Genomic DNA, 55,470 nt, shown 5'->3' with positions numbered 1-55,470 from the left:
CATTGCCGCGACAGCCGCGAGCATCGCCACCGGGATGCCCGCCGCCACCCAGAAGGCCGTGCGCGCATTGAGAAAGAGAAACAGCAGCCCGACCACCAGCGCCAGACCCAGCGCACCGTTCGACAGCAGGATCTGCAGCCGCCCCGAAATGACCTCGGCACGCGTGCGGATAAGCTCGACGCCGACACCTGCGGGCAGGGTCAGGCTCATGTCCTCGGCGACACGCTCGGCAATGCGCTGGATGCCGATGGCATCGCCCTGGGCCGAGCGGTCCACCCGGATGGCCACCGCCGGGTTGTCACCGACGAAAAAGGCATCGTTTCGGTCGATCCCGGCGACCTCGACCTCGGCCACATCGCCGATTGTCAGGCTGCTGCCATCAGGCCCGGTGCGCAGAACGATCGCGGCGATCTCTTCGGCAGAGCGCCGCGGCGCGCCGGTGCGCACCCGTGCGGTGCCGCCGCTGACATCACCTGCCGGGTCCGCGCGGGTCTCGGCGCCGATGGCCGCTGCGATATCGGCCATGGATATGTCGTGCCGCACCAGCGAAGCCGACGTCACGCGCACCACCGTTTCGGGCGCGGCCACGCCGGATATGGTCGTGCGTGTCACGCCTTCGGCGAAAAGCCGCGTGACATACTCATCCGCGAAACGCCCAAGCTGATCGACCGAAACCGGCCCGGTGATGACCACATCGGTCACGCGGTCGGCCCAGCCCGAACGCCGGATCACCGGGTCGTCGGCATCGTCAGGCAGGTTTCCGGCGGCATCGATTGCGGCCTGCACGTCATCGGCGGCCTGCGCCATGTCGTAATCCGACTCGAACTCGAGCGAGATGGTCGCGCGCCCTTCGCGTGACTGCGCGGTCGAGCCTTCAACCCCGTCAACGGCAAGAAGCGCGGGTTCCAGCACCTCGACAATAGCGCCGTCCACGTCCTCGGCGCCGGCGCCATTCCAACTGACCGAAACCGAGATGCTCTGCCGCACGACATCGGGAAAGAACTGTGCCCGCATGTTGGGGATGGCCACCAGACCGGCCACCACCATCAGCACCAGCACCAGATTGGCCGCCGTGCCGTGGCGCGTGAAATAGCGAAACAGACCTGCCGCACGCACGCTGAACTGCTGCTGCATCCGGCTGGGGAGGGGCTGCGCCATGTGCTCAGCCCCCGCGCATACGGTTTTCAAGCTGCTCGACCACCTGCGCAGGCACGCGATCGGCCGAAAGCTGGACAAGGATGCGGTTGCGCGCTTCTTCGGGCATCCGCGAATTGCCTTCGACGAAGGCGATAAGCTGGGCGCGGCGCTCGGCGGAAAGCTCGATCATCTGCGTCACTGCGGGCGCCTCCGCCCCGGCGCTGCCGTTTTCTTCGGTCTGTGGCCTGATCGGGCGCACCCGGATGCCCGCGCCCAGCATGGGCGTGCGTTCGGCCACCACCTCGCGCCCCTCGATCGCGGGGGCGCGCACCAGCACCATGTCGCCCTGCCGCCGCAGCATTTCGACCGGCGCCTCCTCCAGCCGCTCCTCCGGACCCAGAACCAGCACCGTGCCGGCGGCATCCACAGCCGTGGCCGGCAGCAGCGCCACGGCCTCCAGGGCTGGCTCCTGCACCCGCAGGGTGACGAAATCGCCGGGCAGAAAGCCGCGCGGCGCCTCGATCCGGGCATAGATCAGCCGCCCGGTCTGCCCCTCGCCCACAGCTGCGCCCACGCGTGTAAGCTGGCCGGCGGTGACGATCTCGGTGCCCATCACATCCAGCGCGATCTCGACCGGCGCCACGACAAGCTGCCCCGCACCATCGATCAGCCGCAGATATTGCGCGGTCGAGACACGAAACGCCACCTCAAGCGCATCGGGGTCGATGATCCGGCCGACCCGCTCGTTCGCGGTGACGATCCCGCCTGCGGCAACCGTCACATCCGAAAGCACCCCGGAAAACGCTGCATAAAGCTCGGTATCGGCCAGCCGCCGCTCGGCCTCGGCCAGGGTGATGCGCTGGCGCACCAGCGCGGTTTCGGCCTGTTCGGTGCGCGCCTCGGCCTGGGCCAGCGCCTGCCTGCGCGAAACCACCGCCTGACGGGCCGAGGAAAGCGCCAACTCGGCCGTCTCCACGGCCGCATCGGTCCCCACGCCGCGCGACAGCAGGTCGCGCTGCCGTTCCAGCGCGCGCGCCCGCAATGCCTGCTGTTCAATGGCGGCTTCCAGATCCTCGCGGGCCAGTTCGGTGGCAAGACGCGCATCGCGAAGCTCCGCCTCGGCGCGCGACAGGTCGGATTGCGCAACATCGCGGCTGGCGCGCGCATCGGCATCATCCAGCCGAAGCAGAAGCTGCCCTTCGCGCAGTTCGGCGCCATCGGCAAAACCCGGCGCCAGCTCGACCACCCGCCCCCCCACCGGCACGCGCAATTCAAGCGAACGCAGCGCGCGCACCTCGCCGAAGGTTTCCAGAACCGGCGTGACGGTATCCGACACAACCGGAAGCACCCGCGCGGCAAAAACCCGCTCCTGCGCCACCCTGGGGCGGTCGCCCTCGGCCAGCCGCGACTGGATTGCGCTGTGAACAGTATACCCCGCCGCCGCCAGCAGGCCGGCCGCCGTCGCAAACATGAACAGCCCCAGAAGGCTGCGAAAGAGAAACCGCATCAACTACCGCCTCGCGTCAGGTCACCGGAAGAACTGCACGCAGCCCCGGCCCTACTGAATTATTATATAGTAGGCCGAACACGCCACGGCCCAAACCAAAACTCTTGTTACGTGATCTGGCGCTATTTCCGTCGCTTGTGTTCTTCGAGCCTGGGGAAAATTTCAACGAAATTGCATGGCATGTGGCGATAATCGAACTGCCAGCGCAGGATTTCATCCCAGGCGTCACGGCAGGCGCCGGGGCTTCCGGGCAGTGCAAACAGATAGGTGCCTTGCGCCACGCCCGCACAGGCACGCGACTGGACGGCCGAAGTGCCTATCTTCTGGAATGAAATCATTGTGAACAGGGTGCTGAAAGCGTCAATGTGCTTTTCATAGACATCGTGATGCGCCTCGACCGTCACGTCGCGCCCGGTCAATCCGGTGCCCCCGGTTGAGATGATCGCGTCAATCCCGGGATCGGCGCACCAGGCGCGCAGCTGCGCGGCGATCTCGGTGCGCTCGTCGCGCAGGATGGTGCGCGCGGACAGAACATGCCCGGCTTCCTCGATCCGCGCGGCCAGGGTGTCGCCCGACTTGTCCTTATCCAGGCCGCGGGTGTCGGAAACCGTCAGCAGCGCAAAGCGCACCGGGATGAATTCCTTGCTTTCGTCGATCCGCGGCATTGGCTCAACTCCGTTCCATAAGGGCCAGTCTGATCGCCAGCGTCGTGAAAATCCCGGCGGTCAGCCACGCGGCAAGGCGCCGCAACCCCGGCGATGCCGCCAGGCTCCGCCCGACCCCGCCGGCCGAAAGCCCGACCGCGCCGTTCACCAGAAGCCCACCCAGCGACAGCACCGCGCCAAGAATCAGGAACTGCGCCAGCACCGCGCCGCGCTCGACCACCACGAATTGCGGCACGAAGGCCAGCACGAACAGCGCAACCTTGGGGTTGGTCAGATTCACCGCCAGCCCGTCGCGAAAAGCGCGCAGCGCGGGCAGCGCCGCGCCAGGCGCGCCACCGGCCCCCGCCTGGCCGCTCCCCCACAGCGCGGCGCCGGCCAGCGCCAGCAGATAGGCCATGCCCGCCCAGCGGATCACATCAAAAAGCGCCGGATAGGCGATGACCAGCGCGCTCAGCCCCAGCGCAGCGATCAGCACATGGACCATAACCCCCAGCGCGATGCCGGCATTGGCCGCCATCGCCACGCGCGGCCCGCCCCGCAGCCCCTGACCCAGGCAGAACATCATGTCGGCCCCCGGCGTGAGGTTCAGCGCCAGCGCCGCCGGAATGAAGGCCGCGAGCATCAGCGGATCGACCGGCAGCATCAGTCTGCCCCCTTGAGATGCGCGCGCAGGGCTAGCAGATCGGCCCAGGCCTCGCGCTTGGCCGCCGGGGTGCGCAGCAGATAGGCCGGGTGATACATCGGCAGCGCCGGGCGGCCCAGAACCTCGGCCCAGGTGCCGCGCAGCCGGGTAATCCCGCCGCGCCCCAGCAGTGCCTGGCAAGCAACATTGCCCATCAGCACCAGCACATCCGGCGCGGCCAGTTCGACGTGCCGGGCAACAAAGGGCATCAGCATCGCGATCTCGTCGGGTTCCGGGTTGCGGTTCTGCGGCGGCCGCCAGGGCGAGATATTGGTGATGTAAAGCGCGCGTTCTGCATCCGTCGCATCGCGCGCCATGTCGATGGCATCGAACATGCGGTCGAGCAGCCGCCCGGCGCGCCCGACGAAAGGCCGGCCCTCGATATCCTCGTCGCGGCCCGGCGCCTCGCCCACGATCATCACCCGCGCCGCCGGGTTGCCATCGGCAAAGACGGCCGAGCGCGCGCCGCGCTTGAGGTCGCAGAAGGAAAACGCCTGCACCGCCGATTCGAGCGCGGCCAGGTCGGCTGCTGCAGCGGCGGCCTCACGCGCGGCCTGCACCGGGTCCACCTCGTGGGCTGGCATGGCCGGCTGCGCGGAGGCCGCAGACGGAACCGCCTGCGAATCCTGTTTCGGGGCGGCGGGCGCTGTGACGGCGGGTTGTCGGGGCGGGCTATCGGCCAGCTCGTACCGGTTCACCGGCACGTCACCGATGGCCTCGGTGGCGCCCAGCTCCACCTGCCATTCCAGAAGCGCCCGCAGCGCGTGATGATCGAGGTCATCGAACATGGGCGCAGGTTACGTCCGCCGCCGGGCATGGTAAAGCGCCCTTGTCGGGCCGCACCGCGCTACCTATAACCGGCCCGCAAGCGACCGAGGGGCAGACATGAGTTTTCGCGCCAGGCATCTGCTGGGAATCGAGCATCTCGCGGCCGATGAAATCGTCACCCTGCTCGACCTTGCCGATGAATACGTCGCCATGAACCGCGGCCCCGACAAGCACTCGAATGTGCTCAGCGGGATGACCCAGATCAACATGTTCTTCGAGGCTTCGACCCGCACCCAGGCCAGTTTCGAACTGGCCGGCAAGCGGCTGGGCGCGGATGTGATGAACATGTCGATGGCGTCCTCGTCGCTCAAGAAGGGCGAGACGCTGATCGACACGGCGCTGACGCTCAACGCCATGCGCCCCGACCTGCTGGTGGTGCGCCACCCCAATTCCGGCGCGGTGAACCTGCTGGCCGAAAAGGTCAATTGCGCGGTGCTCAACGCCGGCGACGGGCGGCACGAGCACCCCACCCAGGCGCTGCTGGATGCGCTGACGATCCGCCGCGCCAAGGGGCGGCTGCACCGGCTGACCGTGGCGATCTGCGGCGATATTGCGCATAGCCGCGTGGCACGGTCGAACCTGATCCTGCTGGGCAAGATGGAAAACCGCGTGCGACTGGTGGGCCCGCCCACCCTGATGCCCGCCGGTGTGGCCGATTTCGGCTGCGAGGTCTTCGACGACATGCGCGCGGGGCTGGAAGGCGCCGATGTGGTGATGATGCTGCGCCTTCAGCGCGAACGCATGGACGGCGCCTTCATCCCGTCGGAGCGCGAGTATTACCACCGCTACGGGCTGGACGCCGAAAAGCTGGCCCATGCCGCGCCCGACGCCATCGTGATGCACCCCGGCCCGATGAATCGCGGCGTCGAGATCGACGGCACCCTGGCCGATGACATCAACCGCAGCGTGATCCAGGAACAGGTGGAAATGGGCGTCGCCGTGCGCATGGCCGCGATGGAGCTGCTGGCCGCCAACCTGCGCCGGGAAAGGGCGGAGGCAGCACATGGCTGACGATATCGCACCCGAACTGGAAAAGGGCGAGAAACTGCGCCGCGAGATCCGTTCCGACAAGCGCATCTTCTGGCGCGATCACCTCTGGATGGCGCTGATCGGCATGGCGCTGGTGGCGCTGGTGCTGTGGCTGATGGACAATGCCTTTATCCTGATCGGCACGTTTGGCGCGGGGGCGGCGGTGGCGGTGCGCGCGCTTTACCTGGCGTCCGAGGCGCTGGCCTCGCGCTGGTGGCTGACCGATCGGCGGGTGATCCTGCCCGACGGGAAGCGCGCGGTGATGCTGCTGGAGATCGAGACCGTGCGGCGACTCTTCGGCGATGTCCAGATCGTCACCCGCGCGGGCGACAAGTACCTGATCAAGCATCTGGCCGATGGCGACGCGCTGGTGGCCGAGATCACCGCTGCGCGCGACAGACGGCGCAAGGTGGCGCGATGACCCCGCGTCTGCACACCGCCACGCCGCAGCCGCTGCCACCACGCAGCGGCGACGATTGGTCCGAGGTGCTGGAACCCGGCGAAAAGCTGCTTTGGCAAGGTCGGCCCCATGGCGGCTATCTGCTGCGCTGGGGGCATGTGCCGCTGATGCTGGTGGGCGCGCTGTTCCTGGCCGTCGCATTCAGCCGGACGCCCGAGGCGCTGGCCGCCTGGCACAATGACGACCCCGCGCGGGCCGAGATGGCTGGCACCGCCGCCGCGCTGGGCGCGCTGGGGCTGTTCTTCCTGGTGCAGCCCTCGCTTGCCGACATGCTGCGCCGGCGCGGCACAGCCTATGCGCTGACCGATCGCCGCGCGCTGATAGAGACGTCGTTTATGGGCATCGCGCTGCTTGCCTGGCCGATCACCGGCGACAGCCCGGCCATTCATCAGCGGGGGCGCCCCGGTTCGGTCTGGTTTGCGATGCATCGGCCGCCGCGCGACCTGAAGAGCCGGTTATCGAGCTACGGCCAATCGTTGCGCCCCCGTGTCATCGGGTTCGAATGCCTTCCCGAGGCCGAGCAGGTTCACGCCCTGCTGCAGAATGTCAAAAGGGGAACGGCATGACCCTGTTTTTCCAGAACGTCCGCATAGTCGACCCCGAAGCCGAGGAAGTTCGCACCGGCAATGTGATCGTCGATGCCGGGCGGATCGCCGCGCTCGATGCCGCCAAACCCCCGCGCGACGCGCGCGTGATCGAATGCGCAGGCCGGGTGCTGGCGCCGGGGATCGTCGATATCGGCGTGCAGGTGGGCGAGCCGGGCGCGCGCCACAAGGAAAGCTTCCGCTCGGCCGGGCTGGCGGCGGCGGCGGGCGGCGTCACCACCATGGTCACGCGCCCCGACACCGACCCCGCCATCGACACCCCCGAAGTGTTGGAGTTCGTCACCCGCCGCGCGCGCGGCGAAACCCCGGTCAATATCCGCCATATGGCCGCGCTGACCCGTGGCCGCGCCGGCGCCGAGATGGTCGAGATCGGCTTCATGCTCGATGCCGGCGCCGTGGCCTTCACCGATGCCGACCATGTGGTCACCGACACCCGCGTCATGGCACGCTGCCTGACCTATGCGCGCAGCCTCGGCGCGCTGGTGATCGGGCACCCGCAGGATCCGGGCCTGTCGCGCGGGGCGGTCGCCACCAGCGGCAAGTTCGCCAGCCTGCGCGGGCTTCCGGGCGTGTCGCCCATGGCCGAGCGCATGGCATTCGATCGCGACATGAGCCTGATCGAGATGACCGGCGCGCGCTATCACGCCGATCAGGTCACCTGCGCGCGCACCCTGCCGGCGCTGGAACGCGCCAAAGCCAACGGGCTTGACGTAACGGCCGGGGTCTCGATCCATCACCTGACGCTCAATGAGTTCGACCTGGGCGAGTACCGCACCTTCTTCAAGCTCACGCCGCCGCTGCGCAGCGAAGATGACCGTGTCGCCATGGTCGAGGCGGTGGCCAGCGGGCTGATCGACGTGATCTGCTCGATGCACACCCCGCAAGACGAGGAATCCAAGCGCCTGCCCTTCGAGGAGGCCGCGCCCGGCGCCGTCGCGCTGGAAACCTTCCTGCCGGCGGCACTGCGGCTTTATCATGCCGGGGCGCTGAGCCTGCCGCAGCTGTTTCGGGCCATGTCGCTGAACCCGGCGCAGCGGCTGGGGCTGCCCGGCGGCCGCATGACCGAGGGCGCGACCGCCGATCTGGTCCTGTTCGACCCGGATGCGCCCTTCGTGCTGGACCGTTTCACGCTGCGCTCGAAATCGCGTAACACCCCGTTCGATGGCGCGCGCCTTCAGGGCCGCGTTCTGGCGACCTTCGTCGCCGGCGAGCAGGTGTTCGACCACAGGGAAGGCCAGGACCATGCCCACGCCTGAAACCGCGCCACTGCTACTGGGGCTGGTTGCCCTGGCCGCATATCTGCTGGGCTCGGTGCCGTTCGGCATCGTCATGGCGCGGGCCTTCGGGCTGGGCGACCTGCGCCAGATCGGATCGGGCAATATCGGCGCGACCAACGTGCTGCGCACCGGCAACCGGCTGGCCGCGGCGCTGACGCTGGTGTTCGACGCGGGCAAGGGCGCGGCGGCGGTGCTGCTGGCGCGCTGGCTGGTTGGCGTGGATGCGGCACAACTGGCCGGTCTGGCCGCCTTTGTCGGGCACCTTTGGCCGGTGTTTCTGGGCTTTCGCGGCGGTAAGGGCGTGGCCACCTACCTGGGCACCCTGCTGGCGCTCAGCTTTCCGGTGGGGCTGGCCTGCTGCGCGACATGGGCTGTGGTGGCCGCGGTGACGCGCTATTCCTCGCTCGCCGCGCTGGTTTCGGCGGCGCTTTCCGCCATCTGGGCGCTGGTCTTGGGGCAGGACGGGCTGGTGGCGCTCGCGCTGGTGCTCACACTTCTGATCTTCTGGCGCCACCGCGACAACATCGCGCGGCTGCGCGCCGGCACGGAAGGCCGGATCGGCAAGGGCGGCTGATCGCTGCGTTCTTTCGCCGTGAAGGGTTGTCCTGCCGGAACTGCGCTGTCAGAATCGGCGCCGACGCGCGGCAGTTTGGCCGTCGGCCCATCCCGGAGGACAGTTCATGGATTTTCCCACCGCCATTCGCACCTGCTTCAACAAATATGTCGATTTCACCGGCCGCGCCGCGCGGTCGGAATTCTGGTATTTCGTGCTGTTCGCCATTCTGGGCAACATCGCCATGGGGCTGTTCGACCGCGTGATCGGCATGGCGATCCTCGGCACGCTCTTCGGCCTTGCGATCCTGCTGCCCGGCATCGCGGTCTCGGTCCGGCGGCTGCATGACCTGGGGCGCAGCGGCTGGTGGTATCTGCTGGTCTTCATTCCGGTGATTGGCTGGCTGGTGCTTCTGTTCTGGTATGTCCAGCCCGGCACCAGCGGCGCAAACGAATACGGCCCCGACCCGCTGGCCAGTGCCGAAACCCCGGCTCAGTAACTGTATTCGGCGTAGATCCGGCGCAGATCGCCCTGCCATTCGCCGTGATACTTTTCCAGCAATTCGTCTGCCGGGGTCTTGCCCGACTCGACCGTTTCGTGCAGCGCGTTCAGGAAATGCGTCTCGTCGGGCAGCATCCCGCCAGCGCCGGGGCGGGCGCGGGCCTTCAGGCCCGCCTCGGCCACGGCAAGCACCTCGCGCGCCAGATCCTGCATGTTCACACCGTGCGTTTCGGCCTGCAGGCCATCGACACTGGCCGCGACGCGCAGCGCCTCGCGGGTTTCGGCATCCCAGCCTTTTGCGATGTCCCAGGCGGCGTCGAGTGCGCCCTGATCATACATCAGCCCCACCCATAGCGCGGGCAACGCGCAGAGCCGCCGCCACGGGCCACCATCGGCACCGCGCATTTCCATGTATTTCTTGATCCGCGCCTCGGGGAAAATCGTGGTCAGGTGATCGGCCCAATCCGAAAGCGTCGGCACCTCGCCGGGTAGCGCGGGCAGCCGGCCATCGAGGAAATCACGAAACGACTGGCCCAGCGCATCGATATAGACCCCGTCGCGATAGACGAAATACATCGGCACATCGAGCGCATATTCCGCCCAGGCCTCAAACCCGAAGCCCTCGTCGAATACGAAGGGCAACATTCCCGTGCGCGCGGCATCCAGGTCGCGCCAGATGCGCGAGCGCCAGGATTTGTGGCCATTCGGCTTGCCCTCGAAAAAAGGCGAATTGGCAAAAAGCGCGGTGGCCACAGGCTGCAAGGCCAGCGCCACGCGCAGTTTCTGCACCATGTCGGCCTCGGAAGAAAAATCGAGGTTCACCTGCACCGTGCAGGTGCGATACATCATCTGCTTTCCGTGGGTGCCGACGCGGTCCATGTAATCGGTCATCAGCCGGTAGCGGCCCTTGGGCATCACCGGCATCTGCTCATGCGTCCATTCCGGCGCGGCCCCCAGCCCGATAAAGCCCGCGCCGATGGTGTCGGCCACTTCCTTGACCTCGCGCAGGTGGTCGTTCACCTCGTCGCAGGTCTGGTGGATGTTTTCCAGCGGCGCGCCCGACAACTCAAGCTGGCCGCCCGGCTCCAGGCTGATGTTGGCGCCGTCCTTTTCCAGCCCGATGATGTGGCCTTGTTCCAGGATCGCCGTCCAGCCGAAGCGGTCGCGCAGCCCTTCCAACATCGCCCGGATCGAGCGCGGCCCGTCATAGGGCAGCGGGTTGAGCGTGTCCTTGCAGTAGCCGAATTTTTCGTGCTCGGTGCCGATGCGCCAGTCTTCACGCGGTTTGCACCCTGCGGCAAGGTATTCGGCCAGTTGCTCGCGCCGCTCGATGGGGCCGCCGCCGGACTGGGGAATTGACATGGGCTACTCCGGGCTGCTTTGGCGTGGGGTTCAGGCGTATAGCGGGCTTATCAGGTGTTCCGGCGGGGGTTTCAAGTCAAGGCGGTGCGGCGATGGCGCCGCCACAGGACGCGCGCCCTTGGCACCTGTTCGGCAACCGCCGCCGAAAGCGCGTTCATGTCGATCCCCGGCAGGCTGGCGAAAGCGTCGAAAAGCTGATCGGCGCCGCTGGCGGCAACGGGAATGCGCAGCGCCTCGGCCCCGGTCTGCTCAAGCACCCAGACCGGCCCGACACCGCCGGGCGGGCCGGGTTCGAGCCGCAACTCGGCCAGATCGTCCAACGCGGCAAAACCGCCCTGCTCGGGCGCGAAATAGGCGATCTGCCCCTCGACCACCTGCACCACGCCGGGCGCCTGCCCGTCGCTGGCAAAGCGCAGCCGCCGCCAGGCATTGATGCCCAGCGCCAGCCCCGTCAGCACGAGCAGAACCCCGATCCCCAGCAAGAGCGGCCCGCCACCTCCCGCAATCCAAGCGCCCAGCGCCATGATCGCGGCAGCGATGATCACCTCGCGCCAGTGGTAGAGTCGCGCGCGCAGTTCCGGGCGGATCAGGGTCATGTCCAATCCCCGCAAGCGATCTGCCAGCGCGTCAGCGCCGCCACGGCCGCCGTGTCGGCCCGCAGGATGCGCGGGCCCAGGCTGACCGGCGCGACAAAGGGCAGCGCCCGCAGCCGGGCCTGTTCGTCTGGGGAAAACCCGCCCTCGGGGCCGATCAGCACCGCGCCGGGGGCACCGCGCACACCTGATGCCGCGGCGCCATCCTGAGCGGCGGGCACATCCGCGCCACGGTTCATCCCGGCAAAGCCCTCGTCGGCCCACCAAAGGCCGCGCGCCGCATCCCAGCCGGCCAGCACGCGGTCAAGCGGCGCCAGATCGGCCACCTCGGGCACGAAGGTGCCGCCGCATTGCTCGGCGGCCTCGATGGCATGGGCCTGCAGCCGGTCACGGCGGATACGTTCGGCATTGGTGAAGTCGGTCTGCACCGGCAGGATGCGGCGCGCGCCCATCTCGGTGGCCTTCTCGACGATGAAATCGGTGCGCGCCTTCTTGATCGGCGCGAACAGCAGCCACAGGTCGGGCGGCATCTGCAACGGGCGCATCTGCGACACGCACAGCAAGACACCGCCGCGCTTGCCGGCCTTGGCCACCTCGGCCAGCCATTCTTCATCGCGCCCGTTGAACACCGCGATCCGGTCGCCCGGCCCCAACCGCATCACGTTGAACAGGTAATGCGCCTGCTCGCGTGCAAGCGGCAGCGATTGCCCCGCCCCCAGCGGATGATCTACATAAAGCCTGACCTTGGACGACACTGCCATGAGGACGAACCATATGACCGAGTCGCCGCAGACGCCAGAGGGGCAGGTTGCAGATTCGGTCAAGGGCAACTGGGTCGACAGCCTGGCCCCACCCGCCACGCGCCCCTTCCTGCGCCTGTCGCGCGCCGACCGGCCCATCGGCACATGGCTGGTGCTGCTGCCCTGCTGGTGGGGCGCGCTGCTGGCGGCGGCCTCGGGCCATGGCGCGCCGGGGTGGCACACCGCCTGGATCGTGCTGGCCTGCGGCATCGGTGCCATCCTGATGCGCGGCGCGGGCTGCACCTGGAACGATTTCACCGATCGCGATTTCGACGACAAGGTGGCGCGCACCCGCTCGCGGCCCATCCCCTCGGGACAGGTCAGCGCGCGCGGCGCGCTGGCGTGGATGGTCGCGCAATCGCTGATCGCCTTCGGCATCCTGCTGACGTTCAACAATGCCGCCATCGCGCTGGGGGTCGCCTCGCTGGGGCTGGTGGCGATCTATCCCTTCGCCAAGCGCTTCACCTACTGGCCGCAGATATTCCTGGGGCTGGCGTTCAACTGGGGCGCACTGCTGGCCTGGACGGCGCATTCGGGCAGCCTGCACTGGGCTGCGGTGGTGCTGTATCTGTCGGGGATCGCCTGGACAGTGTTCTACGACACGATCTATGCCCACCAGGACAAGGAAGACGACGCGCTGATCGGGGTAAAATCCACGGCGCTGCTGTTTGGCGAGAACACGCGGGCCTGGCTGCGCGGGTTCATGGTGGCCTCGGTGTTGCTGATGATGCTGGCGGTGGTGCTGGCGATGGCGGGCAATGCCAGCCTGCCCGCGCTGGTGCTGGCGCTGATGGGGGTCTGGGCCTTTGGCTGGCATCTAGCCTGGCAACTGTCACGGCTCGATACCGAAGACAGCGACCATTGCCTTTACCTGTTCCGGTCGAACCGCAATGCCGGGCTTTTACCTGCGCTGTTTCTCGCCGGTTCACTTTTGGTTTGATTGATCCTTGCCGCCGCGCACCGTAAGCAATCGGCACAACCGCAGACCGGGGACAGTTTGCCAATGCGCCATATCGAGAAGATCATCGCCGCATCCGCCTTCGCCGGCGCGGCCGTGCTTGCGCTGGGCGGCGCGACACTTGCGGTGAACGTGATCGAGAACAGCAGCCGCAGCGCGATTGCCGAACGCCTCGTTGAAGCGGGGCTGACCTGGGCCGAGGTGCAGACCGATGGCCTTCAGGTCACGCTTTCCGGCACCGCCATGACCGAGGCCATGCGCTTTCGCGCGCTCTCGGTTGCGGGCGGTGTCGTCGATTCGGCACGGGTGATCGACAATATCCGCATCGCCGACCCCGAGGGCGTTGAGCCGCCGCGCTTTTCGATGGAATTGCTGCGCAACGATGACGGTGTTTCGCTGATCGGGCTTGTGCCGATGTCCTTCGGACGCAACCCGGTGCTTGACCGGATTGACCGGCTTACGGGCGGCGCGGACATCGCCGACATGCTCGACAGCAGCGATCACCCGATCCCCCGCGGCTGGCATGATGCGGTTGAATTCGGCCTCTATGCGATGGGCCTTCTGCCGCGGTCCAAGATATCCATCGCGGCCGACCGCGTGGTTATCACGGCCATTTCCGACAGCCGCGAGCAGCAGCGCAGCCTTTCGGCCGAACTGGCGGCCCGAGTCCCCGAAGGGTTGACCGTATCAATCGACATTTCGGCCCCACGCCCGGTGATCACCCCATTCACGCTGCGCTTCGTGATCGATGCGGAACGCGGCGCCCGTTTCGACGCCTGCGCCGCCGATACCGAGGCCGCGCGAGACCGCATCCTTGCCGCCGGGCGCGAGGCCGGCGCGCCGCCGCGCTCAAGCTGCACCATCGGCCTTGGCGTTCCCTCGCCAAGCTGGGGGGACGCCACCGCCTCGGGCATCGCCGCGCTGGCGCGGCTGGGGGAAGGCTCCATCACCTTCTCGGATGCCGATGTATCGCTGATCATCCCCCATACCGTGACCGAAGAAGCCTTCGACCAGGCCGTCGGTTCGCTGGACCGCGCATTGCCCGATGTCTTCTCGCTGGAGGCAGTGCGGCTCGACCCGCCCGTTGACGAGAACGAGGGCAGCGAGGAGATTGCCGAATTCATCGCGACGCTCGACGGCGAAGGCCAAGTGCTGCTGCGCGGACGGCTGACCGACGAACGCACCAGCGAGGCCGTGCAGGGCTTTGCCCGCGCCCGTTTCGGAATGGAGGCCGTCGAGATGGCCACCCGGCTTGAACCCGGCCTGCCCGAGGGCTGGCCCCTGCGGGTGCTGACCGGGCTCGAGGCGCTTTCGGAACTGCACGAAGGCACGGTGCGGGTGCGCGCCGACAGTATCGCGATCCGCGGGCGCACGGGCGATCAGGAAACCAGCGGCATGGTCTCGCGAATCCTGTCCGAGAAACTGGGGCGCGGGCAGGTCTTCAACATCGATGTCACCTATGACGAAGAGCTTGATCCGGTTGCCTCGCTCCCCTCGCCGGAAAGCTGCATCGAGGATATCGAGCTGATCCTGGAGGACCGCCAGATCACTTTTGAGCCCGGCTCGGCCCAGATCGACAGCGCCGCCAACCAGACGCTCGATGCCATCGCCGGGGTGCTGCGCGATTGCGGCGAGCTTCCCATCGAGATCAGCGGCCATACCGATAGCCAGGGCCGCGCCGAGATGAACCTCAACCTGAGCCAGCGGCGCGCCGATTCGGTGCGCGAGGCGCTGCTGGTCCGGCGCGTGCTCACCGGGCAGTTCGTCACCCGCGGCTATGGCGACAGCCGGCCCATCGCCGACAATTCCACCGCTGCCGGACGCGAGTTGAACCGCCGCATCGAGTTCCGCCTGATCGACCCGGAGCACGCCGATCTGACCCCGGGCATCCGCCCGCGCGACCCCGAACTCGAGGCCACACTTGAAATCACGGTCGAACTGGCCGATGACGATGTTCTGCGTCCAGCCGAAAGGCCGAATGACGACTGAAGCAACCGCATAGCCGGAGCCGGAGCCGCATGAACCGAACAGAATTCATCTTCGTGACGGCGATCGTGCTGTTTCTGGCCTTTGCGCTGGGCTGGTTCGCCTATTGGCTGCTGCACCGTTTCACCCGCGTCACGCAAAGCGACATGGGAGAACTTGACCGCATGGCCCAGGCGCTGCACGAGGCCGAGGAAATGCGCGACCAGGCGATCACCTACCTGCAGCAACGCGAGGCCGAACTGACCAACCAACTCAGCCAGAGCGAGGCCGAATTGCGCGCCGCTATGGACGGGCTGCGCGAGGCCCGGCTCGAAGCCGAAGAACTGCGCAACATGCTGGAAAACTCCCGCGCAAGCTGACCCCCGGCTTGACCGCACGGGCGGGCGGTGCCTGGGCCGAGGCTGCAACCAACCCGCCCCGATCGCACCCAAGCCCCGGAAACGGCCAGACGGCCCTCGCCTTTCAGGTGCTCAGACCCATTCGCCCTTGCGAAACACCGGCACCCGGCGGCCGTCTTCGTGCACCCCGTCGATGTCGATCTCGGCCGAGCCGATCATCCAGTCGATATGGATTGCGCTGGTATTGCCACCGCGACTGGCCACCGCATCGGCATCGAGCGTGTCACCATCGCGGAAACACTTGGAATAGCACTGGCCCAGCGCAATGTGACAGGCCGCGTTCTCGTCAAAGAGGGTGTTGTAGAACAAGAGACCCGATTGCGATATCGGAGAGCCGTGCGGCACCAGCGCAACCTCGCCCAGCCGGCGCGCGCCCTCGTCGGTGTCGAGCACCTTGTGCAGCACCGCCTCGCCCTTGGAGGCATGCGCCTCGACGATGCGTCCGCCTTCGAACCGCACGCGGATATCGTCGATCAGGCTGCCCATATGCGACAGCGGCTTGGTCGAGCGCACATACCCCTCCACCCGCTGCGCATGCGGGGTGGTGAACACCTCCTCCGAGGGGATGTTGGGGTTGCACACCACCCCGTTGCGCGCCACCGAGGCACCGCCCATCCATTCATGCCCGTCTGCCAGACCCACGGTCAGATCGGTGCCCGGTCCAGTGAAATGCAGTGCGTGGAAAGCTTGCCCGTTGAGCCAGTCGGAGCGTTCGCGCAGGGTCGCGTTATGGGCCTCCCAGGCCGCGACAGGATCACCCCCGTCGACGCGCGAGGCAGCGAAGATCGCATCCGCGAGGCGGCGCACGGCGTCATCCTCGGAGAGGTCGGGAAAGACCCGACGCGCCCAGGCGCTGCCCGGCCAGGCCACAAGATTCCAGTTGATGTCGAACCGGGTGATGCGCTCGCGCGCCGGCGAATAGGCCAGCGAATTGGCCTTGTTCACGCGCCCGACCTTGTCGGCGTCCTGCTCGGCCAGAAGCATCGGGTCTTCACCCACGATGCCCATGCGCGCGGTGTTTTCGTCGAACGCCTTGCCCATGCCCTCATAGAGCCAGCCCGCAGCGCGGTCGAAACTGGCATCCTGCCCGTGACGATAACGCGAAAGCGCGATTTCCGGATCGGACAGCAGCGGCGTCACCAGCCCTGCGCCAGCAGCATAGGCGTGATCGGCAATCCGGCGCACCAGCGGCAGGGCCTCGACCGGCGCCGAAAGCAGCAGGTCCTGCCCCGGCTGCAGATTGACCCCGACCTTGACGGCAAGAGCGGCCAGCCGGTCGAGCATGTCCGGATCGATAACGTCTTTGGCGGGGTGCTTGCGCATATTCCTACTCCTCGGCGAATCGTATGATTTGCGGGGAACTTATCCCTTGGCCGGGTCGGGTCAATCACCCGCCCCGGCGCACCGACCCCGGCGTCGCGCCGGTTGAAGCGGGATCATGCCTTCGGCGAGGATATTTTCGCCACAGTGAAGAGCCCTTTCCAGACAGGCGGGCCGCAACTCTTCCTGCGCATATCTTCTTCTTGGCAATAAATATCCATAATCCGGCTTCAGGATGCGCGCGGCCCGAAGCGGGCGCGCGCGCCAGCCGTCAGCTTCAGCCGCCCACCGGGCGCAGCATGTCGAAGTCGCAGCCCTCATCGGCCTGCAGCACCTGTTCGGCATATAGCCGGTCGTAGCCGCGGCGTTTTTCGGGCGGGACGACATCGGGGGTGAAGGCCTTGCGCCGGGCCTCAAGTTCGGCCTCGTCGACCAGCAGCTCGATCTCGCGGTTCCTGACCGAAATGCGGATGCGGTCGCCATTGCGCACCAGCGCCAGCGGGCCGCCCACCGCCGCCTCGGGCGCGACATGCAGCACGATGGTGCCAAACGCGGTGCCCGACATGCGCGCGTCCGAGATGCGCACCATGTCCTTGACGCCCTTGGACGAGAGCTTTTTCGGGATCGGCAGGTAGCCGGCTTCGGGCATGCCCGAGGCGCTGCGGGGCCCTGCGTTTTGCAGCACGAGGAAATCATCCTCGGTGACATCGAGATCAGGATCGTCGATGCGCGCCGAGAGATCGGCCAGCGAAGTGAACACCACCGCGCGCCCTTCCTTCTCGAACAGGGACCGGTCGGCGGCCGAACGCTTGAGGATTGCCCCGCGCGGCGCCAGGTTGCCGAACAGTGCGACAAGCCCGCCTTCGGGTTCCTCGGCATTGTTGACGCTGGCGATCACGTTGCGGTCGATCCGGCCGGTATCGGCATCGAGCCTGTCGCCCAGAGTCTCGCCGGTGACGGTCAGGCAGTCGAGGTGCAGCAGCGGCCTGATTTCGCGCAGCACCGCACCGATACCGCCGGCGAAGAAGAAATCCTCCATGTAATGCTGCCCGACGGGCTTGAGGTTCACCAGCACCGGGGTTTCGTCGGAGAGCTGGTTGAGCCGCTCGAGCGAGACCTTGATGCCCAGCCGCCCGGCCACTGCCGTCAGGTGGATGATCGCATTGGTCGAGCCGCCGACGGCCAGCAGCACGCGAAGCGCGTTTTCAACCGATTTTTCGGTGATCACCTGGCTGGGGCGGATCGGGTTGTGGATCATCCGCGCGGCGGCCATGCCCGTGGCCTCGGCGGCGCGCAGTCGGTCGGCATGCACCGCCGGGATCGCCGCGGTGCCCGGCAGCATCATGCCCAGGGTTTCGGCGATGCAGGCCATGGTCGAGGCCGTGCCCATCACCGCGCAGGTGCCTGCCGTGGTGGCCAGGCGGCCCTCGATATCGTCGATCTGGGCCTTGTTGATCTCGCCCGCGCGGAACTTGCCCCAGAAGCGGCGGCAATCGGTGCAGGCGCCCAGGCGCTCGCCCTCATGGCGCGAGGTCATCATCGGGCCAGCCACAAGCTGGATCGCTGGCAGATCGGCCGAGGCGGCACCCATGAGCTGCGCCGGCACGGTCTTGTCGCAGCCACCCATCAGCACCACCGCGTCCATCGGCTGGGCGCGGATCATCTCTTCGGTGTCGATGGCCATGAGGTTGCGAAATTTCAGGCTGGTGGGGCTGAGAAACACCTCGCCCAGCGAGATGGTGGGAAACTCGATCGGCAGCCCACCGCCCAGCAGCACGCCACGTTTCACCGCTTCAAGCAGTTCGGGGAAATGCCGGTGGCAGTTGTTGAAGCCCGAAAAGCTGTTGGCGATGCCGACAATCGGTTTTTTCAGCACCTCCTGCGAATAACCCATCGAGGCCGCGAAAGAGCGCCGCAGATAGACCGAGAAATCCGGGTCGCCGTAATTGGTCAGGCCCCGTGCGAGGCCCTGGGGTTGGTCTTGGCTCATGCTTGCTCCGCCGGGTCTTCGAGTTTGATTTTCACATATTTGGGTTCGACATAGTCGTGGATACCCAGGCTGCCGCCCTCGCGGCCATAGCCGCTTTCCTTGATGCCGCCAAAGGGGGCCTCGGCGGTGGCCAGCAGCATCTCGTTCACGCCGACCATGCCGACCTCGAGATCCTCATAGGCACGCGTCGCCACGCTCAGGTTGTTCGAGAATACATAGCCCGCCAGCCCGAAAGGCAGGCTGTTGGCGCGTTCGATCACCTCGTCATAGGTCTTGAACGGAGTGATCGGGGCGACCGGGCCGAAGGGTTCTTCGCGCATGATCCGGGCGGTGTCGGGCACATTGCCCAGCACCGTGGGTTCGAAGAAAAAGCCCCGATTCACGCCGCCGGGCACATTGCCGCCGGCCAGAACTTCGGCGCCCTGCGACACCGCATCGGCGACCAGTTCCTTGATCGTGTCCAGCCCGCGGCGGTTGGCCATTGGGCCCATCTCGACGCCCTCATCAAGGCCGCGCCCGACCTTGAGGCTGCGCGCAACTTCGGCAAAGCGGCGCGAAAAGGCGTCATACTTGCTGTCCTGCACATAAAACCGCGTCGGCGAGATGCAGACCTGCCCGCAATTGCGAAACTTGGTGCGGGCGCAGACCTCGGCGGCCTTTTCGGCATCGACATCGCCGAACACCAGCACCGGGCCGTGCCCGCCCAACTCCATCGAGACCTTCTTGATCCCTTCAGCGGCCAGATGCAGGATCTGCTTGCCCACTGGCACCGAACCCGTCAGCGACACCTTGCGCACGATGGGCGAGCCGATCAGCCGCTTGGCGATCATGTCCGAGGCGCCGGTCAGCATGTTGACCGCGCCGGCGGGCACGCCCGCGTCATGGCACGCCTGCACCAGCGCCGCGCAAGAGGCCGGGCATTCGCCAGCGGGCTTGATGATGATCGCGCAGCCCGCGCCCAGGGCCGCGGCGATCTTGCGCGCGGGCAGTAGCGCGGGGAAGTTCCACGCCGCAAAGGCCGCGACCACGCCCACAGGCTGAAATATCACCGCCATGCGGCTGTCGGCGGTGCGCGATTCGATGATCTGTCCATAGATGCGCTTGGTTTCTTCGGCGTACCATTCGAACTGATCGGCGGCGGCACCGGTTTCGCCCTTGGACTCGGCCAGCGGCTTGCCGGTTTCCAGCGACATCAGCGTGGCGATCTGGTCGGTGCGTTCGCGGATCAGGTCGGCCGCGCGGCGCAGCACCTTGGCGCGTTCCCAGGTGCCGGTGCGGCGCCAGGTGGCGAAACCGGCCTCGGCGGCGACAAGGGCCGCGTCGATGTCGGCCTCGGTCGCGGCGGCGATGGTGCCAAGGCTGTCTTCGGTGGCCGGATCGGTGACCGAGCGCGTGCCCTTGTCGGAGGCATCGCGCCACTCACCCGCGATAAAGAGGCGAAGATCGTGATACATGTTGCTTTGCTGCTCCTCAGATTTTCTGTTGCAGATAGCGGGCCTGCACGTCGTCAACCCAGTTGCCGACATTCCAGGACCCGTAGGCTCCCATCTCGACGTCGGCGTTCTGCTCGGCATAGACGGGGATATGCACCAGCGAAAGCCCCTCATGGGCGTGGGCCTCGGCCAGCGCGGCCTCAAGCGTCTCGCGGGTGGTGCCGCCCCAGAGCGCCTTGACGCCTTGGACCGACCCGGCCATCTGGACGTAATCGACCGCCACCGAGTCATTGGTGCGGAACTCGATGCCATACTGGGCATGTTGCAGCCCGGTGATCGCGGCCATGCGGCGGTTGTCGAAAAGGGCGATCATGCCCTTCACACCGTGCTCGACCGCGTCGATCAGCACCTGCGGGTTCATCATGAACGACCCGTCGCCAGTGAAGGCGATGCCGTATTGCGGGCGTTTCACCCCGGCAGACCCCAAGAGCGCCGAGGTCGCAAACCCCATGTAGGAGGCCCCGGTTTCGGTGAATGTCTGGCCGACGGCGTCATCCTCGACCACCTGAAAGCCGTTGGCCTGCACGTCGCCCGCGTCAAAGAACTTGGCCGCACCGATGCGCTTGGCAAAGGCCTGCACCGCATGGATCGCGGCCGGCTGGCACAGAACCTCGCGTTGCCAGACCGGATCGAACAGGGGCGCAGCCCCGGTGCGCGCGGCCTTGAAGGCGGACCATTCGGCCTTTTTTGCGGTGCAGGCGTCGGCCCAGTCGGCGCGGGCTTTGGCGGCCTGCTCGGTCGGGGCGAGCGCGGGCAGCAACGCCTCGATCACCGCCGTGATGTCACCGGGAAGGGCGTGGGTGTTGGCGTAATGGGTCACATCGGCCAGATCGCCGTTGATGTTGAGCACGGCCTGCGCATTGGGATAGCCAATGCCGGAACAATCCGCCTGGCACACCCCGCGCGAGCCGATGAAAACGGCAACCTCGGCCCCTTCCATCGCGAAATTGCCACTGATCGAGCCCTTGGAGCCGCCAACATGCATGTTCAGCTTGTGCGCATCGGGAAGCACCCCGGTCGAGCCGGGCGACAGCACCACCGGCGCCGAAAGCTGCTCGGCCAGCGCCTGCACCGCAGCTGCGTGCTGGCGCGTGCCGCCGCCGGCCTTGATGACCACGCGCGTGGCCTTGTTCAGCAGATCAGCCGCGCCCGAGATTGCGCCGGGATCGGCTGGCGCCACGCGCGGCACCGAAAGCCGGCCCGGAAGCGTGCGCAGGTTGAACGTGGCGCGCCGGGGCTGGGTGTTGATCGGCAGCATGATGTAGAACGGCCCCGCCCGATAAGGGTGGTGCACGCATTGGGTGCCGCGGCGCAGGCAGTCGCGCAGCGCCTCGGGCGTGTGCAACGTATAGGAGCGCCCCATCAGCGCCGCCATACGGCCGAACAGGCCCTGCTCCTCCTTGGGGATCTGCTGCATGTTGTAACCTTCGCCCCAGGTCGTCTCATCACCATAGATGTGGTAGACGCCGATGCCGTTCGACGCCGCCGCCAGCGACCCGGCCATCGCCTGCAATCCGCCCGGCCCGATCGATGTCACCACTGCCGGCGTTTCGCCATATTGCCAGGCATGGGCGGTGGCGGCATGGGCCATCTCGACCTCGTTGCGGCAGTTTATGACGCTGACCAGGCCTTCCTCGGTATAGATGCGCAGCACTTCGCCCAGATCGGTCGAGCCATGCCCGAAGATCGCGAAATAGGTGCTGACACCCTGATTGAGCAACCCGATGATCAGCCCTTCCGACAGGCTGACCTCCAGCAGATCGGGCAGCGCGCCGTTCTTCAATGCGCCGGGCAAGCCGCCCGCCCCGTTCAGCGCGCGGGCACGTTCACGAATGGCCGCGCTTTCAGGGCTGTCCTTCTTACTTTTCGGATTTGACTGAAGCATCTCGACTTATCCCTGATTTTTTTGGTGTGAAGGTGGCATGGACCGATCGCACGACCTGCGTGCCGATGACGACCACCGCCAACCCCATGAAGATGATCGTGGGCGCCGACGTCCAGAATACACTGGCGTCACCCCCCGACAGGATCAGCGCAGTGCGGAACTCGCGCTCCAGCGACGGGCCCAGAACGATGCCCAGGATGATCGGCGTGAGCGGTATGCGCGCCTTGATCAGCCCGTAGGCCAGCACGCCCAGGATCGCGACCGTGTAGACATCGAAAACCGAGTTCCGGATCGAGAACGAGCCGTAGCCACACATCACGATGATGCCTACGGCCAGCAGATGCGCCGGCACCCGCAACAGCTGCACGAAGAAGCGGATGCCAACCAGCTGGATCGCGACAACGCACAGGTAAGAGACGATGATCGCCAGATAGATCTGGTAGATCTCGCCAGGATGCTGAATGAACAGCATCGGCCCCGGCGTCAGCCCGTGAATCAGCAGCCCCGACAGCAGGATCGCCGTGCCAGGATCGCCCGGAATCCCCAGCGACAGCAAGGGGATCATGGTGCCGCCCGTCACCGCGTTGTTGGCCGATTCAGGTGCAACCACCCCCTCCATCGAACCGCGGCCGAACTTTTCCGGCTCGCGCGAGACCTTGCGCGCATGGGCATAGGCCAGGAAGGCGGCGATCGGCCCGCCGGTGCCCGGAATGGCCCCGATCCCGGTACCCAGAAGCGAGCAGCGCAGCATCAGCCAGAAGGTCTTGCCCAGATCGCGCAGCGTGGGCAACTCGACCCGCACGTCGCTCACTCCGTCGGGCGGAGTGTCGGAGCGATAGTATTTCACGAAGGCGTCGATCACATGCGGCACGGCGAAAAGCGCGATCATCGCCACCAGCAGGTTGATCCCCTGCTGCAAGGTGACGGTGCCGAAGGTCAGGCGACGCACGCCTTCCATCTCGTCCACGCCGATGGTCATGATCATCAGGCCCAGCACCCCGGCGACCAGCCCCTTTAGCAGCGAGCGCTGCGAAAGGCCGCAGATCGTCGAAAGGCCGAACAGCAACAGCGCGAATGTCTCGGCCGGGCCGAAATGCAACGCCAGCTTGGCCACGATATCGACCGAGACGATCATCACGATCAAGCTGACCAGCCCGCCGAAGGCCGAGGCAGCCACCGCCGTGCCCAGCGCGAGCGAGGCCTTGCCGCGCTTGGTCAGCGCATAGCCGTCCATCACCGTTGCCGCCGCCGAGGGCGTGCCGGGAATGCCCAGAAGGATCGCCGAGACCGACCCCCCCGTCATCCCGCCGATATAGGTGCCCAGAAGCATCCCGATCGCAGGCGCGGTCTCCAGCGAGAACGAAACCGGCACCACCAGCGCCATCGCAACCGTGAATGTCAGCCCCGGAATCGCGCCGAAGATCACCCCGAGCAAGCTGCCCAGAAAGACGGCGAGCAGCGCACCGGGCGCAAGCGCCACTGTGGCTGCGGAGAATAGCAACTCCATGGCTGACCTTTCTCAGGTGTTGCCGGGCCCGCGGGCCCGATTGCATTCAGAAGAGGGATATCCATGTCCCGCGCGGGATATAGGCCCCGAGTATCTGGCCGAAGACCAGCCATGACACCGCGGTAATGCCCACCGACATGCCGACGACCAGCACCGGCCTGCGCACACCCACGACCACCCAGAGCGTGAAGGCAACGACCAGCATGGTGGCAATCACGAATCCGGCACTCTGCATCAGGTAGCCATAGGCCATGATGACCAGACACACCGACACGATCAGCCGCGCCAGCGGCCAGCCGGCGATCGGCACCATGTCGGGTTCCTCGTCATCGGGAACATCCATTGCCTGGCCCTTAGCGAACCAGGCATTCAACAGCAGCAGCGCCGACAATCCGATCAGCGATGCGCCCAGATAAAGCGGAAATGCCTGCGGCCCCACGCCCACACCGCGGCCAACCGGCACCGTGAAATACACGGTGCCGGTCCAGACCACGGAAAAGGCCAGCAGAAGCGATCCGAAGATCAGGTCCCGGCGCTTTTCGCGCTGCTCTGGAGATAGCCGCGACATGGCTTACTCTTTGAGCCCGAGCGCGGTCATCAGTTCTTCGAGCATGGCATCATCGCTTGCGATCTGCTCGCCGAACTCGGCGTGATCGGCGAAAGTCACCTCGAAGCCGATGGTGCGCGCGGCCTCGTGGAAGCGCTCGCTCTCCGTGGCAAGGCGGGCAGCCTCTTCCAGAATGAGGATGCGATCTTCCGGCGTTCCGGCAGGTGCGGCCAGACCACGCCACATCACCATGCTGACCCCTTCGGCGCCGCTTTCATGGCAGGTCGGCACGTCGGGCAGCATCGAGATGCGCTCGTCGCTGGTCACGCAGAGGATCCGCAGATCGCCCGCCTCGTGATGCGAGACGAACTGCCCCGGCCATTGCAGCGCGGCGTCAAGACGCCCCGCCAGAAGCTCGACCGGCGCGCGGCCCGCATCATAGGGCACGTGGATCGCATCATCGGCCAGGCCGATAGCTTCAAGCACGGCTTCGGTCGCCAGGTGCGTGAAAGAGCCACGCCCCGAGGCCCCGATGCGCAGCGGGCGGCCTTCGGCCTTGATCGCCTCGGCCATCTCGGAAAGCGACTCCCAGCCCGAGTTGGCATTGACAGCGATCGCCGTCACCTCGGTGCTGATCTTGGCGATCGGGGTGAAGGCGGTGTGGTCGAAATCGAGCGCGCCGCTGTGATAGGTCGTGCTGATCGAGTTCGAGTTCCACACGATATTGTAGCCATCGGGCGCAGTGCCATCCACATATTGATACCCGACGGACCCGCCGCCACCGGTGCGCTGCACGGGCACAACCCGCTCGGGCAGGTGCTCGGACATCAGCTCGGACAGAAGCTGCCCGATGGTCTGGGCAGTCGAGCCGAAGAGAATGGTCATTTCGACCGGACGTTCCGGAAATTCCGCCTGCGCGGGGGCGCCGTGGCCCAGGGTCAGGGCCAGGGCGGCTGTCCCTGCCATCAGGGTCCGTTTGGTAAGTTTCATGGTCTCTCTCCCTTGTTGCACCCGGCGTCCCGGGCATTTGTGGTGCGCCATCTTTCCTCGAAGAGGGCGCACTCCTCCTCTTGTTGCTCTCGACAGGTTCTTGTGTGCTGTCATTCCTGCCTTTGTGAAAGCGCCCATGCGTCGCGGATCACCCGCTTGGCATTGGCCATGATCACCTCGGAAATCTCACCAGCCAGAACCGGGCGCACTTCGGCGCTCACCACCGGGCGCTCGGGCTTGTCGAAAAACCCGTTCTTGCGCAGCTCGCGGAAGAAGGTGACCACCTCGGCAGTGTCGGTTTCGCCACCCGGCACGCCGAAACGCGGCTGGATGTCACCGTAGGCCGGATGCGACTTGTCGCGGAAGGCGCAGTTGCCCACATGCACGGCGTCCAGATACTCGGCCAGCAGCGGGATGCTTTCCTCGGGCGTCTCGTCAAGCAGCGGGAAATGGCTCAGATCGGTCAGCAGGCCGAACTCGGGGTAATCGGGGCGGATCGCACGCGCGATGTCCACCGCATCATGCGCCGGGCCGATCAGGTTCTTCTTGTCAATGCCGCGGTCGAAGATCTTGAGCGTGAACTTCAGCCCGTCCTTTTCCTCGCGCGCGTAGTCCAGGATCTGGTGCAGCGAGTCGATCAAGAGCTTCTTGGCCTCGTCGCGCTTGGCATCGCCCGGATCCTTGCCCGCGATCAGCCGCACGACCTCGGCGCCCAACTGGCGGGCCTCGTCCACTGCGCTTTTCACCGCCTCGACCGCCGCGGCGCGCTGGCCGGCATCCGCGTGGTTGAGGTTGAACTTGTTCGACAGCATCTTGGGCTGGGTCGCATAGGCGACCGAAAGGTGGCTCTGGTCCAGCAGGTGCCGCGCGGTGTTGCGCACGCGGTAATCCTTCATCCAGCCGACCTCGACAGCCGTCCAGAAATCATCGGCGCAGATTTTCTCAAGCGTCTCGACAATCGGGCCCGCGCCCGTCTCGATACCGGGGAAGGCCTTGAAATGAACGATCCCGACCCGCATCGCACTGTACATGGACGTTTCCATGAGTGGTTTTCCTCCTCTTCACACCGCCTGTACGGCGTGGTCCCTCTCCTGAGTTGTCCGGGCCGGCCTCTCCCACCGGCCCCGACGAAATGCTTACTCCGCCGCCATTGCCGCGGCACGCTTTTCGGCCAGACCTGCCAACACCTTTTCGGGCGTCGCCGGCAGCGAGGTGATGCGCACCCCGATGGCGTCATAGATCGCGTTCATGATCGCCGGCGCCGTGGGCACCAGCGCAGGCTCGCCAATCCCCTTGGCGCCCAGCGGGCTGCGGGGGTCGCGGTCTTCGACCAGACGGCAGTTGATCTGCGGAATATCCAGCGACGTGGGCAGGATATACTTGGCAAAACCATGCGTGGTGGTGTGGCCGTCGACGGTCTCGTAATCCTCCATCAGGGCCTGGCCCAGGCCCTGCACGATCCCGCCTTCGATCTGACCCTCGACCCCGCGCGGGTTGATCGCGCGGCCCACGTCATGCACGGCCCAGACACCCAGCACCTGCACTTCGCCGGTCACGGTGTCGACCTCGACCTCGGCCACCTGGCAACCGAACACGTAGGCCTGCCAGGGCGCGCCGGTGCCATCCACCGGGTCCAGCCCGGTGCCATGCGCGGTGAACGACCCCGAACCCACCGGCACGACGCCGCGCTTCTTGCACAGGTCCACGGCCTCTTGCATGGTCAGGCGCTTGTTGGTGCCGCGAGCCCAGATTTCGCCGTTGAAGGCCTCGATCAGCCCGATGTCCACCTGCCAGTAATCGGCCAGTTCGGCATCGAGCTTTTCGCGCGCATTGCGGCACGCCAGCGCGACCGAGTTGCCGATCATGTAGGTCTGCCGGGTGGCGCCGGCATGGGCGGCCTCGGGCGAACGGGCGGTGTCATTGTCGCCGATGGTCACATCGTCGGGGCGCACGCCCAGTTCCTCGGCGGCGACCTGCGCCAGAACCGTCAAAATCCCCTCGCCGATCTCGGTCACGCCGGTGACGATCTTGGCGGTGCCGCCATCGTCAAGCTCGGCCCAGGCGCCGGCGCGGTCGATGGTGGCGGTGCGGGCGATGCCATACCAGGATGCGGCCATGCCGCGCCCGCGGGCCCAGCGGTTGTTCTTGGCAACCATCACGCAACCTCCTGCTTTTCATCGGCCTCGTCGCCGGGCATCCGGAAGCGCGCGCCCAGCGTGCAGGACTGGCGCACATCCGGCCCGTTCAGGTCGCGTCGCTCGGCGCCGCGCGATGTTGGCGCGCCACGCTCCCAGCGGCAGAATTCCTCGGCCACGCGCAAGACCTCCTCGATCGAGCAGGTTTCCAGCTTCTGCTGGGTATGCGTGGTCGAGCCGGCCCGCATCATGTTGCGCCGCCTGATCTCGAACGGGTCGAGTCCCAGCTTCTCGGCGCAGATGTCGAGATGGCTTTCGGTGGCGAACTGCACCTGCATGCCCCCGAATGTGCGAAAAGCCCCCGAAGGCGTGTTGTTGGTATAGACGCCGTAAGTATCGACCTGCGAATTTGCGATGTCATACGGCCCCAGCGACAGGATCGCGGCCTTGCGCATCACCCCTTCCGTCGACATGCCATAGGCGCCGCCATCGGAGATCATGTGCAGGCTCGCGGCGGTGATGCGGCCATCGTTCTTGAGGCCCATCTTGTAGGTGATCCGCGCCGGGTGACGCTTCGCCGAGGCGATGATCGATTCCTCGCGGGTGAAGACAAGACGCACGGGGCGTTCGGTCTTCATCGCGGCCAGGGCCAGCATCCCCTGGTAGATCATGTCCTCCTTGCCGCCAAAGCCGCCGCCCACGGCCGACATGATGAAGCGCACCTTGTTGATCGGCTTGGCGATGATCTCGGACAGCATGTGCCGGTGGTGGGTAATATTCTGGCTGGGCGAAACCACCGTCACCACGCCATCATGATCGACATAGGCCAGCCCTGCCTCGGGCTCCAGATAGGCGTGTTCGACCTGCTGGGTGGAATAGGTGTTCTCGACGATCAGATCGGCTTCGGCAAAGCCGGCATCCACGTCGCCCTTGCGCACCGGGATGTGCTTGACCAGGTTGTCGGGGGCATAGTCATGCACCACCGGCGCGCCGGGCTGCATCGCCTCTTCGGCGTCGAAAATACCCGGCAGTTCCTCGTATTCGACCTTGATCAGCGCCAGCGCGCGGCGGGCGATCTGTGCGGTCTCGGCGGCCACGGCGGCGACAGCCTCGCCGACATAACGCACCTTCTCGCGCGCCATGATCGGCTGGTCATGCACGAAAACGCCAAACCCGTCCTTGCCCGGCACATCGGCCGAGGTGATGACGCATTCCACGCCTTCCAGCGCCTCGGCCTGCGAGGTGTCGATCGAGAGGATCTTCGCGTGGGCATGGGGCGAGCGCAGCACCTGCATATGCAGCATGTCCGGCATCACCATATCGCCGGCGTATTTCAGCTTCCCCGCCACCTTGGAGGGCGCGTCGATCCGGCGCACATTGGCCCCGATGAAGCTGTCGCTTGTTTCGTCGGCCTCAAGCGTCACCGGCGGCAGGCGCCCGGCGATCACGTCACGCGCGATCTCGACCGCTTCGAAAATCTTGGTGTAGCCGGTGCAGCGACAGATGTTGCCGCCCAGGCGTTCCTTGATTTCTTCGATATCGGCATCCGGGTTCTCGCGCAGCGCCGAGGTTGCGGCCATCACCATGCCGGGGATGCAATATCCGCACTGGCTGGCGCCGGTCTTGTGAAAGGCCTTCTGCACCGGGGTCAGGTCGCTGCCTACGGGCGAAAGCCCCTCGATGGTCTGGATCTCGGCGCCATCGGCCTTGAGCGTCGGCATCAGGCAGGATTTTACCAGCTTGCCATCGACAAAGACCGAACAGGTGCCGCATTCCCCCGCACCGCAGCCTTCCTTGGTGCCGGTGAGGTTCAACTCGTCGCGCAGGAAATCCAGAAGCCGGGGCGCCCCGTTCAGCGGGCGCGACACTTTCCTGCCGTTGACGGTGAGGGTGATCTTCTGGTCAGGCATGAGCCTTCTCCCTGTCTTTCTGGCCGGGGCGGGGGGCCCCGGCGGCGGCCAGCGCATCCTCGATGGCGGCCTGCACGAAGCCCTGCACCACATGGCGGCGGTATTCCACTCGCGAGCGCGACGCCACCCGCTCGGCGGGCTTGACGCTGGCCTCGGCGATCAGCCCGGCGGAAACCGGCTGACCGCGCAGCATGTCCTCGATATCGGTCAGGCGGGCGGGCACCGGGCCGACCCCGCCCAGAGCCAGGCGCACATCCTCGAACACGCGCCCGTCGGCCGAGGTTTTGACCAGCGCGGCGGCACAGACCCGGCTGATCACCAGCGACCGGCGCTGCCCGACCTTCTGGAACGAACCGCCATAGCCCGGCAGCGCATCGCAGATCACCGCCGAGATCAGCTCATCCTCGGCCAGAACGGTCTTGCCCGGACCAAGCACGAAGTCGGTCAGCGGCACGGTGCGCCGCGCAATCTCGCCACTGTCCAGCCGCACAAGTTCCACCTCGGCATTCAGTGTCAGCATCGGCGGCGTGCCATCCGCCGCGGGCGAGGCATTGACCAGGTTGCCGGCAAGCGTGGCCTGCTGGCGGATCTGGTCATCGGCAAACCAGATCGCGCAATGGGGCATGCAGGGCAGGTTGGCGCGCAACACCGCGTCGTCCAGGAAATCCTGATAGACGACATTGGCATTGAGCCGGACACGGCCGCCCTGCAGGTCATAACCCTGGAACTCGTCAACACGTGACACATCCACCAATACAGGGAAATGCACATCCCCTGCCCGGCCTTCGCGCGCCCAGGGAACGATATCGGTGCCCCCGGCGATCACCCGACCGCCAGAGGGAAGTTTCGCGACCGCCTCCAGCGCATCGCGCAGGGTCAGCGGCATATGATAGCTGTCATAGGTGAACATGAAACTGACCCCCTGGCCTCTTCACTCAGCCGCAATCGCCTTCTTCGCGGCGTGCTTGTTGCGCACGACCACCTTGATGGCATCTTCCACCCGGTCTTTGGCGTAACGGATCGCCTCGGGCAGATCCTCCATGTCGAAGGTGTGGGTGTGGATCAGCGTGGCGTCGAAACGCTTTTCACGCATGAAGGCCTCGGCCCGGTGCGTGGCGCTCTTGCCCTCGCCGCGGATGCCGAAAAGGTAGATGTTGTTGCGCACGAGATGGGCCACATCGACCGGAACCGCCTCGCCGGGGAAGGCCGCAAGGCAGATCTTGCCGCCCCGGTTGAGCATCTGCGCCGCTTCGTTCACCGCATTGGGCGCGCCCGAGCATTCGACGACATAATCGACACCCTTGCCGCCGGTCAGCTTGCGCACGGCCTCGACCGCGTCTTCGTTGCGCACGTTGACCACATGGTCGGCGCCCAGCTGCTTGCCGATTTCCAGGCGGTTGTCGCGGGTGCCGGTCAGGATCACCGGATAGGCGCCCAGCGCCTTGGCCACCGCCGCACCCAGCAGCCCGATCGGGCCGGGGCCGGAAACCACGACGCTTTCGCCTGCAACCAGGCCGCCGAGTTCGGTCAGCCCATACATCGAGGTGCCGGCGGTGACGACCAGCGTCGCCTCCTCGTCGCTCATGGAATCATCGACATGGATCAGCGTGTTGATGTTGTTCACCGCATATTCGGCAAAACCGCCATCGGTGGTGAAGCCGTTGGCGCGATGGCCCTTGTCCACGTCGCCGTAGTTCTTGCCGTAGTTGTGGCACGAGGTGTACATGCCCATGCGGCAGCGCTTGCACTGGCCACAGCCGGCGTGAATCTCGACGGTGACGCGGTCGCCGATGTTGTATTCGTCAACACCCGGCCCCAACGCGACGACGGTGCCCATGTATTCATGGCCCGGCGTGAAGTTCTTGTTGTGGGGGTCGCCGCCTTCGATCATCGCGGGCGGGCCGTGATAGATGATTTCCAGGTCGGTCGCGCAGATCGCCACGGCATCGATACGCACCAGCACCTCGGCCCTGCTCGGCGCCGGCACCGGCTTTTCGGACATCGAAAGCTTGCCGGGGTCGCCCAGCACCCAGGCCTTCATCTTCTCGGGCACCGGGAAATCCGGGTTTGTCTTCACATTGCTTGGCATCGCCATTGGTGTCCTCCTCCTGGGTTTCGGTGCCGCCTGGGGCGGCGTTACTTGAAATGCGCCACGCGCAGCCGATCCGAGATCGTGCGCGCGCATTTCACCACTGACCGCGCGATATGGGCGCGGTACTGTTTGCTTGCCCTGCTTTTGGGGATCGACACGCTGACCGAGCCGATCACCGCGCCTGTGCCGTCGCGCAGCGCGGCGCCGTAGCAGATGACATTCTTTTCCAGTTCTTCCTCGTCGACCGCGTAGCCGGTGCGCCGCACCAGACGCAGATCCTCGATCAGCCCCGAAAGCGAGGTGATCGTGCTGTCGGTGAAAGGCGTCAGGCCGTTTTCCGAGACGATGCGCAACATCTCCGATTCGGGCAGCCAGGCCAGGATCGCCTTGCCCGTTGCCGTGGCATGGGCGGCGCGCATCTTCTTGACCTCGTCAGCCTCCACATGGGTGGGCATGTGCGAGCCAAAGCGAAGCTGCGTGATCAGGTTGGTGCCATTGATCGTGGCCATCTGCACGCTTTCGCGCAGGTTTTCGTTCAGCTCCTGCAGATCGGTCTGCACGATGTTGACGATGTCGAAATTGTGGCTGGCAGCCTCGGCCAGATCGGCCAGCTTGAAGCTGAGCATGTAGCCCCGGCTGCGCCCGGCATGCAGCACATAGCCGCGTTCGACCAGCGTCGAAACAAGATGATGGCAGGTCGAGACATTCAGCCCCGCCGCCGCCGCAAGGTCGTTCAGCCCCATCGGCGCGTTGCGCCCGGCCAGTATCTCCATGATCGTGAGCGCACGGTCGACCGACTGGATACGCCGAACCGCAGGAGCCTTCGCAACAGTTTCCATCGCGATCTCCTCCTCGGGCAGGCCGGCATTCCGGCTCGCAGCCTGGCGGGTCTGTTCTGCTGGTTGCCGCACGATTCCATTCCTTAGCTCTTGCGGGCAACGATGTGCGATGGCCGAAATACTGTCAATTCAAATTCATAATGCTGTAATCCTTTTTCATATTGTGAAATATTAACCCGTTGACGCCCAGCGTGCGGCGCCTATCCTTCCCGTCAGCCTCGGGGAAACCCGTTCTCAAACCGCAGGAGCCGCTAGTGCCGGTAGATTACCTTCTTTATGTCAGCCAGGCGCGCGCCGGGCTGACCGATGCCGATCTCGAAGAGATTCTTGCCGCCAGCCGCCGGAACAACGAGAAGCGCATCTCTGGAATCCTGCTCTATGCACCCCGGCGCGACGGGTCGGCAGGCAGCTTCATGCAGCTTCTGGAGGGCAATGCCGAAGATCTGGAGGAGCTGCGCCAACGCATCTTCGACGACCCCCGCCACCACACCAAGGTCGTGATCGAAAAGGGCACCAAGGAAGAGCGCGACTTTCCCGACTGGTCGATGGCCTTCAAGAACGCCCCGGCCGAAAGCCTTGCGAAATACCCCGTGTTCAAGGACCTGGGCGAGGCGCATTTCCTCGATCGCTGCCAGCGCGACACGATCAGCGGCGGCTGCGAGTTCCTGCTGGATTTCTGGAAGGACGCCTGAACATCGGCCGAGTGGACGCGGCGAAACCGGCGGGCGGCCTGCTTTCGCCCTTGACCCGCTGCGCGGCACACCTTCACCATTGACCCGCTGCGCGGCTCGGGGCATCACCTTGGCCCATGTTGATCTACAAGATTTTCCGCCGGGCCGAATGGGAGGCCTTTGACACCGCGGGCAGAACCCTTGGTGCGCCAGTCGATCTGGCGGATGGCTATATCCATCTCTCCACCGCCGAACAGGTCATGGAAACTGCGGCAAAGCATTTCGCGGCCGAAAGCAACCTGGTGCTTGTCGCGGTTGACAGCGACGCCCTGGGCGAGGCCCTGCGCTGGGAGCCCTCGCGTGGCGGGCAGCTTTTCCCGCATCTCTATCGCCCGCTGATTCGCGCCGATGTGGTCTGGGACAAATCGCTGCCGCTGGGCGCTTCGGGCCATATCTTTCCCGAGGGGGTGCTATGAGCCTCGTTGAACGCGCCGGGCTGGCGCTGCTGCACCGCTGCGATCCCGAGCGGGCGCATGGGCTTGCCTTGCAGGCGCTGCGGCTGGGGCTGGCCCCGCGCCAGGCACCCGTGATCTCGGACCGGCTGCGCACGCGGGTGGCGGGGCTCGATCTGCCCAACCCCACCGGGCTTGCAGCCGGGTTCGACAAGGACGCCGTGGCGCTGGACGGGCTGGCACGCGCGGGGTTCGGCTTTGTCGAGGTGGGCGCGGTGACGCCGCTGCCGCAGCCGGGCAACCCCCGGCCCCGGCTTTTCCGGCTGAACGAAGACAGGGGCGTCATCAACCGCTTCGGCTTCAACAATGCGGGCGCAGAGGCCGCCGCCGCCCGGCTGGCCCGGCGGCCCCGCGGCCAGATCATCGGCATCAATCTGGGCGCCAACAAGACCAGCGAGGACCGCGCCGCCGATTTCGCCCGCGTTCTTGAACGCTGCGGCCCGCATGTGGATTTCGCGACCGTCAATGTTTCCTCGCCGAACACCGAGAAACTGCGTGACCTGCAGGGGCGCGCGGCGCTCACGGGGCTGCTGGCCGGGGTGCTGGAGGTGCGGGCCGGGCTGCCCGCACCGGTGCCCGTGTTCCTCAAGATCGCGCCCGACCTCTCCCCCGACGAACTGGCCGAGATTGCCGAAGTCGCCCTTGAGACAGGCATCGACGGAATCATCGCCACCAACACCACCCTTGCGCGCGACGGGCTGAAAAGCCGCCACGCCCATGAGGCCGGCGGGCTTTCGGGCGCGCCGCTCTATGAGATGTCGACCCGCGTTCTGGCGCAACTGTCGAAACTGCTGGACGGGCGGATGCCGCTGATCGGCGTCGGCGGCATCACATCGCCCGAACAGGCCTATGAGAAGATCCGCGCCGGCGCATCGGCGGTGCAAGTCTATTCAGCACTGGTGTTTCAGGGGCTGTCGCTGGTCGGGCAGATCAACCGCGGGCTGGACGCGGCACTGGCGCGCGCCGGTTTCGCCACGGTGGCCGAGGCCGTGGGCACAGGCCGCGACGCCTGGCTTTGAACGGCACGCCGCACCTGCAAGGTCGGTAATGCCCGGAATCTTTCGCAGGTTTTCTCAGACGACGGCTCCATGGGTTGAGGTTTGCTCCGCATGGCGCGGGCCATGTTCCTGTATTTGGGGGTCAACCAAGGGCTGCCAGCCATGTGGCGCGACGGGCTCAAGCACCCGCATCACCCGCCTTCTTGCAGGAAGCCGGGATCGTTAATTGCGTCTTGGAACGGGCTCTCAGAAACGCTCAAGCAGCCGGCGCAGGTAATCCAGCTCGATCTCGGGGCGCGTCTGGTCGCCCGACCGGCGACGGATTTCATCGAGAATTTCACGCGCGCGATCCTGCAATTCGCCATCCTGCAACATGCTGTCGTCGGTGCCGATACGGCCCAGCCGCCCGGCCTCGCGCCCCAGCGGGTCGCGATTCTGCTCGCCCATGTCACCCGCCTGGGCCGAACCTTCCGAACCTGGCTGACCCTGTTCCTGCGCGATCGCCTCGCCCATGTTGCGCAATCCCTCGCGCAGCGCCTCTATCGCTTCCGACTGCCGGTCGAGCGCAGCGGCACCGTCACCTTCGCGCAACGCATCCTCGGCCCGTTCCATCGCGCGGCCGGCCTCATCGAGCGCCTCGCGCGCGGCATCACCGGAATCTGTGCCCTCACCGGGCAGGGGCTGATCTTCAAGCCCGCGCAACTGCTCGCGCAGGGCCTGCTGGCGCTCGGTCAGGCTGCCCGTGCCAGGGGTGGCGCTGCCTTCGCCCGCGCCGTCGCCCTCGCCCTGCTCGCCGCCGGGCTGCTCGCCCATCGGGGGTTGCCCCGGCGCCATGTCACCAAAACGCTCCTGCAAGTCGCGGAATGTGTCATCCGACAGTTCCTGCTGGTCGCGCAGCGTGTCGCCCAGCCCCTCCAACGATTGCTGGCCGGGGCCGCCGCCCGCACCGCCCTCGCCTTGCGTGACCTGCATGTTCTCCATCATGGCGTTGAGCTGCTCAAGCAACTCCATCGCCTCGGCCATGCGGCCTTCTTCCATGAGTTCCTGAATACGATCCATCAGGGCCTGAAGCTGATCGCCGGTGATTTCCATGCGCTCACCCTCGGCAAAGTCCTGCTCCTCTCCGCCGCCCTGCTCGGCCAACTGGCGCATGTAATCACGCATGGCCTCGCGCAACTCGTCCATCAACTCGGCAATCTCGCTCGGGTCGGCGCCATTGCGCATCGCTTCGGCCAGCCGCTCCTGCGCGCGCCGCAACCGTTCCAGCGCATCGGCCAGATCGCCCTCCTCGACAAGCAGCGCGATCTCCCAAAGGGCCCCGGCGACCTCGTCACGCGCGGCCTCCGACAGGCCGCCTTGCATCTCGGCCTCCAGCTGGCGCAGCGCCACACGCAACTGCAGATAGGCGCGCTCGTTGCGAAACCCCTCGTCGGGGCGGTGGCTGACCGCACGCAACACCTGCGCCACGCGTGGCGCAGACTCGCGGTTCCACATCAGATCGCGCCGCATCTCGACGATCGCCGCCGCCATCGGATCAAAGAAACGGCGCCCCGGCAGCACCGCCTCGCGCGGGGCGCTCTGCCCGGCCTGATCGCGCGCATCCTTGACCGTAAGCTGGATGGTGACCGGCATGTTGGCCCAGGGGTGCTGCGAGAAATCCTCGATCAATACCTCGGCAAAATCGTCGCGCGCGCCCGCCACCGGCATGGGCAGGTCCACCTCGATGGGCGCTCGCGCCTCGGGTTCGGGCGCCAGCCCGTAGCGGCGCTCCACCGCAGCCAGATCAAGCCGGATCTCGGCACTGCCCGACACCACGCCATAATCGTCGCTGGCCTCGAAGCGCTGGTTCATCACGCCGCGCGCCTCGCGCGTCATCTCGCCGGCCAGCCGCACCGTGGGCGGGGCATCCGACAGCACGCTCAACTCCCAGCTGCGCCCCCCCGGCCCCTGAATGGCGATCCGGCCCGCGCGGGTGATCTCAAGCTCGTGAGAGGGCGCCGCCGGATCTTCGACAAGATCGTCGTCACCAGTGACCGACTCGGCCAGCGTCAGCACCCCCGACTGGCCATACAGGCGAACCGTCGCGCGGCTTCCGGCAGGCACCTCGAGCGCGGGGCGATCCACTTCGTTCAGGTAAAGGCTGGGCCGCCCGGTATAGGCCGGCGGCTGGATCCAGGCCTCCCAGGAGATGCCCGCCGCCTGAGCATCGAATCGCATCGGCGCCGGCGTCATGGACTGCATGTCGCCCAGCCGCTCGGCCGAGCCGAAAGCCATCGCCAGCACGAAGGCCAGCAGCGCCACATAACGCAGCGCAAACGGGTCGCGCCGCGCCAGCCGCAAATCGGGCGCGACAGGCCGCGCGGCACTCGCGCGGGCGGCCATCCGCTGCAGATGCACCCGCCAGACATCGACGGATTCCATATCACCCGCGCCGATCGCCTGCTGATCGGCCAGCGCCGCCAGCGGCTGCCCCGGCAGCGTCTGATCGAGCCGCCGCATCGCCTCGGCCCGGCGCGGCCAGCGAAAACGCCAAAGCCCCGCCAGCAAAAACCCGAACACTGCCAGCACCCAAAGGACCGTGCCACTCCAGATCAACTCCAGCGGCGCCGTGTCGAGCAAGCCGAAGGCCAGGACTGCCACCAGCAGAAAGACCAGCGACCAGACCGGCCAGAACGCCCGCGTAAAGCGCTCGGCAAAAAGGCCCGCCCAGGTCAACCTGAGCGGCCATTTCAACTGGGCGTGCGCAGCCTGGATGTTTTCGTCGGTCTCGCTCATGCTCCCGTTCCGGGCCATCGGGCGCGGAATGCGCCTAAACCCACGGTGGGATGGTATCGCGCGCAAGGATTTCGTCAAAGGTCGGGCGTGCCCGGATTACGGCGAAGTGATCGCCCTTGACCAGAACCTCGGGCACCAGCGGCCGCGTGTTGTATTCCGAGGCCATCACCGCCCCGTAAGCCCCGGCCGAGCGGAAGGCGACCAGATCGCCCTCGGCCAGCGGCGCCAGCGGACGGCCACGAGCGAATGTGTCGCCGGTTTCGCACACCGGGCCGACCACGTCGAAAACATCCCGCACGGCCCCCGGCGCAGGCTCGGCGATCGGCACGATATCATGCCACGCATTGTACATCGCCGGACGGACCAGATCGTTCATCGCCGCATCGAGGATGAGAAACTTCCGTCCCTCGCCCTCCTTCACATAAATGACCGACGCCACCAGCACCCCGGCATTGCCCGAAATCAGCCGCCCCGGCTCGATCTCGATCTCGCAGCCCAGATCGCCCAGCACGCGCTTGATCATCGTGCCATATTCGGTGGGCAGGGGCGGCACCTCGTTGGAGGCCGCATAGGGTATCCCCAGCCCGCCGCCCAGATCGAGCCGTTCGATCGTGTGGCCGTCGGCACGCAGCGCGCGCGTCAGTTCGGCGACCTTGGAAAACGCGGCCTCGAACGGCGCCAGCTCGGTCAGCTGGCTGCCAATATGAACATCCACGCCGACAACGCGCAGCCCCGGCAGGCGCGCGGCCTCGGCATAGATCTCGCGCGCGCGCTCGATCGGCACGCCGAACTTGTCCTCGCGCCGGCCGGTGGCGATCTTTTCATGGGTGCGCGCATCAACATCGGGATTCACGCGCAGCGTCATCGGCGCCACCACCCCCATCGCCTGCGCCACCTGCGACAGCGCCTGCATCTCGGGCACGCTTTCCACGTTGAACTGCCGGATGCCGCCCTCCAACGCCAGGCACATTTCCTCGCGCGTCTTGCCAACCCCGGAAAAAACGATCCGCTCGCCCGGCACCCCGGCTGCACGGGCGCGCCTGTATTCCCCGCCCGAAACCACATCCATGCCCGCGCCCAGCGCCGCCAATGTCTTCAGGATCGCAAGATTGCTGTTCGATTTCACCGAGTAGCAGACCAGATGCGGCAGCGGCGAAAGCGCCTCCTCGAACAACCGGAAATGCCGCTCGAGCGTGGCGGTCGAATAGCAATAGAACGGCGTGCCGACCTGCGCCGCGATCTCGGTCAGCGGCACATCCTCGGCATGAAGCGCGCCACCACGATAAATGAAATGATCCATCCGTCCCCACTCTGGCCAGGGCCCGCACCAAACCTGGCGCCCGCGCCCATCTTCTTGGCAAAAATATCCCCGCCGGAGGCTCCCGCAGGTGCAACCGGCACCTCACTGCAACACCGGCGCACCACCGCCGCCCTTTCTCACCGCACCGCGCGGCTGCGCAAGAACAGATAAAGCGGCAAACCGCAGGAAACCCCGATCCCGAAAGTCGCCGGTATCGCCAGCAGCGCGATCCAGTTCTTGCGCACCAGGGTTTCGGCAATGACCCAGACTGTCAGCGCAACCGCCGCCACGGTCAGATCCCAGACCAGCCCGGTGGTGGCCGCGTTGACGTGCCAGGCTTCCAGCATCCCCGCCAGCGAGAATCCGTTTTCGCGAAACCAGGTCACGAACCAGTACATCGGATGCACCGCACCCCAGATCGCCAGCGCCAGATAAAGCATGCGCAAGGGCGACATTGCTAAATCCTCCCGCCCACGCCAAGCCGCAGGTCGCCGCCGACGGTGACGCCCGGACGCTCCTCGGGCGCCAGGGCCTGTGGCGGGCCATCCACGCCACAGGCCGCCAGCAGCGCCGCCACCGCCAGAACGAGCCAGGCGCGGCTCATCCCAGCCGCTCCTTCCAGCGCGCGATCTGGGCGCGCACCTGCGCTGGCGCGGTTCCGCCATAGCTGGTGCGGCTCGACACCGAATTATGCACCCCAAGCACGTCGAACACCTCCTGCGTGATGCCCGGATGCACGGCCTGCATCTCGGCAAGCGTCAACTCGGGCAGATCCACCTTGCGCTCTTCGGCGCGTTTGACAAGCGCTCCGGTCACATGGTGCGCCTCGCGGAAAGGTAGGCCCAGCGCGCGCACAAGCCAGTCGGCCAGGTCCGTGGCGGTGGAAAACCCCGCGCTGGCCGCCGCCTCGAGCGCATCACGATTGGCGCTCAGGTCGCTGATCATGCCTTCCATCGCCGCCAGCCCCAGCATCAGCGTGTCGGCGGCGTCAAAGACCTGTTCCTTGTCTTCCTGCATGTCCTTTGAATAGGCCAGCGGCAGCCCCTTCATCACCGTGAACAGCGCCACCATCGCGCCCAGGATGCGGCCGATCTTGGCGCGCAGCAATTCGGCGGCGTCGGGGTTCTTCTTTTGCGGCATGATCGACGAACCGGTCGAGAACCGGTCCGACATGGTGACAAAACGAAACTGCGCCGAAGACCAGATCACCAGTTCCTCGGACAGCCGGCTCAGATGCACTGCCGTGATCGAGGCCGCGGCCAGGAACTCCAGCGCGAAATCGCGGTCGCTGACGGCATCGAGCGAATTGGCGCAAGGCGCGTCGAAGCCCAGCGCGCGGGCGGTCATCTCGCGGTCGATCGGAAAGGACGTGCCCGCCAGCGCCGCAGCCCCCAGGGGCGATTCGTTCAACCGCGCCCGCGCATCGCGAAACCGGCCCACATCGCGGCCGAACATCTCGACATAGGCCATCATGTGATGGCCCCAGGTCACCGGCTGCGCGGTCTGCAGATGGGTGAAGCCCGGCATCACCCAGTCGGCCCCGGCCTCGGCCTGCGCCAGCAGCGCGCGCTGCAAGGCCTCAAGCCCGGCAATCGCCGCGTCGGCCTGATCGCGCACCCAAAGCCGGAAATCCGTGGCCACCTGGTCATTGCGTGACCGCGCCGTGTGCAGCCGGCCCGCGGGCTCGCCCACGACCTCCTTGAGGCGGGCCTCGACATTCATGTGAATGTCCTCGAGCGCCGTCGAGAAAGTGAAGTTCCCGGCATCGAGTTCTGACAACACCGTGACAAGCCCTTCACGGATCGCGCGCGAGTCGCTATCCGATATGATGCCCGTTGCCGCCAGCATCTCGGCATGGGCAAGTGAGCCCTGAATGTCCTGGGCGTAAAGCCGTTTGTCGAACCCGATCGAGGCATTGATCGCCTCCATGATCGCGTCCGGCCCCTCGGCAAATCGCCCGCCCCACATCGTGTTGGAGGTCGTCCCGGTCATGTCTTCACCTTTCGCCGCAGCCCGTCGCCGCCTGTGCCTCGCTGTCCTATACTTGGCCCTCGCGGTTACTGCAAACACGGCCGCTGCCGGTGATTTCAGCGCCGTCGAGGCGCTGCGCGAAGGCGACATGCGCAAGCTTGCCTTCCATTCCGCGCCGCGCGAAGTGCCCGACGTGGTCGTGACCGATGCGAATGACGGCGAGCACCGCCTGAGCGACTGGCACGGCCAATGGGTGCTGCTGAATTTCTGGGCTACCTGGTGCGCGCCGTGTCGCCACGAGATGCCCTCGCTCGACCGGCTGGAACAGGCGCTTGGCAGCGAGCGCTTCGCCGTGGTGCCCGTGGCCACGGGCCGCAACCCTGTCCCCGCGATCGAACGTTTCTTCGCCGAGACCGATCTGCAGCACCTGCCGATCCTGCGCGACCCGACACAGGCGCTTTCAAGGGGCATGGCCGTGCTGGGGCTGCCGGTGACCGTGATCATCGCCCCCGATGGCCAGGAGATCGCGCGCCTGACCGGCGACGCGGAATGGGACAGCGACTCGGCCATCGCGATCCTGACGGCGCTGATCGACGGCGGCTGAGCGCGCAATCCACGCATTGACCGGCTGTTAACAGCTGCGGCGCTATCACGGAAAGTGACCACGCCGCAGGAGGGTGAAATGCCGGCCAGCACCATCAGCGACACGATGCGGCATGCCCTGTCGGCGGGGCTTGACCCTGCCGCATTGTCGGGTGCCGAAAGCCCGCTGGACGCCGCCATTTCGGCGCGGGATCGCGAGGTTCTCGCTCTGGTGCGTCACGCGGTGCAAAAGGGGCGTGTGCTGCTGGCCTTTCAGCCGGTGGTGCGCGCCGAACGCCCCCATGAGGTGGTGTTTCACGAGGGGCTTTTGCGGGTGCTTGATCCGCACGGCCGGATCATCCCCGCGCGCGACTTCATGGGCGCCGTCGAACAGCACGAACTGGGTCGCATCCTGGACTGTCTGGCCCTGCGCGAAGGGCTGCGGCTGCTGAAACAACATCCGCAGCTGCGGCTTTCGATCAACATGTCGGCGCGCTCCGTCGGCTATGCGCGCTGGGTCGACACCCTGCGCCGCGGGCTTCTGGCCGACCAGGGCCTGGGCGAAAGGCTCGTGCTCGAGATTTCCGAACCTTCCGCAATGCAGATGCCCGAGCTTCTGGCCGGCTTCATGCGCAAGCTGCAACCCCGTGGGGTCAGCTTCGTGATCGATGATTTCGGGGCCGGGGCGGTCTCACTACGGCTTCTGCGCGATTTCTATTTCGATATTGCCAAGGTGGACGGGCAGTTCATCCGCGGCATCAGCAGTGATGCGGACAACCAGGTGCTGACCGGCGCCCTGCTGGCCGTGGCGCGTCAGTTCGAGATGCTCGCCATCGCCGAATCGGTCGAGAACGCAGCCGACGCCGGCCGCCTGGCGCAGATGGGCTTTGCCTGCCTTCAGGGGTATCATTTCGGTGCGCCGGTCACACACCCCCCGGCCATGGCATTCCAGTCGGCGACCGGCGCGCTCAAGTGGTGAATGCTGCACTGCAGCCCTGCCAAGTGTTTCGTTGAAAAACGGTCCAAAACCACTTAGACCAGTCAGGAGCGGAGGCAGCGATTTCTGCGCTGCCGCATACGCAACTGGCAAGGTGGAGGATCTGGCATGACAAATGTGGTTATCGTTTCGGCAGCCCGCACGGCCGTCGGCAGCTTCAATGGCAGTTTTGCCAACACGCCGGCGCATGATCTTGGCGCGGCGGTGCTCGAGGCGGTGGTCGCCCGCGCCGGGATCGACAAGGGCGAGGTATCGGAAACCATCCTGGGCCAGGTGCTCACCGCTGGGCAGGGCATGAACCCAGCGCGCCAGGCGCATGTCAACGCCGGTCTGCCTGTCGAATCGGCGGCCTGGGGCATCAACCAGGTCTGCGGCTCGGGCCTGCGGGCCGTGGCGCTGGGCGCGCAGCACATCCAGCTGGGCGATGCCGCGGTCGTCGCTGCCGGCGGGCAGGAAAACATGAGCCTCAGCAACCACGTCGCGCATCTGCGCGCCGGTCACAAGATGGGCGATGTGAAGTTCATCGACAGCATGATCCGCGACGGTCTGTGGGACGCCTTCAATGGCTATCACATGGGCCAGACCGCCGAGAACGTCGCCGAGAAATGGCAGATCAGCCGCGAACAGCAGGACGCGTTCGCCCTGGACAGCCAGAACAAGGCCGAGGCCGCGCAAAAGGCCGGCAAGTTCGCTGACGAGATCGCGCCTTTCACCGTCAAGACCCGCAAGGGCGAAACGGTGGTGGACCAGGATGAATACATCCGCCACGGCGCCACGATCGAAACGATGCAAAAGCTGCGCCCTGCCTTCACCAAGGATGGAACCGTCACTGCGGCCAACGCCAGCGGCATCAATGACGGCGCCGCCGCCGTGCTTCTGATGAGCGCCGAAGAGGCCGAGAAACGCGGCCTCACCCCGCTGGCACGGATCGCCTCCTACGCCACGGCGGGCCTGGACCCTGCGATCATGGGGGTCGGACCAGTGAACGCCAGCCGCAAGGCACTGGAAAAGGCGGGCTGGAAGGTTGGCGATCTTGACCTTGTCGAGGCCAACGAAGCCTTCGCCGCGCAGGCTTGTGCGGTGAACAAGGACATGGGCTGGAACCCCGAGATCGTGAACGTCAATGGTGGCGCCATCGCCATCGGCCACCCGATCGGCGCAAGCGGCTGCCGGGTACTCAACACGCTGCTGTTCGAGATGCAGCGCCGCGGCGCCAAGAAGGGCCTCGCCACGCTGTGCATCGGGGGCGGCATGGGCGTCGCCATGTGCCTGGAGCGGTAAAGATCACGACAAAATTGATACCCGCGCGCAATATTCTTGCGCGCGGTTCGTCTTTTCGGTAGCCAAGATTACAAGCACACCAAATCCATCGGAGGAATCATGGCAAGAGTCGCACTCGTTACTGGCGGATCACGCGGGATCGGGGCCGAGATTTCCAAGGCCCTCAAGACCGCGGGTTACAAGGTTGCGGCCAATTACGCAGGCAACGACGAGGCCGCCAAGGCGTTTTCGGATGAAACCGGCATTCCCGCCTACAAATGGTCGGTTGCCGATTACGATGCCTGCGCCGAAGGAGTTGCCCGCGTCGAGGCCGATCTCGGCCCGGTAGACGTTCTGGTCAACAATGCCGGCATCACCCGCGACGCACCGTTTCACAAGATGACACGGGAACAATGGAACGCGGTGATCGACACCAACCTCACCGGCATCTTCAACATGACCCACCCGATCTGGCCCGGTATGCGCGAGCGCAAATTCGGCCGGGTGGTCAACATCAGCTCGATCAACGGGCAGAAGGGCCAGTTCGGCCAGGCCAACTACGCCGCCTCGAAAGCAGGGGATCTTGGGCTGACGAAAACCCTTGCACAGGAAGGCGCCCGCGCGGGTATCACCGTCAACGCGGTCTGCCCCGGTTACATCGCAACCGATATGGTCATGGCGGTGCCCGAAAAGGTGCGCGAGGCGATCATCGGTCAGATCCCCGTTGGCCGCCTGGGCGAGCCTGCAGAAATCGCCCGTTGCGTGGTGTTCCTGGCATCGGATGATGCAGGCTTCATCACCGGCGCGACACTTTCGGCCAATGGTGGCCAGTACCTCGCCTGAGGCTTAAGGGCGCGTTGCCTGACCTGCGGGCCGGGCAGCGCGCCGATAATGAAATTCGTCAGTTTTGCGAGAGGCGCTCGATCTCTTCCTTGAGTCGCAGCTTCTGCTTTTTCATCTCGCCTATAGCGAGTTCGTCAGCGCTGGGGCTGCGCTGAGCCGCCTCGACCTTTTCCGCGAGGGCGCTGTGCTTGCGGCGGAGTTCCTGCAGGTGCGAACTCATGGTCATGGTCGGTCTCCTCTCCTGGGTGAAACAACCTCATTGCACCACAGATGGTGATTCCTGTCACGCGGGACAATCATCCTGGCACTGGATTCATTGTCGCAGGCAAGATGTTGCCAAAGCCTCAATCGTCCCTCAGCAAAAGGGCTTTCCCGTCGCGCAGGATCGCGGCAGTTTCCCCTGTCAGGTCCTCGCCGTCCCGGGTGTGTCTGGGCGCCGCATGGATGACCAGCGGCGCAAGCAGCCTGAACGCCGAACGCCCGCCCTTGCGCGCCTGCAAGACAATGCGCTTGGCCGGCCGCCCCTGCCTGGGCAATAGCGGGAGGACAGTGATGCCTGCACGGCCCGAGAGCGGCGCGAGCAGGGCAGGCAGCCGGTGCGCAAGCTGGATCACCGTCAGGTACCCGCCCGGGCGCAAACGGCGCAGCGCCACCTCGACCCAGGCCGCAAGCGGTGTCGCCTCTTGCAGGGCGATGGCCCGCCCGCCATCGCGCGCGCGCGGTGCGTCCGGCGAATACCAGGGCGGGTTGAACATCACGTGATCGAAACTGCGCGCCCTGAGGTCTACGGGCAGCGCGGATATGTCGGCCTCGAATACCTCTAGCCCGGTTTCGTTACGCGCGGCGTTGCGGCGCGCCAGTTCCGCATAAGCCGGTTGCAGCTCGACCCCGGCAAGCCGCACCCCCGGCACCCGTGCTGCAAGGCACAGGCTCGCGACCCCCGCGCCGCAGCCCAGTTCCAACACGCTTTCGCCCGCGCGTGCGGGAACGGCGGCTGCCATCAGCACCGGGTCGGTCGCGGCACGATACCCATCGCGCGGTTGCAGAGCCGAAACCCTGCCCCCGAGAAAGAAATCCTCGGTCAGCGCCTCGGGCGCGAAGCCCTCTGCCTCAGCCATCGAGACCGATGTTGTTATCGCGCAGGATCGCCCTGGCCCTGAAATGATCCTCGCGGCGCACCATCAGGCGCTGCGGTAAAATGCCGATTGATCCTTCGAGTGTGCTCATATGGACGTCCATGGCGAATGTCTCTATACCCTCACCATCAAGGAGGGCCGTGGCGAAGGGTATCAGCGTTGGATCGGTGGTTCGAAGAAGCTCCTTCATGGCCCGCAGTAAAAAGTAGACGACAGGTTTTGTCGAGACAGGTGACAGCGGTGTGATGGGGATCGATACCACAGACCAGTCCCCGCCGAAGGCGCTTCGCAGGTGGCTTTCCTGCGACATGGATGCCGTGGACGCGCTGATCCGCGCGCGCATGGCCTCGGAGCACGCGCCGCGCATCGCGGAGATTTCAACGCATCTCGTCGGTGCGGGCGGCAAACGACTGCGGCCGCTGATGACCCTCGCGGCCGCGCGGATGTGCGGGCATGACGGGCCGCACCACATCGCGCTCGCGGCGACTGTCGAGTTCATCCATACCGCCACGCTCCTGCATGACGATGTGGTCGATGAAAGCGCCCGGCGGCGCGGGCGACCCACGGCCAACCGGCTGTGGGACAACAAATCTTCGGTGTTGGTGGGCGATTACCTGTTCGCGCGCTCGTTCCAGCTGATGGTTGGCACCGGCTCCATGCGGGTGCTCGATATCCTCTCGGACGCCGCCGCGCGAATCGCCGAGGGCGAAGTGCTGCAACTGACCGCCGCGCAGGATCTGCGCACCGACGAGGATATCTACCTGCGTGTCATCCGCGGAAAGACCGCGGCGCTGTTTTCGGCCGCTTGCGAGGTCGGCGGCGTAGTCGCCGGCGCGCCCGATACCCATTGCGCCGCGCTGGCCGAGTATGGCGATGCGCTGGGGGTAAGCTTCCAGATCGTCGATGATTACCTCGATTACAGCGGCGCCGGCGAAGCGCTGGGAAAGAATGTCGGCGATGACTTCCGCGAACGCAAGCTGACCTTGCCGGTCATCAAGGCTGTCGCCCGCGCCGATGCCGAAGAACGCGCCTTCTGGGCGCGCGTCATCGAAAAGGGCGAGCAGCGCGAGGGTGATCTCGAGCACGCGATCGACCTGCTCAACCGCCATGACGCGCTGGAGGACACCCGCAAGGACGCGGTGGCCTGGGCGCGGCGCGCCCGCAATGCCATCGAGGCCCTGCCCGGGCATCCGCTGCGCGACATTCTGGCGGATCTGGCCGATTACGTGGTGGTGCGCGTCAGCTGACCGTCAGGCGCAGGCGCTGCCCGCAGCAACGCGCCGGCGTCCACCCACCAGCCCGGTTGCGCGGCGCGTATGCGCTGTTGCGCGGCGCGCGCGGCAGCCTGATCCGCATAGAGGCCGAAGCAGCTTGCCCCCGACCCGGACATGCGCGCCATCAGGCAGCCCGGGCTGGCGCCCAGCGCCAAAAGCACCTCGTCGATCACCGGAAACAGCCTGCGGGCCGGGGTCTCAAGATCATTGCGCATCGTCCGTAGCCACCCGGCCAGGTCGGCGGCATCGCGCCATCGGGGCAAGCGGGCCGGCATGGCGGGATTCCGGCGGCATTGCAGGGCGGCAAACACCATGGGCGTCGGCACCTCGACGCCGGGGTTAACCAGCAGCACCCAGACTTCGGGCAAGGGCGGCACCGGGCCAAGCGTGCCGCCGATGCCCGTCATCCGCGCCGGGCAGGCCGCCAGGCAGACCGGCACATCGGCGCCAAGCGGCAGAACACGCTCGGGGGCCGGCAGGGCCACACCCCACAGCCGGGCCAGCGCCCGCAGGGCCGCGGCCGCATCGCCCGACCCGCCGCCCAGACCGGACGCCGGTGGCAGATGCTTTTCCAATGTCAGCGCGGCGCCTTGCCCCGGGGGCCCCTCTCCCGACTTTTCCGCAAGAAACCGCGCCGCCCGCATCACCAGATTATCGTCGCCCGCCGGCAGCCCGGCGGCGCGCGGGCCCGTGACATGCAAGCTCAGGTCCGGGGCGGCGCGTGCCCGCACGGTGTCGCCGATCCGGGCAAATGCCACCAGACTGTCGAGCAGATGATAGCCATCGTCCCGGCGGCCGGTGACATGCAGCGTCAGGTTCAGCTTGGCCGGGGCGAAGGCCTCAGTTTCCATGCGCGCGAACGTCACTGTGCAATGGCTCGGCCCCTTCCTCAACCAACACCTCGTCCAGCCCGACCTCCAGCTTGCGGCGGATGCGGTCCATGTCCAGATCGTCAGCCGGGCCGAAAGACAGCGCGCGGCGCCACTGGAAACGCGCCTCGAGCTTGCGGCCCACAGCCCAGTACACATCGCCCAGATGATCGTTGAGGATCGCGTCGCGTGGCAACAGTTCGACCGCGCGCTCCATCGGCTCCACGGCCTCCTCATAGCGCCCGAGGCGGAACAGCGCCCAGGCCAGCGAGTCGATGATGTAGCCGCTTTCCGGCTCGCCCTCGACGGCGCGCTCAATCATCTCAAGCGCCTCTTCCAGGTTCTCGCCCCGCTCGACCAGCGAATACCCCAAATAATTCAGCACATGCGGCTGATCGGGGTTGAGGTCGAGCGCCTTGCGGAAATCCGGCTCGGCCAGCTCCCAGCGGCTTTCGCGTTCATGGGTGATCGCGCGGGAGTAATAGACCGGCCAGTGCCGCGGCTCTGGCTCGCCCAGAAGGGCAATGGCCCGGTCATAGGCTTGCGAAGCCTCGTCAAACAGGCTTTCGCGGCGCAATATGTCGCCCAGGGTGACCTGAATGCTCGGCAAGTCCTCGTGGCGCTCGGCCAGCGGGCGCAATACATCGAGCGCCGTCTCGACCTGCCCGGCCCGGTAAAGCGCCTCGGCCTTGCCCAGCGCGGCACGATATTGCGAAGGGTGATCTTCCGGCACCTTCCGATAGGCTTCGACAGCCAGATCATACTGCTCCATCGCTTCCAGAAGCTGCGCGACCAGCAACATGGCATCAGCATGTCCGGGCCGCAGATGAAGCGCGAGACGGGCGTAAATCAGCGTGTAGTCCGGCGATGCCTCGCCCTGAAGGGTTTGCGCTACATCGTAATAGACCTCGGCCATGCCATCCTGTGGCGATGTCACGATGTCGAACGGAATAGCTTCCCCCGCTTCCAGCGCCGCACGCAACTCCTGAACATCCGGTGTCAGCCCGGTGCCGAAGGCCTGACCGAGAAATTCAAGCGCCTCATCAAAATTGCCGAGTTGGGCGAGCACCTGCAAACGGGCAACCACCCCTCGGCGGCCCACGCGCAACGTGCCGGCAGCCTCGCCCGAAAGGATATGCTCGGCCCCTTCGAAATCGCCCGCATAAGCCAACGCCAGCGCATTGTGATACAGCGCAAAAGCCTGCATTCCGGGCGTTTCGGTCAGCGCATCCAGCCCCGCCAGGGTGTCGGACATGCGCCCTTCGCCCAGGTGGATCCACGCATTCAGAAGCCCGGCAACCAGCGGGCCGGAAAGCGCCTCGTCCTCGAGAAGGTCAAGCGCCTCGTCGTAGGCACTCTGTGCCAGTGCTTCGGCTGTCAGCACAAGGCGGCCAGCCTGACTTTCGATGCCCATCGCGGCAAGCGCCTCGGCCAGTTCGGCCGCGCGCTCCAGATTGCCCAATCCCAGATGCGCCTGCAATGCACCTTCGGTCAGAAAGGCATTTTCCGGCTCATGGGCCAGAACAAGATCGAGGTAAGGCGCGGCGGCAGTGTAATCATTGGAAATCAGCGCCTGCCGCGCAGCAAGATAGGCCCCCGAAACGCCGCCCTCGTCGCCAAGGGCCGGCAGGGGCGCGATCATGGCCGAGGCAAGCAAGGACAGACCGAGGCGGCGAAAACGGGTCACATCAGGGCCTTTCGCTGTGCAATGCACCAAGACTAGTGCCCGCGCCCGGCCAAGGCAATGCAAGCAACGTCCGCAATACCGGCAAAGCGGCGCGCCTCGTGCGATTGTTACATGTTGGGATAGTTCGGCCCGTCTCCGCCCTGCGGTGTTCGCCATTCGATATTCTGCGCCGGATCCTTGATGTCGCAGGTCTTGCAATGCACGCAGTTCTGGAAATTGATGACGAATTCCGGCTTGCCGTCTTTCTCCACCACCTCATAGACACCCGCCGGGCAGTAGCGTTGCGCAGGTTCATCGTATTTCGGCAGGTTCTGCGCGATCGGCACGGAGGGGTCATTCAGCGTCAGGTGGCAGGGCTGGCTTTCCTCGTGATTGGTGAAGGAAAACGCCACATTGGTCAGCCGGTCGAAGCTGAGCTTGCCGTCGGGTTTGGGGTAGTCGATCGGCTGGAATTTCGCCGCCTCTCCGGTGGCGGCAGCGTCGGACTTGCCGTGGCGCAGCGTGCCGAACAGCGAAAAGCCGATGCTGTTGGTCCACATGTCCAACCCGCCCAGCGCCAGCGAGGGCAGCATCCCCCAGCGCGACCACATCGGCTTGACGTTACGCACGCGGCGCAGGTCGCGCCCGACAGGACCGTCGCGCAGCGCGGTTTCATAGGCGGCCAGTTCGTCGCCCGCGCGACCGGCCGCGATAGCCTCATGCGCGGCCTCAGCCGCGGCAATGCCCGACAGCATGGCATTATGGTTGCCCTTGATGCGCGGCACGTTGACCAGCCCCGCCGAGCAGCCCAGCAGCGCGCCGCCGGGGAATACGACCTTGGGGATCGACTGCCAGCCGCCTTCCGAAATCGCCCGCGCGCCGTAAGCCACGCGCTTGCCGCCCTTCAGCAGTTCGGCCACCATCGGGTGATGCTTGAAGCGCTGGAATTCCATGTAGGGGTAAAGATGCGGGTTCTCGTAGTTCAGATGCACCACGAAACCCACATAAACCTGATTGTTCTCAAGGTGATAGATGAACGACCCGCCGCCCGCGTTCTTGCCCAGCGGCCAGCCCATGGTGTGGGTGACGGTGCCCTCAAAGTGCTTGTCGGGGTCGATTTCCCAGATTTCCTTCATCCCGAGGCCGAATTTCTGCGGGCATTTGCCATCCGACAGCGCGAAACGCTCCATCACCTGTTTCGACAGCGAGCCGCGCACCCCTTCGGACAGGAAGACATACTTGCCGTGCAGTTCCATCCCCGGCTCGTAATTCGGGCCCGGCGCGCCATCGGGGTTGCGGCCGAATTCGCCCGCGACCGCGCCCTTGACGCACCCGTCCTCGCCCCAGACCAGTTCCGAGCAGGCCATGCCGACAAACACCTCGACGCCCAGCGCCTCGGCCTGTTCGGCCATCCAGCGGCAGACATTGCCCATGCTGACGATATAGCAGCCGTGATTGCTCATCAGCGGCGGCATCGGCCAGTTGGGGATGCGGATGTCGCCGCCCTGCCCCAGCAAATGGAAATTGTCGCGCCGCACCGGCACCGTCACCGGCGCGCCACGCTCGCGCCAGTCGGGCAGAAGCGCATCCAAGCCCGCCGGGTCGAGCACCGCGCCCGACAGGATATGCGCGCCCACTTCCGAGCCCTTTTCCAGCACCACCACCGACAGATCGGCATCAAGCTGTTTCAGCCGGATCGCCGCCGACAGGCCCGCCGGACCTGCGCCGACGATCACCACATCGTATTCCATCGCTTCGCGCTCGGTTGTGGTCATGCTTCTCCTCCTGGCTGGGCCGCCGTCTTGATCTCGCGCGGGTCGCTGCACAACTAGACAGAAGCAGGCCACCGGGTCAATTGAGAGGCAGGCAGATTAGGCTGCCTCTTGCAATCGTGCCGGGGCTTGTGTCTGGTAAGTCTGGAATCTGCAACCGGCCCCTGGCTCAGGCCTCGGGCCTCTTTCGGTTATGAGAAACGATGGAAAAAATCCCGATGACCCGCGAAGGGTTCAACGCAATCGACGATGAACTGCGCGAGCTCAAGTCAGTGCAGCGCCCCGGCATTATCCGGGCCATCGCCGAAGCGCGTGAACATGGCGACCTTTCGGAAAATGCCGAATATCACGCCGCCCGTGAGAAGCAGAGCTTCATCGAAGGCCGGATTCGTGAACTCGAATCAATCATCGGCCGGGCCGAGGTGATCGACCCGGCGCGGATGTCCGGCTCGATCAAGTTCGGCGCGACCGTCACCATCATTGACGAGGAAACCGAGGAAAAACACACCTACAAGATTGTCGGCGAGGTCGAGGCGAATATCGAACAGGGCCTGTTGAACATCAAGGCGCCGTTGGCGCGCGCCCTGATCGGCAAAGACGAAGGCGACAGTATCGAGGTGCGCACCCCGCGCGGTGAGCGCAGCTACGAAGTCGTCAACATCGAATACCGCTGACCCCGCCATCCACCGGGAAGTTGACAGATGTCAAAAGCGCCCCATCCATCCAGTGCACCCACCGCGCCGCTGCCGGGCGATCATGGCGGTGGGCGCGGGCTGCGGGGCACCGACATGGTTGCGATCGGGCTGGCGGTTATGTGGCTTTTGGCAGTCGGGCTGTATTTTCTGCTGGCGCCCCCCGCGCCCGAGGGCGGGGGCGGCATGGCCGGGATCGTCACGCTGGTCCTGACGCTGCTGGCGGTGTTTCTGCCCATCGCACTGATCTGGATTGCGGCGACGACCGCGCGCACGGCCCGCGAGATGCGCGAAGAGGCCGCGCGGCTGCAAGCGGCCATAGACGCAATGCGCAACGCATATATCGCCCAGAACCAGGGCGTGCGGCAGGAACTCAGCCCTGCCGTCGAACGCAAGCTCGAAGAACTCGCCGCCGCCCAGCGCAAGACAGAATCCGCGATCGCGACCTTTGCCACCCGGCGCGACCAGGCCCAGGTGGTGCCATCGGCCGACCACAAGACGGCACTCGCCCTGCCACCCGAGCCGGAAGCGGCCGAGGCGCAGCCCGCGCTCGCCCTGGGCACACCAACCGAGGATCTGCGCACTCCGGTTTCCCTGACCGATTTCCTGCGCGCGCTCAACTTTCCCGAAACGCCGGAAGACAAGGCCGGCTTCCGCGCGCTCCGGCTGGCACTGGAAGACCCGCGCGCCGCCCGGCTTATCCGGGCCGCGCAGGATGTGCTGACGCTGCTGAGCGAAGACGGCATCTATATGGACGACCTCAAGCCCGACCGTGCCCGCCCCGAACTGTGGCGCCGCTTTGCCCAGGGCGCGCGCGGCGGCGAGGTGGCTGGCCTGGGCGGGGTACGCGACCGCTCGTGCCTTGCGCTCGCGGCCGCACGGATGCGCGAAGACACGGTGTTTCGCGACGCGGCGCATCATTTCCTGCGCCAGTTCGACCAGATGCTCGAGGAATTCGAAGCGAACGCCAGCGACCTGGAGCTTGCCCGGCTGGCCGATACCCGCTCGGCGCGTGCCTTCATGCTGTTGGGGCGTGTCACCGGCATCTTCGATTGATTGCCCGCCTTGACGCGACGTCGCCCTGCGCAAGCGGCTGCGTGACGATTGCGCTTACCTCACGCCTTGCCTAAGCCGGATGGACCCACAGCGGAAAAATCGACATGGACCAGATCAGCACCAGGGCAGCCTATTGGAACGGGTTTCGTGCGGGCGCACCCTTTCTGCTGGTGATCGTGCCCTTCGGCATGGTGTTCGGCGTGATCGCCACCGAAGCCGGCTTTAACATCGCCGAGGTGATGGGATTCTCGGTGCTGGTCATTGCCGGTGCCGCGCAACTGGCCGCCGTTCAGCTGATGACCGAGAACGCGCCCACGCTGGTGATCCTCGCCACCGCGCTGGCGGTCAACCTGCGCATGGCGATGTATTCGGCGGCCATGGCCCCGCACCTGGGTAGCGCGCCATTCTGGACTCGTGGCTTCATGGCCTACTTTCTGGTCGATCAGTCCTATGGCGTCAGCGCCATCGAGTTCGAAAACCGCCCCGACATGTCTATCGCGGCCAAGACCGCGTTCTTTTTCGGCTCGATCACGCCGGTATGCTTTCCCTGGTATCTGGCCACCTGGGCGGGCGCGGTCCTGGGGGCCTCGTTTCCGTCCGGGCTGGGGCTGGATTTCGCGGTGCCGATCACCTTTCTGGCGATCATCGCGCCGATGCTGCGCACCGCGGCCCATGTGGCGGCGGCGATCACCTCGGTTGTGCTGGCGCTGGGGCTGGCGTTCCTGCCCTATAACCTGGGGCTTCTGCTGGCCGCTGGCTGCGCGATGGCCGTGGGCGCCTGGGTCGAGCACCTGATGGCCCGGAGGCGCGCGGCATGAGCTATTCGACCCCGCATATCTGGAGCATCATCATACTGCTGGGGATAGGCAGCTTTCTGATCCGGTTTTCCTTTCTGGGGCTCGTGGGCGGGCGCAAGCTGCCGGACTGGGCGCTCAGGCTGCTGCGCTACACGCCGGTGGCCGTGCTGCCGGGGTTGACGGCACCGCTGGTGCTGTTTCCCGCCGCAACCGGGGGCAGCCCCGACGGGCCGCGCATGGCCGCAACGATCGTGACGCTTGTGGTCGGGCTGACAACCCGCAACGTGCTGGCCGCGATCCTGTCGGGTGCGGGCACGCTGGCAATCGGGCTTTGGCTGTTCGGCTGAAGGCTGTCCGGCTCAAGCCTGTCTGGTGGCCGCGGCCACCTGCGGCCCCGCGCCGGCACCAGACACCGCATGAGAGCCATGCAGCGCCCTCGCGAACCGCCGGGCCACTCAGCCATGCGGCAAGAACGCAGGCGAGAGTCTTCAGTCCACCCATTCCGCACTGTGACGCCCCAGGCGGCACGGCGGGCGGGGCCAGGTCCAGCCTGCCGGTTGCAGCGGCGGGCGCAGCGCCTCGATCGGGCCGAAATCGGTGTCATGGGTGGCCAGCAAGCCCTGCGCGCGCAGCTCGTCCGCCGTGGGCCGGGCCTGCGGATACTCTGCCTCGGGGCCAAGCTGATCATGGGTATCCCACATCCATTCGGCGGTGCGGGTCAGCGACAGCCGGGCGTGGCGGCTACCGCCAACCTCGAGTTGCCGAATGAGGCCGACCATCGCCGCCAGCGCCGCCAGATAGCCCGAGAGGTAATCGAGCGGCTGGCAGGGCAGGTTCCGCGGCGGGTTCACACCATCCCAGCACATGCCGACCGTGGCCTGCACGAGGCTGTCGTAACCGCGCCTCGGTGACCAGGGCCCGGCCCGTCCGAAGGCGTCAAGCTCCACATGCACCAGCCCCGGCCGCAGCCGCGCCAGGGCCACCGCGTCAAGCCCGCGCGCGGGCAGCGATCCTGGGCGATAGGCATCGAGGAAGATATTCGCCCCCTGCACCAGCGTGTCGAACCGCGCCTGCCCCTGTGTATCGTTCAGGTCGATTTCGGCGGCCCGCTTGCCGAAACCCGTGTCGATCACCAGCGATTCGATGCTGGGCAGGCCTGGCCCCGACACCAGCAGCACATCGCCACCCCATTCGGCGATGGTACGCCCGCACATCGGGCCGGCGATCACCCGCGACAGATCGAGCATCCGCACCCCCTGCAACGGGCTGTCACCGGCCCCGAGGCGGCGCGCCGGGGTATCGTCGAGCTGCGTCATTTCGATCAGCGGCAGCTTGCGCACCGCGTCGTGCTGGGCCTCGGCGCGCCATTCCTCGCGCGTGCGCACGGCGGCGACGCACAGCCCCGCCGCGATGCCCTCGGCCTCGAGCGCGAAGGCATCCCGGCTGCGCACCCTGGCCGCGACATCTCCGGCCGAACTGGCCCCGAGGAGCCGCACCACCCCTTCGCGCAGATGCGGGAAATTGCCGTGCAGAAAGACCCAGCGGCCATTCGCGGCCTCGTAAAAGCCGGTAAACGGATCGCGAAACTTCGACCGGGCGCCGGCAACGGTCAGGTAATTGGAATTGGCCATCGCCAAACCGGCATGACGTGTCGAAAGGCGCACCGGCAGCAGGCCGCCGCCACGCATTTCCTGCAACCGCGATGCGGCCAACCCGACAGCCGCCAGCACCGCCACCGCATTGGCGGTGATCGGCCAGGGCGTGGGCAAGGCATTGCCGTCGTCGATGATCTCCAGCCGCTCCAGGGGCGCATCCTCGAACCCCGCGGCGGCGAGCAGGCCGTCAAGAATGATCCGGCTGTTCGCGATACTCATGCCACATCTCCGGGTATGGAAACCTCGTCGCGCCTCAGGTCGCACGCCCTATCGGCAGGCTGGCGCGGTTGCAGAACACTCCCCTTCGAACCGCCGCCACAGCAGAAGATTACCGGAAGCCATGTCTGTTCCACGGGCCTGCTCCTTGCTGTTCGTCGGGCGCGATCATGGATGCCTTGATATGCACTTCCACTCCGGAATTGAAGCCGGAGCACCGACCTGGACCTGACGCTTGTAGCCCGCCTTGACCATCAGCGATATGGCGAAAGTCCGGGGGGCCGCCGTGTTGGCCGTGGCACAGCCCGGCACCGGCCCCCCCCCGATTGGCGGGGCCGTCGCTACCGGACCTTTTACAATTTCATTGCGAAGGGGTCAC

The 55,470-nt window shown here is 66.2% G+C and carries 54 protein-coding genes (1 of these 54 only partly in view); 21 read left to right on the top strand and 33 right to left on the bottom strand.

Annotated features, from left to right (window positions below; translation table 11 throughout):
* From DQ229_RS08045 to DQ229_RS08025, 5 genes are all read right to left on the bottom strand, one after another.
* Positions 1-1,158 carry the 5' portion of an efflux RND transporter permease subunit gene (locus DQ229_RS08045; RefSeq protein ID WP_238380998.1) on the bottom strand. Its footprint begins 2,313 nt before the window's first position, so 1,158 of the gene's 3,471 nt are visible here — the first part of the coding sequence; its start codon is at positions 1,156-1,158; its stop codon lies off the left edge, out of view.
* Positions 1,159-1,162: 4 nt separating this feature from the next.
* Positions 1,163-2,644 carry an efflux RND transporter periplasmic adaptor subunit gene (locus tag DQ229_RS08040; protein ID WP_114965757.1) on the bottom strand — a complete coding sequence of 494 codons (1,482 nt, stop codon included), beginning with the start codon at positions 2,642-2,644 and terminating at the stop codon, positions 1,163-1,165.
* Between the two features lie 122 nt (positions 2,645-2,766).
* On the bottom strand, positions 2,767-3,309 hold the full coding sequence (gene moaB, locus DQ229_RS08035; RefSeq protein WP_114965756.1) for a molybdenum cofactor biosynthesis protein B: 543 nt from the start codon (positions 3,307-3,309) through the stop codon (positions 2,767-2,769).
* A 4-nt stretch (positions 3,310-3,313) separates the two neighbouring features.
* On the bottom strand, positions 3,314-3,952 hold the full coding sequence (locus DQ229_RS08030; RefSeq protein WP_114965755.1) for a LysE family translocator: 639 nt from the start codon (positions 3,950-3,952) through the stop codon (positions 3,314-3,316).
* Positions 3,952-4,779, bottom strand: a complete 828-nt coding sequence (locus tag DQ229_RS08025) for a uracil-DNA glycosylase (protein WP_114965754.1) — start codon at positions 4,777-4,779, stop codon at positions 3,952-3,954. The genes DQ229_RS08030 and DQ229_RS08025 overlap by 1 nt, the downstream gene beginning before the upstream one ends.
* Positions 4,780-4,876: 97 nt before the next feature.
* On the opposite strand from DQ229_RS08025, the gene DQ229_RS08020 reads away from it, so the two are divergent.
* The 6 genes from DQ229_RS08020 (at position 4,877) to DQ229_RS07995 (ending at position 9,242) form a co-directional block, all read left to right on the top strand.
* A complete protein-coding gene (locus DQ229_RS08020) occupies positions 4,877-5,830 on the top strand; it encodes an aspartate carbamoyltransferase catalytic subunit (RefSeq protein ID WP_114965753.1) in 954 nt (317 codons plus the stop codon).
* Positions 5,823-6,269 (top strand): hypothetical protein, encoded by a 447-nt coding sequence (locus DQ229_RS08015; protein ID WP_114965752.1) that lies wholly within the window; start codon positions 5,823-5,825, stop codon positions 6,267-6,269. The genes DQ229_RS08020 and DQ229_RS08015 overlap by 8 nt, the downstream gene beginning before the upstream one ends.
* Entirely contained in the window at positions 6,266-6,874 is a 609-nt protein-coding gene (locus tag DQ229_RS08010) for a hypothetical protein (protein WP_114965751.1), read from the top strand. The genes DQ229_RS08015 and DQ229_RS08010 overlap by 4 nt, the downstream gene beginning before the upstream one ends.
* The gene (gene pyrC / locus DQ229_RS08005) at positions 6,871-8,169 is read left to right on the top strand and encodes a dihydroorotase (protein ID WP_114965750.1); all 1,299 of its coding nucleotides are present in this window, start codon (positions 6,871-6,873) and stop codon (positions 8,167-8,169) included. The genes DQ229_RS08010 and pyrC overlap by 4 nt, the downstream gene beginning before the upstream one ends.
* A complete protein-coding gene (gene plsY, locus DQ229_RS08000) occupies positions 8,156-8,764 on the top strand; it encodes a glycerol-3-phosphate 1-O-acyltransferase PlsY (RefSeq protein WP_114965749.1) in 609 nt (202 codons plus the stop codon). Before pyrC ends, plsY begins: the two co-directional genes overlap by 14 nt.
* A gap of 106 nt (positions 8,765-8,870) precedes the next feature.
* The gene (locus DQ229_RS07995; RefSeq protein WP_114965748.1) at positions 8,871-9,242 is read left to right on the top strand and encodes a DUF805 domain-containing protein; all 372 of its coding nucleotides are present in this window, start codon (positions 8,871-8,873) and stop codon (positions 9,240-9,242) included.
* Here the strand turns inward: DQ229_RS07995 and DQ229_RS07990 are convergent.
* From DQ229_RS07990 to DQ229_RS07980, 3 genes are all read right to left on the bottom strand, one after another.
* Positions 9,236-10,606: a glutamate--cysteine ligase gene (locus tag DQ229_RS07990; RefSeq protein ID WP_114965747.1), complete on the bottom strand. Its 1,371-nt coding sequence runs from the start codon at positions 10,604-10,606 to the stop codon at positions 9,236-9,238. The genes DQ229_RS07995 and DQ229_RS07990 overlap by 7 nt on opposite strands.
* A 71-nt stretch (positions 10,607-10,677) precedes the next feature.
* Entirely contained in the window at positions 10,678-11,202 is a 525-nt protein-coding gene (locus tag DQ229_RS07985; RefSeq protein ID WP_114965746.1) for a hypothetical protein, read from the bottom strand.
* Positions 11,199-11,960: a 16S rRNA (uracil(1498)-N(3))-methyltransferase gene (locus DQ229_RS07980; RefSeq protein WP_114965745.1), complete on the bottom strand. Its 762-nt coding sequence runs from the start codon at positions 11,958-11,960 to the stop codon at positions 11,199-11,201. Before DQ229_RS07980 ends, DQ229_RS07985 begins: the two co-directional genes overlap by 4 nt.
* A 13-nt stretch (positions 11,961-11,973) precedes the next feature.
* On the opposite strand from DQ229_RS07980, the gene ubiA reads away from it, so the two are divergent.
* From ubiA to DQ229_RS07965, 3 genes are all read left to right on the top strand, one after another.
* Entirely contained in the window at positions 11,974-12,939 is a 966-nt protein-coding gene (gene ubiA / locus DQ229_RS07975; protein WP_114965744.1) for a 4-hydroxybenzoate octaprenyltransferase, read from the top strand.
* Between the two features lie 63 nt (positions 12,940-13,002).
* Complete coding sequence (locus DQ229_RS07970) at positions 13,003-14,946, top strand: OmpA family protein (RefSeq protein ID WP_114965743.1); 1,944 nt, start codon at positions 13,003-13,005, stop codon at positions 14,944-14,946.
* Positions 14,947-14,975: 29 nt separating this feature from the next.
* Positions 14,976-15,302, top strand: a complete 327-nt coding sequence (locus tag DQ229_RS07965) for an MreC domain-containing protein (protein WP_114965742.1) — start codon at positions 14,976-14,978, stop codon at positions 15,300-15,302.
* Between the two features lie 111 nt (positions 15,303-15,413).
* Here the strand turns inward: DQ229_RS07965 and DQ229_RS07960 are convergent, their stop codons facing one another.
* The 13 genes from DQ229_RS07960 to DQ229_RS07905 all read right to left on the bottom strand — a co-directional run bounded on the left by DQ229_RS07960 (position 15,414) and on the right by DQ229_RS07905 (position 32,121).
* Positions 15,414-16,664 (bottom strand): aminopeptidase, encoded by a 1,251-nt coding sequence (locus tag DQ229_RS07960; protein WP_114965741.1) that lies wholly within the window; start codon positions 16,662-16,664, stop codon positions 15,414-15,416.
* Positions 16,665-16,938: 274 nt separating this feature from the next.
* Entirely contained in the window at positions 16,939-18,651 is a 1,713-nt protein-coding gene (locus DQ229_RS07955; protein WP_114965740.1) for an IlvD/Edd family dehydratase, read from the bottom strand.
* On the bottom strand, positions 18,648-20,105 hold the full coding sequence (locus tag DQ229_RS07950; RefSeq protein ID WP_114965739.1) for an NAD-dependent succinate-semialdehyde dehydrogenase: 1,458 nt from the start codon (positions 20,103-20,105) through the stop codon (positions 18,648-18,650). Before DQ229_RS07950 ends, DQ229_RS07955 begins: the two co-directional genes overlap by 4 nt.
* A 16-nt stretch (positions 20,106-20,121) precedes the next feature.
* Complete coding sequence (locus DQ229_RS07945; protein ID WP_114965738.1) at positions 20,122-22,029, bottom strand: thiamine pyrophosphate-dependent enzyme; 1,908 nt, start codon at positions 22,027-22,029, stop codon at positions 20,122-20,124.
* Positions 22,004-23,536 carry a tripartite tricarboxylate transporter permease gene (locus tag DQ229_RS07940; RefSeq protein ID WP_114965737.1) on the bottom strand — a complete coding sequence of 511 codons (1,533 nt, stop codon included), beginning with the start codon at positions 23,534-23,536 and terminating at the stop codon, positions 22,004-22,006. The genes DQ229_RS07945 and DQ229_RS07940 overlap by 26 nt, the downstream gene beginning before the upstream one ends.
* 46 nt (positions 23,537-23,582) lie before the next feature.
* On the bottom strand, positions 23,583-24,104 hold the full coding sequence (locus tag DQ229_RS07935; RefSeq protein WP_114965736.1) for a tripartite tricarboxylate transporter TctB family protein: 522 nt from the start codon (positions 24,102-24,104) through the stop codon (positions 23,583-23,585).
* A gap of 3 nt (positions 24,105-24,107) precedes the next feature.
* Entirely contained in the window at positions 24,108-25,073 is a 966-nt protein-coding gene (locus DQ229_RS07930; protein ID WP_202909536.1) for a Bug family tripartite tricarboxylate transporter substrate binding protein, read from the bottom strand.
* Positions 25,074-25,183: 110 nt separating this feature from the next.
* Complete coding sequence (locus tag DQ229_RS07925) at positions 25,184-26,116, bottom strand: sugar phosphate isomerase/epimerase family protein (protein ID WP_114965735.1); 933 nt, start codon at positions 26,114-26,116, stop codon at positions 25,184-25,186.
* 93 nt (positions 26,117-26,209) lie between these two features.
* Positions 26,210-27,229 (bottom strand): xanthine dehydrogenase family protein molybdopterin-binding subunit, encoded by a 1,020-nt coding sequence (locus tag DQ229_RS16915; RefSeq protein WP_202909535.1) that lies wholly within the window; start codon positions 27,227-27,229, stop codon positions 26,210-26,212.
* A complete protein-coding gene (locus DQ229_RS16910) occupies positions 27,229-29,118 on the bottom strand; it encodes a molybdopterin-dependent oxidoreductase (protein ID WP_202909534.1) in 1,890 nt (629 codons plus the stop codon). The genes DQ229_RS16915 and DQ229_RS16910 overlap by 1 nt, the downstream gene beginning before the upstream one ends.
* A complete protein-coding gene (locus DQ229_RS07915) occupies positions 29,111-30,028 on the bottom strand; it encodes an FAD binding domain-containing protein (RefSeq protein ID WP_114965734.1) in 918 nt (305 codons plus the stop codon). Before DQ229_RS07915 ends, DQ229_RS16910 begins: the two co-directional genes overlap by 8 nt.
* Before the next feature lie 21 nt (positions 30,029-30,049).
* On the bottom strand, positions 30,050-31,213 hold the full coding sequence (locus tag DQ229_RS07910; protein WP_114965733.1) for a zinc-dependent alcohol dehydrogenase: 1,164 nt from the start codon (positions 31,211-31,213) through the stop codon (positions 30,050-30,052).
* Positions 31,214-31,254: 41 nt separating this feature from the next.
* On the bottom strand, positions 31,255-32,121 hold the full coding sequence (locus DQ229_RS07905) for an IclR family transcriptional regulator (protein ID WP_162300799.1): 867 nt from the start codon (positions 32,119-32,121) through the stop codon (positions 31,255-31,257).
* A 182-nt stretch (positions 32,122-32,303) separates the two neighbouring features.
* Between DQ229_RS07905 and DQ229_RS07900 the strand changes: the two genes are divergently transcribed.
* From DQ229_RS07900 to DQ229_RS07890, 3 genes are all read left to right on the top strand, one after another.
* On the top strand, positions 32,304-32,741 hold the full coding sequence (locus DQ229_RS07900) for a BLUF domain-containing protein (protein ID WP_162300798.1): 438 nt from the start codon (positions 32,304-32,306) through the stop codon (positions 32,739-32,741).
* 116 nt (positions 32,742-32,857) lie between these two features.
* The gene (locus tag DQ229_RS07895) at positions 32,858-33,196 is read left to right on the top strand and encodes a DUF952 domain-containing protein (RefSeq protein ID WP_114965730.1); all 339 of its coding nucleotides are present in this window, start codon (positions 32,858-32,860) and stop codon (positions 33,194-33,196) included.
* Positions 33,193-34,251 (top strand): quinone-dependent dihydroorotate dehydrogenase, encoded by a 1,059-nt coding sequence (locus DQ229_RS07890; RefSeq protein WP_114965729.1) that lies wholly within the window; start codon positions 33,193-33,195, stop codon positions 34,249-34,251. The genes DQ229_RS07895 and DQ229_RS07890 overlap by 4 nt, the downstream gene beginning before the upstream one ends.
* Positions 34,252-34,476: 225 nt before the next feature.
* On the opposite strand, the gene DQ229_RS07885 is transcribed toward DQ229_RS07890, so the two are convergent.
* From DQ229_RS07885 to argH, 5 genes are all read right to left on the bottom strand, one after another.
* A complete protein-coding gene (locus tag DQ229_RS07885; RefSeq protein WP_420796859.1) occupies positions 34,477-37,023 on the bottom strand; it encodes a TIGR02302 family protein in 2,547 nt (848 codons plus the stop codon).
* 16 nt (positions 37,024-37,039) lie between these two features.
* A complete protein-coding gene (gene lysA, locus DQ229_RS07880) occupies positions 37,040-38,305 on the bottom strand; it encodes a diaminopimelate decarboxylase (protein ID WP_114965727.1) in 1,266 nt (421 codons plus the stop codon).
* Positions 38,306-38,442: 137 nt separating this feature from the next.
* Complete coding sequence (locus tag DQ229_RS07875; RefSeq protein WP_114965726.1) at positions 38,443-38,760, bottom strand: DUF2834 domain-containing protein; 318 nt, start codon at positions 38,758-38,760, stop codon at positions 38,443-38,445.
* A 2-nt stretch (positions 38,761-38,762) separates the two neighbouring features.
* Positions 38,763-38,909 carry an argininosuccinate lyase gene (locus DQ229_RS07870; RefSeq protein ID WP_114965725.1) on the bottom strand — a complete coding sequence of 49 codons (147 nt, stop codon included), beginning with the start codon at positions 38,907-38,909 and terminating at the stop codon, positions 38,763-38,765.
* On the bottom strand, positions 38,906-40,297 hold the full coding sequence (gene argH / locus DQ229_RS07865; protein ID WP_114965724.1) for an argininosuccinate lyase: 1,392 nt from the start codon (positions 40,295-40,297) through the stop codon (positions 38,906-38,908). The genes DQ229_RS07870 and argH overlap by 4 nt, the downstream gene beginning before the upstream one ends.
* On the opposite strand from argH, the gene DQ229_RS07860 reads away from it, so the two are divergent.
* The 4 genes from DQ229_RS07860 (at position 40,296) to phbB (ending at position 43,958) form a co-directional block, all read left to right on the top strand.
* Positions 40,296-40,880 (top strand): TlpA disulfide reductase family protein, encoded by a 585-nt coding sequence (locus DQ229_RS07860; protein WP_420796858.1) that lies wholly within the window; start codon positions 40,296-40,298, stop codon positions 40,878-40,880. The two genes, argH and DQ229_RS07860, sit on opposite strands and share 2 nt — an antisense overlap.
* 78 nt (positions 40,881-40,958) lie before the next feature.
* On the top strand, positions 40,959-41,837 hold the full coding sequence (locus tag DQ229_RS07855) for an EAL domain-containing protein (protein WP_338014156.1): 879 nt from the start codon (positions 40,959-40,961) through the stop codon (positions 41,835-41,837).
* A 126-nt stretch (positions 41,838-41,963) separates the two neighbouring features.
* Positions 41,964-43,136, top strand: coding sequence for an acetyl-CoA C-acetyltransferase (locus tag DQ229_RS07850; RefSeq protein ID WP_114965722.1), 1,173 nt, complete (start codon positions 41,964-41,966; stop codon positions 43,134-43,136).
* Positions 43,137-43,235: 99 nt separating this feature from the next.
* On the top strand, positions 43,236-43,958 hold the full coding sequence (phbB, locus tag DQ229_RS07845) for a beta-ketoacyl-ACP reductase (protein ID WP_114965721.1): 723 nt from the start codon (positions 43,236-43,238) through the stop codon (positions 43,956-43,958).
* Between the two features lie 58 nt (positions 43,959-44,016).
* On the opposite strand, the gene DQ229_RS07840 is transcribed toward phbB, so the two are convergent.
* The 3 genes from DQ229_RS07840 to DQ229_RS07830 all read right to left on the bottom strand — a co-directional run bounded on the left by DQ229_RS07840 (position 44,017) and on the right by DQ229_RS07830 (position 45,284).
* Positions 44,017-44,184, bottom strand: a complete 168-nt coding sequence (locus tag DQ229_RS07840) for a YdcH family protein (RefSeq protein WP_114965720.1) — start codon at positions 44,182-44,184, stop codon at positions 44,017-44,019.
* Positions 44,185-44,302: 118 nt separating this feature from the next.
* On the bottom strand, positions 44,303-45,076 hold the full coding sequence (locus DQ229_RS07835; protein ID WP_114965719.1) for a tRNA1(Val) (adenine(37)-N6)-methyltransferase: 774 nt from the start codon (positions 45,074-45,076) through the stop codon (positions 44,303-44,305).
* Positions 45,069-45,284 carry a putative signal transducing protein gene (locus tag DQ229_RS07830; RefSeq protein WP_114965718.1) on the bottom strand — a complete coding sequence of 72 codons (216 nt, stop codon included), beginning with the start codon at positions 45,282-45,284 and terminating at the stop codon, positions 45,069-45,071. The genes DQ229_RS07835 and DQ229_RS07830 overlap by 8 nt, the downstream gene beginning before the upstream one ends.
* Positions 45,285-45,339: 55 nt before the next feature.
* Between DQ229_RS07830 and DQ229_RS07825 the strand changes: the two genes are divergently transcribed.
* The gene (locus tag DQ229_RS07825; RefSeq protein WP_114965717.1) at positions 45,340-46,341 is read left to right on the top strand and encodes a polyprenyl synthetase family protein; all 1,002 of its coding nucleotides are present in this window, start codon (positions 45,340-45,342) and stop codon (positions 46,339-46,341) included.
* On the opposite strand, the gene DQ229_RS07820 is transcribed toward DQ229_RS07825, so the two are convergent.
* From DQ229_RS07820 to DQ229_RS07810, 3 genes are all read right to left on the bottom strand, one after another.
* Entirely contained in the window at positions 46,317-47,219 is a 903-nt protein-coding gene (locus DQ229_RS07820; RefSeq protein WP_114965716.1) for a 4-(cytidine 5'-diphospho)-2-C-methyl-D-erythritol kinase, read from the bottom strand. The two genes, DQ229_RS07825 and DQ229_RS07820, sit on opposite strands and share 25 nt — an antisense overlap.
* Positions 47,209-48,879 (bottom strand): tetratricopeptide repeat protein, encoded by a 1,671-nt coding sequence (locus tag DQ229_RS07815; RefSeq protein WP_114965715.1) that lies wholly within the window; start codon positions 48,877-48,879, stop codon positions 47,209-47,211. Before DQ229_RS07815 ends, DQ229_RS07820 begins: the two co-directional genes overlap by 11 nt.
* Positions 48,880-49,031: 152 nt before the next feature.
* A complete protein-coding gene (locus tag DQ229_RS07810) occupies positions 49,032-50,678 on the bottom strand; it encodes an electron transfer flavoprotein-ubiquinone oxidoreductase (RefSeq protein WP_114965714.1) in 1,647 nt (548 codons plus the stop codon).
* 200 nt (positions 50,679-50,878) lie between these two features.
* Here DQ229_RS07810 and greA point away from each other — a divergent pair, with 200 nt between their 5' ends.
* The 4 genes from greA to DQ229_RS07790 all read left to right on the top strand — a co-directional run bounded on the left by greA (position 50,879) and on the right by DQ229_RS07790 (position 53,567).
* Positions 50,879-51,349: a transcription elongation factor GreA gene (gene greA, locus DQ229_RS07805; RefSeq protein WP_162300797.1), complete on the top strand. Its 471-nt coding sequence runs from the start codon at positions 50,879-50,881 to the stop codon at positions 51,347-51,349.
* A 27-nt stretch (positions 51,350-51,376) separates the two neighbouring features.
* Entirely contained in the window at positions 51,377-52,423 is a 1,047-nt protein-coding gene (locus tag DQ229_RS07800; protein ID WP_114965713.1) for a hypothetical protein, read from the top strand.
* 104 nt (positions 52,424-52,527) lie between these two features.
* Positions 52,528-53,241: an AzlC family ABC transporter permease gene (locus tag DQ229_RS07795; RefSeq protein WP_114965712.1), complete on the top strand. Its 714-nt coding sequence runs from the start codon at positions 52,528-52,530 to the stop codon at positions 53,239-53,241.
* Positions 53,238-53,567, top strand: coding sequence for an AzlD domain-containing protein (locus tag DQ229_RS07790; protein ID WP_114965711.1), 330 nt, complete (start codon positions 53,238-53,240; stop codon positions 53,565-53,567). The genes DQ229_RS07795 and DQ229_RS07790 overlap by 4 nt, the downstream gene beginning before the upstream one ends.
* Before the next feature lie 141 nt (positions 53,568-53,708).
* Here DQ229_RS07790 and DQ229_RS07785 read toward each other — a convergent pair whose 3' ends face one another.
* The gene (locus DQ229_RS07785) at positions 53,709-55,094 is read right to left on the bottom strand and encodes a CoA transferase (RefSeq protein ID WP_114965710.1); all 1,386 of its coding nucleotides are present in this window, start codon (positions 55,092-55,094) and stop codon (positions 53,709-53,711) included.
* Positions 55,095-55,470: the final 376 nt, after the last annotated feature.

The sequence above is a fragment of the Alkalilacustris brevis genome (assembly GCF_003350345.1).
Taxonomy (GTDB): Bacteria; Pseudomonadota; Alphaproteobacteria; order Rhodobacterales; family Rhodobacteraceae; genus Alkalilacustris; species Alkalilacustris brevis.
This window is presented reverse-complemented; position numbering and strand designations above follow the sequence as displayed.

Excerpts from the sequence above, each read along its gene's own strand:
- DQ229_RS08040 (WP_114965757.1), bottom strand. The coding sequence starts at position 2,644 with ATGCGGTTTCTCTTTCGCAGCCTTCTGGGGCTGTTCATGTTTGCGACG.
- moaB (WP_114965756.1), bottom strand. The coding sequence starts at position 3,309 with ATGCCGCGGATCGACGAAAGCAAGGAATTCATCCCGGTGCGCTTTGCG.
- DQ229_RS08030 (WP_114965755.1), bottom strand. The coding sequence starts at position 3,952 with ATGCTGCCGGTCGATCCGCTGATGCTCGCGGCCTTCATTCCGGCGGCG.
- DQ229_RS08025 (WP_114965754.1), bottom strand. The coding sequence starts at position 4,779 with ATGTTCGATGACCTCGATCATCACGCGCTGCGGGCGCTTCTGGAATGG.
- DQ229_RS08020 (WP_114965753.1), top strand. The coding sequence starts at position 4,877 with ATGAGTTTTCGCGCCAGGCATCTGCTGGGAATCGAGCATCTCGCGGCC.
- DQ229_RS08015 (WP_114965752.1), top strand. The coding sequence starts at position 5,823 with ATGGCTGACGATATCGCACCCGAACTGGAAAAGGGCGAGAAACTGCGC.
- DQ229_RS08010 (WP_114965751.1), top strand. The coding sequence starts at position 6,266 with ATGACCCCGCGTCTGCACACCGCCACGCCGCAGCCGCTGCCACCACGC.
- pyrC (WP_114965750.1), top strand. The coding sequence starts at position 6,871 with ATGACCCTGTTTTTCCAGAACGTCCGCATAGTCGACCCCGAAGCCGAG.
- plsY (WP_114965749.1), top strand. The coding sequence starts at position 8,156 with ATGCCCACGCCTGAAACCGCGCCACTGCTACTGGGGCTGGTTGCCCTG.
- DQ229_RS07995 (WP_114965748.1), top strand. The coding sequence starts at position 8,871 with ATGGATTTTCCCACCGCCATTCGCACCTGCTTCAACAAATATGTCGAT.
- DQ229_RS07990 (WP_114965747.1), bottom strand. The coding sequence starts at position 10,606 with ATGTCAATTCCCCAGTCCGGCGGCGGCCCCATCGAGCGGCGCGAGCAA.
- DQ229_RS07985 (WP_114965746.1), bottom strand. The coding sequence starts at position 11,202 with ATGACCCTGATCCGCCCGGAACTGCGCGCGCGACTCTACCACTGGCGC.
- DQ229_RS07980 (WP_114965745.1), bottom strand. The coding sequence starts at position 11,960 with ATGGCAGTGTCGTCCAAGGTCAGGCTTTATGTAGATCATCCGCTGGGG.
- ubiA (WP_114965744.1), top strand. The coding sequence starts at position 11,974 with ATGACCGAGTCGCCGCAGACGCCAGAGGGGCAGGTTGCAGATTCGGTC.
- DQ229_RS07970 (WP_114965743.1), top strand. The coding sequence starts at position 13,003 with ATGCGCCATATCGAGAAGATCATCGCCGCATCCGCCTTCGCCGGCGCG.
- DQ229_RS07965 (WP_114965742.1), top strand. The coding sequence starts at position 14,976 with ATGAACCGAACAGAATTCATCTTCGTGACGGCGATCGTGCTGTTTCTG.
- DQ229_RS07960 (WP_114965741.1), bottom strand. The coding sequence starts at position 16,664 with ATGCGCAAGCACCCCGCCAAAGACGTTATCGATCCGGACATGCTCGAC.
- DQ229_RS07955 (WP_114965740.1), bottom strand. The coding sequence starts at position 18,651 with ATGAGCCAAGACCAACCCCAGGGCCTCGCACGGGGCCTGACCAATTAC.
- DQ229_RS07950 (WP_114965739.1), bottom strand. The coding sequence starts at position 20,105 with ATGTATCACGATCTTCGCCTCTTTATCGCGGGTGAGTGGCGCGATGCC.
- DQ229_RS07945 (WP_114965738.1), bottom strand. The coding sequence starts at position 22,029 with ATGCTTCAGTCAAATCCGAAAAGTAAGAAGGACAGCCCTGAAAGCGCG.
- DQ229_RS07940 (WP_114965737.1), bottom strand. The coding sequence starts at position 23,536 with ATGGAGTTGCTATTCTCCGCAGCCACAGTGGCGCTTGCGCCCGGTGCG.
- DQ229_RS07935 (WP_114965736.1), bottom strand. The coding sequence starts at position 24,104 with ATGTCGCGGCTATCTCCAGAGCAGCGCGAAAAGCGCCGGGACCTGATC.
- DQ229_RS07930 (WP_202909536.1), bottom strand. The coding sequence starts at position 25,073 with ATGAAACTTACCAAACGGACCCTGATGGCAGGGACAGCCGCCCTGGCC.
- DQ229_RS07925 (WP_114965735.1), bottom strand. The coding sequence starts at position 26,116 with ATGGAAACGTCCATGTACAGTGCGATGCGGGTCGGGATCGTTCATTTC.
- DQ229_RS16915 (WP_202909535.1), bottom strand. The coding sequence starts at position 27,229 with ATGGTTGCCAAGAACAACCGCTGGGCCCGCGGGCGCGGCATGGCCGCA.
- DQ229_RS16910 (WP_202909534.1), bottom strand. The coding sequence starts at position 29,118 with ATGCCTGACCAGAAGATCACCCTCACCGTCAACGGCAGGAAAGTGTCG.
- DQ229_RS07915 (WP_114965734.1), bottom strand. The coding sequence starts at position 30,028 with ATGTTCACCTATGACAGCTATCATATGCCGCTGACCCTGCGCGATGCG.
- DQ229_RS07910 (WP_114965733.1), bottom strand. The coding sequence starts at position 31,213 with ATGGCGATGCCAAGCAATGTGAAGACAAACCCGGATTTCCCGGTGCCC.
- DQ229_RS07895 (WP_114965730.1), top strand. The coding sequence starts at position 32,858 with ATGTTGATCTACAAGATTTTCCGCCGGGCCGAATGGGAGGCCTTTGAC.
- DQ229_RS07890 (WP_114965729.1), top strand. The coding sequence starts at position 33,193 with ATGAGCCTCGTTGAACGCGCCGGGCTGGCGCTGCTGCACCGCTGCGAT.
- DQ229_RS07885 (WP_420796859.1), bottom strand. The coding sequence starts at position 37,023 with ATGGCCCGGAACGGGAGCATGAGCGAGACCGACGAAAACATCCAGGCT.
- lysA (WP_114965727.1), bottom strand. The coding sequence starts at position 38,305 with ATGGATCATTTCATTTATCGTGGTGGCGCGCTTCATGCCGAGGATGTG.
- DQ229_RS07875 (WP_114965726.1), bottom strand. The coding sequence starts at position 38,760 with ATGTCGCCCTTGCGCATGCTTTATCTGGCGCTGGCGATCTGGGGTGCG.
- DQ229_RS07870 (WP_114965725.1), bottom strand. The coding sequence starts at position 38,909 with ATGAGCCGCGCCTGGCTCGTTCTGGCGGTGGCGGCGCTGCTGGCGGCC.
- DQ229_RS07860 (WP_420796858.1), top strand. The coding sequence starts at position 40,296 with ATGTCTTCACCTTTCGCCGCAGCCCGTCGCCGCCTGTGCCTCGCTGTC.
- argH (WP_114965724.1), bottom strand. The coding sequence starts at position 40,297 with ATGACCGGGACGACCTCCAACACGATGTGGGGCGGGCGATTTGCCGAG.
- DQ229_RS07855 (WP_338014156.1), top strand. The coding sequence starts at position 40,959 with ATGCCGGCCAGCACCATCAGCGACACGATGCGGCATGCCCTGTCGGCG.
- DQ229_RS07850 (WP_114965722.1), top strand. The coding sequence starts at position 41,964 with ATGACAAATGTGGTTATCGTTTCGGCAGCCCGCACGGCCGTCGGCAGC.
- phbB (WP_114965721.1), top strand. The coding sequence starts at position 43,236 with ATGGCAAGAGTCGCACTCGTTACTGGCGGATCACGCGGGATCGGGGCC.
- DQ229_RS07840 (WP_114965720.1), bottom strand. The coding sequence starts at position 44,184 with ATGACCATGAGTTCGCACCTGCAGGAACTCCGCCGCAAGCACAGCGCC.
- DQ229_RS07835 (WP_114965719.1), bottom strand. The coding sequence starts at position 45,076 with ATGGCTGAGGCAGAGGGCTTCGCGCCCGAGGCGCTGACCGAGGATTTC.
- DQ229_RS07830 (WP_114965718.1), bottom strand. The coding sequence starts at position 45,284 with ATGAAGGAGCTTCTTCGAACCACCGATCCAACGCTGATACCCTTCGCC.
- DQ229_RS07825 (WP_114965717.1), top strand. The coding sequence starts at position 45,340 with ATGGGGATCGATACCACAGACCAGTCCCCGCCGAAGGCGCTTCGCAGG.
- DQ229_RS07820 (WP_114965716.1), bottom strand. The coding sequence starts at position 47,219 with ATGGAAACTGAGGCCTTCGCCCCGGCCAAGCTGAACCTGACGCTGCAT.
- DQ229_RS07815 (WP_114965715.1), bottom strand. The coding sequence starts at position 48,879 with ATGATCGCGCCCCTGCCGGCCCTTGGCGACGAGGGCGGCGTTTCGGGG.
- DQ229_RS07810 (WP_114965714.1), bottom strand. The coding sequence starts at position 50,678 with ATGACCACAACCGAGCGCGAAGCGATGGAATACGATGTGGTGATCGTC.
- greA (WP_162300797.1), top strand. The coding sequence starts at position 50,879 with ATGGAAAAAATCCCGATGACCCGCGAAGGGTTCAACGCAATCGACGAT.
- DQ229_RS07800 (WP_114965713.1), top strand. The coding sequence starts at position 51,377 with ATGTCAAAAGCGCCCCATCCATCCAGTGCACCCACCGCGCCGCTGCCG.
- DQ229_RS07795 (WP_114965712.1), top strand. The coding sequence starts at position 52,528 with ATGGACCAGATCAGCACCAGGGCAGCCTATTGGAACGGGTTTCGTGCG.
- DQ229_RS07790 (WP_114965711.1), top strand. The coding sequence starts at position 53,238 with ATGAGCTATTCGACCCCGCATATCTGGAGCATCATCATACTGCTGGGG.
- DQ229_RS07785 (WP_114965710.1), bottom strand. The coding sequence starts at position 55,094 with ATGAGTATCGCGAACAGCCGGATCATTCTTGACGGCCTGCTCGCCGCC.